Raw genomic sequence first — 52,239 nt, forward strand, 5'->3', positions numbered from 1 at the left:
GCTTTTTTTAATTACGATTTCACATTGGCTTCAACATAATCCAAAATCGTTGTATCAAAACTTTGCTGTTTGTTTATAAATGTACTTTTTATGGGTAAGTAATAAAGTTGGGAAACCAATTTTGAATCTTTCAAACGAACATAGTCTTTCTCTGTAGTAATGATTTTTTTTCCTTGAGCTTCTTTTTGAATGTGATCTAAATCTGTTTCCGAAAAATGATGATGATCCGGAAAAGTCAAACATTGATCTTCGTCATTTTTTAGATATTCAAAAAACGGCGCCGGTTTTGCAATTCCTGCCAAAAGCAATTTTGACTCACTTTTAATTTCGTTAACGGCAATTTTTTCATTTTCACCATAAACTTCATTATCGTAATCAATAAAGGTAAAATACAATTGCTGCGAAGAATTCAATTTTAATTTCTGACGTATTTCTTCTTGTTTCTCATCGGATAAATCTTTTGGGCATTTTGTAACAATTACAATACTTGCTCTTTTTGCTCCTCCTCTACTTTCTCTTAAATTTCCTGTTGGAAGCATAAAATCATCTGCATACAAATCGCCATAAGCCGTTAGCAAAATATAAAATCCGGCTTTTACCTTGCGATGCTGATAAGCATCATCGAGCAACACAACTTGTGGTTTTTCCTTATTAGAAAGTAATTGTGTGATTCCGTTTGTACGATTGGCATCTACTGCTACTAAAATGGACGGGAATTTTTGATAATACTGAAAAGGCTCGTCACCTAAAATCATTGCATTTGAATTGGAATCTGCTAACACAAAACCTTCCGACTGGCGTTTGTAACCACGACTTAAAGCGGCAACCTTATAATGATCTTGCAATAACCGAATCAGATATTCTATTTGAGGTGTTTTTCCTGTTCCGCCAACACTCAAATTTCCTACCACGAGTACAGGAACATTAAATGATGTAGATTTGAGAATTCCTTTATCAAAAAGAAAATTTCTAATGGCGGTAATGAATCCGTATAAAATTGCGAACGGAAAAAGTATTTTTCGAAGTAAGTTCATTTTACGAAAGTATAATTTTTTTCGTTAATTTGTGACAAGTTTCTAGTTCCAAATCATCTATAGAAATCTGAAACTCTCAACCTGAAACACACTAAAATGAAAATCAAAGATATAATTACGGTTCTCGAGGAAATGGCTCCTTTGGCTTATGCCGAAGATTTTGACAATGTTGGCCTTTTAGTTGGTGATACCGAAACTGAAAGTACGGGCGTTTTGGTTTGCCACGATGCACTGGAAAATGTAATTGAAGAAGCGATCACTAAAAAATGTAATCTTGTGGTTTGTTTCCACCCTATTTTATTCTCCGGAATTAAAAAAATAACGGGTAAAAATTATGTTGAGCGCGCTATTCTAAAGGCAATAAAAAATGACATTTCCATTTATGCCGTTCACACCGCATTAGACAACCATTCACAAGGAGTTAATAAAATATTTTGTGATGCTTTGGGTCTGGAAAACACAAAAGTATTAATTCCGAAGCAGCAATTTATTAAAAAGTTAGTTACTTATACCGTTCCTGAAAATGCCCAAAAAGTACGCGAAGCATTGTTTGAAGCTGGTGCAGGAACAATTGGAAATTATGACAATTGTAGTTATAACTCTACTGGTACAGGAACCTACAAAGGAAATGCGGAGAGCAATCCTGTAATTGGTGAACGTAATAAACTGACCGAAACAGAGGAAATAAAAATCGAAGTTACTTTTGAAAAACATTTACAATCTAAAATTCTGAAAGCACTTTTTACCAATCATCTTTATGAAGAAGTAGCATACGAGATTTACGATTTGCAAAATTTACATCAAAATATTGGTTTAGGGATGATTGGCGAATTCGAAAAAGCGATGACTGAAAAAGATTTTTTACATTTTGTAAAAGACATTATGATTGCACGCGGTATTCGTCATTCTGCTTTTATTGGAAAAAAAATAAAGAAGGTAGCCGTTCTTGGTGGTTCTGGAAGTTTTGCGATAAAAAATGCAATTAATGCCGGAGCAGATGCTTTTTTAACTGCTGATTTAAAGTATCATCAGTTTTATGAAGCCGAAAATCGACTACTTTTGGCAGATATTGGTCATTTTGAGAGCGAGCGCTATACAAAAAACTATATTGTTGATTATCTTCGAAAAAAAATTCTTAATTTTGCAATCATTTTATCAGAAGAAAATACAAATCCAGTTAAGTACTTATAGAATATGGCGAATACGAAAGAGTTAAGTGTTGAGGACAAGTTAAGAGCAATATACGATTTACAGCTTATTGACTCCAGAATTGACGAAATCAGAAACGTAAGAGGGGAACTTCCTTTAGAAGTAGAAGATTTAGAAGATGAAGTTGCAGGTTTGAGCACTCGTTCAGAAAAACTGAAAAGTGAACTTGAAGTGATTGAGGATCTTATCAAGGTTAAGAAAAATGCCATTGATGAGCACAAGGAGGTTATTAAAAAATACACTAAACAACAAGAATCAGTTCGTAATAACAGAGAATTTAATTCTTTGACTAAAGAGGTTGAATTTCAAGAATTAGAAATTCAATTAGCTGAAAAGCAAATCAAAGAAATGAAAGCTTCTATCGAGCATAAAAAAGAAGTTATTTCTAATTTAAAAGAAAAACTTGACGCTAAAAGTTCTCATCTAAAACATAAAAAATCTGAATTAGATGCGATTATGTCTGAGACTCAAAAAGAAGAAATCTTCTTATCTGAGAAATCTGCTGAATTTTCAGCTCAAATCGAAGAAAGATTATTAGCTGCTTATACAAGAATCAGAACTAGTGTTCGTAATGGTTTAGCTGTAGTTTCTATCGAAAGAGGAGCTTCTGCAGGATCATTCTTTACTATTCCACCACAAACACAAGTAGAGATTGCTTCAAGAAAGAAAATCATTACTGATGAGCATTCTGGAAGAATCTTGGTTGACAGCGCACTAGCTGAAGAAGAAAAAGAAAAAATGGAGCAATTGTTCTCTAAATTCTAATACATTGTCCCGATCTGATCGGGACTTTTTTTTATCATTAAACTTTACTGTTTTGGGACTTAAAAAAGGGATTCGTTTTATTACGATAAAATCTATTGGTCAATATATAAACTTTCTGAGCTACGTTCGACCTCAAAAAGCGATAGCGCTTTCTTACGCTCTTTTTAGCCAGCCACGAGAAGGGCGATTACTCAAAAGCAGTTTACCCGAAATATTACAAAATACAGAAACAGAAACGTTTCACCATAACGAACATCATTTTCAGACGTATATCTGGAAAGGAAATGAAATCAAAATCCTTCTTGTGCACGGTTGGGAAAGCAATGCTTCGCGCTGGCAGAAAACCTTACCGCATCTTCAAAAATCAGGAAGTACCATTATTGCTATTGATGCTCCGGCTCACGGACAGAGCAGCGGGAGAGAATTTAATATTCCACTTTACGCTGAATTTATTAATAAAGCAGTAGAAAAATACCAACCGACTATAATTATCGGACATTCTCTAGGTGGCGCGGCATGCGTTTACCATCAATACTTATTTCCCAATACAAGCATTAATAAAATGGTGATTCTTGGAGCTCCATCAGACTTAAAAACGCTAATCGACAATTACATTTCGATGCTGAGTCTGAATACCCGAATGTTTTCACTTTTAGACCGCAATTTTGCGAATCGCTTTAATTTCAAAATAGAAGATTTCTCAGGACAAAAATTTGCTTCACAATTTAATGTTTCCGGTTTAATTGCACACGATACCACAGACGATGTAGTAGCTTTTGAAGAAGGTAAGAAAATTGCAAGTAACTGGAAAAACAGTCAGTTTATAGAAACCAAAGGTTTAGGTCACGGAATGCATGATGACGAATTGTATCAGAAAGTGATTGAGTTTTTGTTTTCAGCTTAATTGCAAGGTTCAAAGGTACAGAGGCGCTAAGGTTCTGAGGCTTTTTTAGCACCATACCCGTACAGTATGTCATCTCTACGGAGGAGAGATCTCCGTAAGTAGCTCAACAAAGATTGGTGATATTGTTTGTGGAGATCTCTCCTTCGTCGAGATCACAAGATTGGGCGTAAAATCCAACAATCTAAAAATCTAAATTTCTAAATTTCTTCAACATTTCTTTTTCGCCTTTTCCTGTAATTATTATTGCTCTAGAATCCTTGATTCTTCTAATCCAATCGTGCTCCAACATTTTATTTAAAAGCAATGTTCCTACTGATCCGGCGATGTGATTTCTTCTTTCGCTCCAGTCGAGGCATGGTTTTAGGAATATTCGTTTTTTCTTTTTGGCTTCTTCTAAATCAATTCCAAAATCAGAGAACCATTTTTCTCCTTCGGACGTAATTTCAAAAGTAGAATTGTTTTCTATAATTATATTTTGTGCAATTAAACTATCGGCTAAAGCTACTCCTATTTTACCTGCCAAGTGATCATAGCATGTTCGGCAATATTTTATTGGAGGATAATTTTCGCTTTTCTTTTTTAATGAGAGATCCGGTTTGGGAATAAGATTTGCCATTGCTTCAACAGCGTAAGCCACTTCTTTACTGGAATATCGATAATATTTATGACGCCCTTGTTTTTCTACACAAAGTAAATTTGCTTCAAGAAGTTTACCTAAATGCATACTCATATTTTGCGGAGATGTATTAACAGCGATTGAAAGTTCTGTGGCTGTAAAAGCTCTTCCGTCTAACAATGTCCACATAATGGCTGCGCGCGTTGCATCTCCAATTAATCCTGCTGCTTTTATAAATTGATCTTCCATTTAGGTGTTCATAGTTAAATATAGAATGAAGTATTCTTTTGTAAAGTTAAATAACTTTGCTAAAAACAATTAAAATGACCACTACTTTATTCCTTCAGTCTGATGTTCAAGATCCTTATGCTTTCTATAAATTGATGCTGGACAAAAATTCCATATATTGGGATGAACACAATGAAATATGGGGAATTTATTCTTATGATTATTGCGTCGAAATTCTAAAAAACCCGGAAGCTTTAATTCCTTTTGTAAGCCATACTGATGGACAAAAGCTAAACGAACATGCCTTAGATATTCTGACTAATCTGACACGATTATCAAATGGAATTCAGCATACTGTAAATCGCGAAATTGCCAATTTGTTGTTTACAAACCTAAAATCTGTTGACATACCTACCCTACTTTCGAAATTGATAAAAAATAATTTAGTTGAAAATAAAATCGATTGGGTCGATGCTGTTTGCAAAAAATTACCTCTTTTGATTGTTTTAAAAAGTTTTAGTTTTAAAGACGATGATATCACTTTTATAATAAGTAAAATTGAAACTTTAGTCAAAATAATGCTCCCGTCTAAAAGTGACGAAGAAGTAAAATTGATTAATGAATTTTCTGAAACCATTTTTGCTATCGCCGAAAAACAACTTTTGTCATTAGACTTTTATGAATCTTTATCACATAAAATAACGGAATCAGAGGTTCATTCGCTTGACGAAATAAAGAAAATTTCTATTAGTAATTTAATCGGACTGTTTATTCAGAGTTACGACGCCGGAAGAGGTCTTTTGAGTAATTCGCTATTACAAATTATCAAACATAAAACCTTTTCGAGCAAAACGACAATAGAAAAATCTGTTATAGAGACGTTACGTTTTGATCCTCCGATTCATACTACCAGACGAATTGCAAGTGCCGATATTACAATAGGAGAAAAAATCATTAAAAAGACAGAAGCGATACTATTGGTTCTTGCGGCTGCCAATCGCGATTCGCAAAAATTCGAAGAGGAGTCAAATTTTGATATAGAACGCTTTAATAATAAGGAACATTTGACTTTTGGTATTGGCGGTCACCAATGTTTGGCGAAACATTTTTCTATTAATCTGGCTACCGAAACGTTATGGTTTTTATTTAATGAACATAAAACGATTACTCTTTTAGAAAACAATATAACATACGAACCAATGTTTAATGCCAGATTACCTAAGAACATCTGGATTTCGATACAATAATTTAAAAAATAAAATATGATAGCAGTAATTTTTGAAGTAATTCCTAACGAAGGTAAAAAAGCCGAATACCTTGATATCGCCGCAAGTCTTCGTCCGGAATTAGATCACATTGAAGGTTTTATATCGATAGAACGTTTTCAGAGTTTTAGCAATCCTGATAAAGTATTGTCCTTGTCGTTCTGGAGAGATGAAGGAAGTATTCAGCAATGGCGAAATCTTGAGATGCATCGTCACGCTCAGGCTAAAGGCAGAAATGAAGTCTTTAAAGATTATCATTTAAAGATTGCAACCGTTGTTCGTGACTACGGAATGTTTGAACGAAAAGAAACACCGGAAGATAGTTCTAGATTTCATAGGTGATAAAGGTTCAAAGTTGCAAAGGTTCTGAGGGACAAAGGTTTTTAGCTTCTGAGGTGCTGAGTTTCTTGCGAAGATCTACTTCGTCTGTTCACTGTCGCTCGAGTCTCCTTCGTGGAGATGACAAGATTGCGTGTAAAGTCGAAAAGTCCAATAATCCAACAAATCTAAAATCTAAAATCTTAAGTCTAAAATCTAAAATTCTAAGAAATCCAACAAATCTAAAATCTGAATTCTAAAATCTAAAATCCCAAGAAGTCTAAAATTTGACTACTTTTGCATTATGGAAGAGAATTTAAAACGTCTTAATAAATTTATTGGTGAAACGGGCTATTGTTCTCGTCGTGAAGCGGATAAACTTATCGAAGAAGGACGTGTAACAATAAATGGTGTTGTTCCGGAAATGGGAACGAAAGTTTCACCACAGGATGAAGTACGTATTGATGGAAAGTTAATTGTCGAAAAGCACGAGAAATTGGTGTATCTGGCTTTTAACAAACCTGTTGGAATTGAGTGTACCACAAATTTAGAAGTAAGAAATAATATTGTAGATTATATTAATTATCCTAAACGTATTTTCCCGATCGGTCGATTGGATAAAGCCAGTGAAGGGTTGATTTTTATGACTAATGATGGTGATATTGTGAATAAAATTCTGCGTGCCAGAAACAATCACGAAAAAGAATATACTGTAACGGTCAACAGACCTATTACAGATCGTTTTATTGAACGCATGGGAAATGGTGTTCCAATTCTGGATACTGTTACTAGAAAGTGTAAAGTAGAACAAATTAGCAAATACACTTTTAAAATCATTTTAACGCAGGGTTTAAACCGTCAAATCCGTAGAATGACTGAATATCTGGGTTATGATGTAACTGCTCTTAAACGTATCAGAATCATCAATATTTCGCTTGATGTACCCGTTGGGCGTTATCGTGATTTGACTGACGCTGAAATTAAGGAGTTAAATCATTTAATTGAGCCTTCTAGTAAAACGGAGGAAGCGAGTTTGCCAAAAGCAGAAGCTCCGAAAAGAAGAACAGAATTTATAAAAAGAGAAGATCCTAGATTTAAGAAAAGAGGAGATTATTAAACGAAAGTTTATAAAATTAATACAGTTAAGCCCGGATTCTATCCGGGCTTTGTTTTTTTAACTATTTTATTTGACCAACTTAATATTTATTTGACCAATTCTTAAATTGGCGTAATTTCTACAAGAACAGACTTACCTCGCAAAGGTCTGTAAATACTTGCGATAACATCATAGGTTAATCCTGAATGAACGACGCTTGCAATACATTGAAAACGGTAATTTGTTCCGCTTACGATTTGTGTCGCAACCAATGTTGGGCGATAACGCACACCAAGTAATCCATTTAATGCTTCGCTAAAAACGGCTAAATCAGCTGGAGTTGGTGCATGATAATTGGTCCATCCACCTAACAATGTTTCATTCTCTAATTGGGCATTATCTGACATAGTTCTATGATTTAATATTACTTTTTATTTTACTGATCTGTAAAAATTAAATTCTGCTAATTCTCACAATGTAGGCATCACTATCATAAGGTTTAAAGACCATAAGCAGCGATTCAAAAAAACGTTTACTTGGCGGAATAGATGCCAGACATCTAAAACGATAAATCATTCCGTCTGCAACTTGAGCAGAAACAAATAAGGGCGAGTAATGTACTCCTGAGTAGCCTTCTAAAGCTTTATTGAAAATGGCTATTTCTTCGGCTGTTGGTTTTTCGAAAGTTGACCAACCACCAAATATAATTTCTGTTTCAAGGGTTTGATTTGACATGGTATGTAATTTTGGTTATTGTCCTATGAACGTTCTTTGATTTATTACAGTAAAAATAGAGTCGGAATCAATCTTTGGTTATAAAAATGTCACGAAACAGGAAATGATTGTCATGAAACCGATAAAAATAGGTACCGCAATTTTATTCAAAAAGGAGCAAAAAAAAGCCTTCAAATCAATGAAGGCTTACTAGTACATTAAAACCAGACTAAACGAGTTATCTTAGTATTCGAAAGTTTTTCACGAAGTCTTTGTATTTATCACTTAGGGTTACTTTATGATTTCCTTTTAAAATTATTAAATTATCATTGACAATAATTTCTTCAATTTTACTTGAATTCACGATATAGTTTCGATGTGTCTGGCAAAACTTAGCAGAATCAAGAAGCTGAATAATTTTGGTTAAGGATATCAGAATGACAAATTTTTCAGTTTCTGTAATAATATTGCAATAACGGTCTTCTACTTCGATATAAACAATATCATCGATGAGTACTTTTTTGAGTGCTTTATTTTTTTTGATAAAAAGCGAATTGTTGCTAATTACGGTATTTTGATCTTCGCTATGAAAAACGTTCGACTGCTCATAAAATTTTTCGACAGCCATTTCAAGTGCGTATAAAATTTCAAGTTCATTAAACGGTTTCATTAAAAAGCTGAAAGGTTTTGTGAGCTTGGCTCTTTCAAAAATCTGACGATCCTTGGAGCTGGTCAAAAACACAAAAGGCTTTACACTATTAGGAACTACATTTATAGTTTCGGCAAAGGTTATGCCTTCTGGTCTTCCGTCCAGAAAAACATCAATAACTACAATGTCGATTTCATTATTGTAAAATAGCTGTAATGCTTCAGTATAATTTTCTGCAACACCAACTACATTATAATTGTTTGCGGTAAGTACTTTTACAAGTGCTTCACTTTCGACAGGAGTGTCTTCGATAATAAGCACATTAATATTATCCATTATTTTTAAACTTTTGTAAGGTGATAATTATTTCAGTTCCAACATTTTCTTCACTTTCGATATCGAGCTGACCACCATTTTTATGGATCATACTTTTACAGAGCTGCATTCCTAATCCTGTTCCAATTGCATCGTCATCTTTTTTCTTAGAAAGCAAAACGGTATTTTTCAGAAGCTGTTCTCTTGTTGCAGCATTCATTCCGGAACCGGTATCTTTTACTATCAGATAGCAAAAATCATCTGATGAAGGTCTGGTGTAAATCGAAATCGTTCCGTTTTCTTTTGAAAACTTTATGGCATTATCCAGCAAATTTCTAACAATAATTTTCAGAGAATCCATATCAGCAAATACATAATCTGATTTATCAACCGCTATATTAAAAGTAATATTTTTATTTAGCATTAACGGTTTATAATTGTATTCTACATGCTGCACTATAGATGCTAGGTGCAATTGCTCCTGATAAAAATAAGCTTGCTTTGTTTGCAGTAAAGCCCAATTAAGCAGATTGTCTAACAAATTATAAGCGCCATTTGCAATATTACTATTGTTATGAAGCAAAACGTCTAATTCTGTAAAATTTTTGTTTTCCAGATTTTCTATCAATTTACTGTTACTCGTTTTTAGAGCATTTACAGAGGAACGTAAATCATGGCTAACAATAGAAAACAACTTGTCTTTTGTGGCATTCAATTCGTCTAACTCATTTTTCTGAGCGAGAATAATTTTATTGTTTTTAATCTTTTGTCTGTAAAAATAAACTCCTGTACTAAAAAGAATCAACAATAAGGCCGAAGATGCAATAAAACCATTTCGCTCGGCTACTTTTGTTCTATTTTCGGCAGCAAGTACATTTACTTCTTTTTGTTTTTGTTTTACTGCAAATTTCTTTTCCAGATCTGCCAGCGCCCATACTTTATTCTGATCGTTTAACGAATCTTTCCATGTTTCATATTCTTTTCTATAGGTTAAAGCTAACGGAAAGTTTTTTCGGTTCTCCTCTACTACAGCCATATTGAGGGTTGCATTTTGCTTTAGCTGAAATGAATTGGTTTTTTTTGAAAGATTATAAGCTTTTATAAAATAGGGAATTGCCTGAGCATCTTTATATTGCTCATAATACAATGTTGCAATATCCATGTAAGAGGCAACAAGCATTTTGCTGTCTTTTTCTAATTCAAGCAATTTTACACCTTCGAATAAATATTTTTCTGATTTATCAAAATCCTGTAAATGCAAATAGCAAACTCCTATATTATGATTAAGAACGCTTTTTCTAAAATAGTGTTTAGGTGAATATTGTTTTTCGACTTCAAGAAAATTGCTTAGTGCCTGTTTAAAGTCGCCTTGTTCTAAGGCAATTTCGCCCAAACCAATTTTTAAATTATAGTAAAACTTAAAATTAGGAGATACTTTAGTAAACTCTTTTTTTGCTTCTTCAAAAAGTTTTTTTTCTTTAAAACTAATGGCTCTAAAATAATGACAGTAATCTCTAAGTTCCTGGTTTTTGGTAACGCTAAGTTGTTTCATTGCATATACCAAAGTCGAATCGTAATTTTTTTCTAAAAAAAACGCCTGCGCTTTATTAAAATTTACCTGCTCTTTAAACTCCCTTGCTTTTTCTTTGACTTCATTATCAAAATAGTTTTCTATAGCCTTTGTGGTTTGAGAAAATATAAAAAACGGAATTAATAGTGCTATCGAGATGATACAACAATTTATTTTAATCTTCATAGTTACGGTTACATTCTCAGGATTACTGCCAGTATATAATCAGTTCATTAATTTTGATTTTTTAATCAAGGTATTGCTGATCCAACATTTGTTACTGTTCCTCGAGATGCAACAGGATCGATATCCCAAAGGAAAGTTTCAATAGTTTCTATTTCAGTAAAATCTGTAATAAAAGGAACTTCTTTTGCATAAAAATCAAGTTCAAAAATATGATATTCCTTTTCTTCTGACTCTAACAAATCGTAGCTTATAAAAAACTGAAACTTTGGCTTGGTATCAAGACCAATGTAAACATTTTGATAGATACTAAAATCTATGTTTTTTAAATCTTTGGAAGCAATAAAAACTACAGCTCTAACAAGAAGTCGATTATCTTCTGTATGATATGCCTCTACTAAAGGCGATAAAAGGGTGCGCTCGCGTCTTTCCGGAAAGCGAATCTTTCCCACTGGTTTTTTAGGCAGTTCTTTTGATAAAATTTCACCTGGAGGGTAAATCTTCTCTCTCGGTCCGGGTCCGTTTGGAGTAGTTTTTTTCATGGTATTAATTATTAGGGTTAAACTTTTATTGATTATTGAAAAATTTTAAGGAATATTCTAATAAGTATATGCTAAAGAGCGAAAAAACAGTGATTTTTCAGGAATCAAATATAGTAAAGTTTTTCTTAATAAGATTTAAAGCGACTTTATAAAGAAATTAATTAACAATTTTTTATTTCTCACTTCCACTAAAAAAGTGCTACAGCGATGCGTGAAGATTATATTACAAAAATCAAGGCATAAAAAAACCCATTCTTTCGAATGGGTTTCTATATATTTTACTAAATGTAATTATATCTTTTTATTGAAAATTCTTAATTCATTTTCGAAGATGTAATAAATAGATTCTGTTTCTGCATCAATTTCATAAATCGGACGCATGTTTTCGAAGATAATTTTATCTAATTCAACACCATCTTCTTTTTTTACTTTTACTAATACTTTTTTATCAGTAGCAGCATCTTTTGCAAAAATATAAGAGTAATCACGATTTTGTTTCATTGCATCGTAACGCTGACCAAGTCTTTTAGATACGTTTGCTAATGCAGCAGATCCGGCAGCTTGATTTGAAGCTCTTTTTAATCTTGCTTCATTTTTTTGTTTTACAACATGTTCAACTGGTTTTCCGGTTGCAGGATCAATTGTTGTCATTGTCCACTCGCTTCCCATAACAGCATTTCCAACGGCAGAAACTCCTAAGCCAATAGATCCGGCTGTAGCAAGTGCAGATCCCCACGCTCTACCACCATCACCTGGTTGTGTATAGATCTTTTGATATAAAACGGTACCTTCTTTACTTACTCCTAAAACTTCTGTTGGACCAGAAAGTGCAACTCCCCAAGTAAACAATTCAATTGAGTTTAATTCTTTTTCTTTCTTAACATTTACTTTTGCAAATGCATCCGGTCTGTCTGCTACCGTAGTACCAAATTTGAAAAGCTCTTCGTCATTGTATACCAAAAACTGATTGTCATCTTCATCAAAAACACTTAACAATGGACGTTTTGGGTTGAATTTCAAGTTTCTTTTCCAAAGTTTTTTTCCTGATTTGTAATCTACCATGTTACCATAAGTTGCAGTAAGGTACAATACCTTATCATCAACTTTTCCTAAATAGTTGATAGCGTCTTCTTTATCATCAGATATTTCGATAAAGCTTTTCCATTTTTTCTGACCGTCTTTATCGATAAGCATCATTTCGTTTTCAGCAACATAAAGGTAATCACCGTCAATTGGAATTACTTTTTTCAATCCGTCTCCACGAGCATCTTTTTTCCATATTTTAGATCCGTCATTCAAATTAAAAAAGTTGAATCCGCTATTGTGAGCTACTAATATTTTAGTTCCCCAATCTTCTAAGTATACGATATATTTTGTTTTGATAGCCTCTTTCCAGATTGGCTTTCCAGTTTCAGAATCCAAAACATTTAAGTATTGTTTTGTAGACAACATTCCTTTGTTATTTATCACAACTAAGTTTTTGTTGTTTTGAGTAGGGAAAACTTTTGTATACTCAATATCTCCTGTCCATTTTAAAGCACCAGACTGTCTGTCAATTGCTGATAATTTTCCTAAATAAAGAGAATAAATAGTATTATCGCTTACTTCTGCAGAATTAGACATGTTTGCTTTGAATGTAAACATGCTGGCAAACATACTTTTTGCTTCTCCTTGTTCTGTTTTCCAGATTACATTTCCAGTGTGTAAATCAATTAAAGATGCAATAACTTTTCCTTTTTCAACACCTTTAACTAAATATTCGTCTGCACCATACAAAAACTGACTGTTAAATACGGTATAATCATACTTTGCAGAGTTGTACACTACTTTCCCGTCTGCTGTATTTATTAAAACTGTTTTGTAATTTACTAATGCTTCAACATACGGAGTTCCATCAATATCTTTCAATATTCTTTTGCTCGCAAATAGGTTGTCAGTGTCTACTTTACTCAATGTTTCAAGAGCAGTAGCTTTTCCAATTTCTTTGTCAGCATCAAAACTCCAAACTTCCGCTTTAGTGTCAGGGCTAATTCCTTTTACAACGTTTCCTTCTTTTACTACAAAAACTCCTGTAATTGAGTTTTGCATTAAGTCTTCGATTTTCGAATTCATTTTGATAACCTGATCTGCAACTCGCTGAGAAAATCCAGCGAAACTTAAGGTTAAGAAAAAGATTAAAATAATTTTTTTCATAGTTTGTTTGTAGGGTTTTAAAATTTAAAATATGGTATGTTATGAGCGACAAATATCTCACATTGCTACCTAATACACAAGCGCTTTAATAAAAAAAATCTTCTTAATAAATCCTTAATAATCAACACTTTATAGCTTTAGACCGTAATCTACTTTCTTTTATGTAAAAAACTATAATACAATGACTTAGATAAAAAGTCAGCTTCCTGATTTTTACAAATTTCCTGTTCCCTCGAAACCTCTACATATTCGCCATACAGATTTTTTGCAGAAAAGTATTCCCTGCGTGTTTCATCATTAAAATTAAGACTGCTCAGAAATCTTGGTTCAACTCCTTTACTGACAGAAATATTATAGTTCGTAATCAGATTTCCCCAATTAACAAAGCCGCACAACAACACCGTTGCATAACTACACCATACAAACTGATTAAAGAGATAGGCGTTCGTTTTTTGCTTAGTAATTTTATAAAAAGTGAAAACCAAACCAACAATTGCCAGTATTAAAAAAGCATAGACTCCTAATCTTTTATAGGTTAAACCAAAAAATGAAACATACTCTGAATTTTTGATGATGGTGCTCACAATTAAAACGCCATTTAGTACGATCCATACTTTGGCTAATTTTTTAAGATTACCAGCTTTTTCATCAAAATTAAAACCGCTTTTAAAGTAAAAGAGAATAACACCAACCGCCATAATACTGGAAAAAATAACGGCATTTACTCTTTCGTGCGTATCTGAACTTAAACTAGCGGTTTTTACTGCTTCAAAAAATTGTTCATAATTGTAGGTTCCAATAAAAACAATCAGCATGATATTTAAAAGTGCTAAAGTAATTTCACCGCTTTTTCTTTCGAAATCAAGATCAAGGAACGAAAATGTTTCTTCGTTTTTGTTTCTCCCTTCTTCTGAAAACTCATGAGACAATTTATCGTTGTATTCATAACACGCTTGTGGAATCCAGTAATTCCAAAAGGTAAATGAAATATAGAAACCTAAAACACTGCTAAAAACGAGTGAATAAAAATTAAGATCTAAGGTGTAATCTGTAAAAAGTGATGAAAAATGATCGCTCCCAAAAGAGTAAACAATAAAGAAAAGCGCCAGAAAAAACATTGGGATAATGAAGTACGCAATTAGTTTTTTTAACGTGTTGTTGTGAAGCTTTTTTTCCGGAAGCCAATCACTAAACATAAAAGCACGTGCTAAACTCGCGAATCCGTTAATAAATACAAGCGGGAAAACCTGTATTATTTTAAGCTCTGTTTCCTGCGTTTTAAATTGCAAAAAGATAAGAGACATTGCTAATGCCAGAAAAGAAACAAAATCGCCATACCAGGCAAAAGCAAGACAAGACAAAACTGTTGTGACCACCAGAACCAAATGAGATCTTTCTGTAAAACGATCCTGAAAAAAATAACAAATAAATCCAGTAAGGGCGAGACCAAAAAGCGAAAGATTGATACCTACTAATTCATTGTAAAAAAGCAGCAAGAAAATGAAGCTGCATGCCAAAATAAAGTGATGTTTTTTCATAATAATTGATTTAAAAGTACTTTGCATTTCAAAGTATTTAGACAAAAAATTTTAGTTTTTAGATTTCATTAATTTTTCAAGACTATTTAAGTGCTCCTTAAAGGCCGCGCGTCCTCTATTGGTAACTCTATACGATGTTTTTGGCTTTTTACCAACAAATTCTTTTTTAACTTCAATGTATTCTGCTTTTTCTAATGCAGAGGAATGACTCGCCAAGTTACCATCAGTGATATTCAAAAGACCTTTCATTTCGCTAAAATCAATCCAGTCATTAACCATCAGAACGGACATAATACCCAATCTGACACGGCTTTCAAAATCTTTATTTAATTTATCAATGATTCCCATTGGCTTATTTGTATTTTTTGAACATTATTAGGCCATACAAGATATGCAAAATACCAAAACCAAAGATCCAAAATACTAATCCGTATCCGATATAAAAAAGTGATATAAATCCTAAAACCAATTCGCAGAATCCTAAATACTTAACATCAGAAAATGTGAATTTTTCAGCATTAACAAGTGCTAATCCATAAAAAATTAAAGTTGCCGGAGCTACTAAACCGTACATTTGGTGATACAAAAGTGCCAAACAAAATATACCGCCGGACACTAATGGAATTGCGAGATTAAAAAGCATATTTTTTGTTGCTGATGTCCAAATAGGTAAATTATATTTTTTACTTTTTCTGATGGTAAAAAGCAGACCAAAGAAAAGAGCGGCAACCAATATAATTATTCCTGTCAAAAATAATTCAGAAACTAAATTTGAACCATATAATTTATGTTCATTGCTAAAATAATCAAGTCCATTGGCTTTAAATAATTGATAAACATATAAACCGCCAATTAAAGCCGCCAATCCGGCAAATACTCCTGATAATCCGCTTAGCGATATAAATCTTGAAGAACGCTCCATCATGGAACGAATATGTGATAAGTCTTCTTGGTGCTTCTGATTCATAATTAAAGTACTTTGTAATGCAAAGTTATATTTTATTTTGAATGCACAAGCAAAAAAGTTTCTTTTTATTTGTTCAAAATAGCACTAAAACTTTTAATCTCACTATTTTCGGGACTTTACACAAAAGACAAGCTCACCTTTTCAGATGAGCTTTCTATATTGAGTACTATTTTTAATTGCTTTTATATTAAAACCATCTTCTTCTTTTGAATAAAAACACACCAAAAGCAGATAAGATTACAGAAACTAGTAATAAAATCCAGATGCCGTACTTGCTTTCTTCCAATCCGTTTGGCACGTTCATTCCGTACAAACTAGCAATCAAAGTGGGAATCATCAGAATAATAGAAATCGAAGTCATTTGCTTCATTATATTATTCATGTTATTAGAAATTACAGAAGCATAAGCATCCATCATTCCGGTTAAGATATTGCTGTAAATATTGGCTGTATCCTGAGCCTGACTTAACTCAATTTCAACATCTTCCAGAAGGTCTGAGTCGTAATTTGCTTTTTGTGCTTTTAGGTTTTTTATTCTATGAAATAAAACATCATTCCCTTTTAATGAGGTAATAAAAAACACAAGGCATTTTTCGATTTGAAGTAATGCCTGCAATTCTTCATTTTTGATTGATTTCTCTAAATTATCCTCTGCCAGCTTAATTTTTTGATTGATTTGCTTTAGGTACTTTAAATACCAAACGCTTGATGACAAGAGCAATCGTAACACCAAATCAAAATTATCTTTTATCGCAATGTTTTTTCTTTGTGAGTACTGTACAAAATCGGTAATGATTTCTGTTTTATAAAAACTGATGGTTACACAAACTTCTTCTTTAAAAACCAAACCCACAGGAATGGTCTGAAAAGGGAGTTTTATATCATCACTCTTTATGGGAACACGCATGATAATCAACGTCCATCCATCTTCTATTTCGATACGGGGTCTTTCGTCTATATCCTCAATATCATTATAGAATGCTTCAGGGATCTGCAATTCTGATAATAAGTATTCTTTTTCAGCTGCAGTTGGAGATTCAATGCTAATCCAGCAATTTGGAGTCCATTCTTTGATCTCAGTTAATCCGTTGTTGTTTTTGTAAAAGGCTTTCATTTCAAAATTCAAGAGTTTATCATAGCATTTTGAAATGTTTCAAAAGCTACTTTAATTTAATACTAACGAATAATAATCGTCCATTTGGAGAAGTTTTTTTTAAGTGGTGCAAAAATATCGTTTATTTTTAAGACAGAAAACTTAAAACTATTAATTATATATTAAAAAGACGAAAGCCTATCTGTTTTGTCAGATAGGCTTTGCATATAAGTGCTTTTGATGTAAATTATTTTCTTGCGCTTCTCATTTTACGTGCTAAAAGCGTATTTTTTAACAACATAGCGATTGTCATTGGTCCTACTCCTCCCGGAACCGGAGTAATGAAAGAAGATTTTTTACTTACTTCGTCAAAATCAACGTCACCTGTAATAACGTATCCTTTTGGGTGCGAAGCGTCTTCTACTCGTGTAATACCCACGTCAATAACAACTACACCATCTTTTACCATGTCTGCTTTTAGGTAGTTTGGCACTCCTAAAGCTGTAATAATAATATCGGCATTTTTAGTAAATTCTTCGATATTCTTTGTTCTGCTGTGTGTTAGAGTAACTGTAGAATCACCAGGATTTCCTTTGCGGCTCATTAAAATACTCATTGGTCGTCCCACAATGTGGCTTCTTCCAATAACTACGGTATGTTTTCCGGCTGTTTCTACTTTATAACGTTCTAGCAATTGCATGATACCAAATGGTGTCGCAGGAATAAAGCTTTCCATCTCTAATGCCATTCTTCCAAAGTTGGTTGGGTGAAAACCATCAACGTCTTTATCGGGATCGATTGCTAATAATATTTTTTGCTCGTCGATATGTTTTGGCAAAGGTAATTGTACGATGAAACCATCAAGATCATCATCTTCGTTTAATTCTTTAATTTTTGCCAGTAAATCTTCTTCTGTAATATCTTCAGGTAAACTTACTAAAGTTGAATCAAAGCCAATTTGCTGGCAAGATTTTACTTTACTTCCCACGTAAGTTAAACTTGCTCCGTTTGTTCCTACGATAACAGCTGCCAAATGAGGTACTTTTCCTCCTGCATCTTTTATTGATTGAACTTCGGCTGCGATTTCGTTTTTAATGTCTTCAGCTGTTTTTTTACCGTCTAGTAGTTGCATTGTTTTTGTTTCAGATTTGTTTTAGTTGTTTCACGTTTCATGCTTACTTTGAAACGGAATGTTCATTTACTTATTTTCTACTTATTTAAAAAATTTAAGGCCTAAAATTTCAAGCAATCTGAAACTTTAAACCTTAAACATTTTTTTCTTTATCTCGGCATTCCGCCTGGCATTCCTTTCATGCCTCCCATCATCTTCATCAGGTTTTTTCCGCCCGGCCCTTGCATCATCTTCATCATCTTACTCATTTGGTCGAATTGCTTCATCAGCTGATTTACCTGCTCGACTTTGGTTCCGGAACCTTTAGCGATTCTGGCTTTTCTTTTTACATCGATGATAGACGGTTTACTCCTCTCGATTGGTGTCATCGAGTGAATAATTGCTTCTATATGTTTAAAAGCATCATCTTCTATTTCTACATCTTTCATGGCTTTTGAAGCTCCCGGTATCATTCCAACCAGATCCTTCATATTACCCATTTTTTTCACTTGTTGAATTTGCGTTAAGAAGTCATCAAAACCAAATTCATTTTTAGCGATTTTCTTTTGAAGTTTTCTTGCTTCTTCTTCATCAAATTGTTCTTGCGCTCTTTCTACAAGTGACACAACATCACCCATACCTAAAATACGCTCTGCCATACGATCCGGATAGAAAACATCAATTGCTTCCATCTTTTCTCCTGTACCAACAAATTTGATTGGTTTGTTTACAACCGATTTAATCGAAATTGCAGCTCCACCACGAGTATCACCATCTAATTTTGTTAAAATAACTCCATCAAAATTAAGGATATCGTTAAAAGCTTTTGCAGTGTTAACAGCATCTTGTCCTGTCATTGCATCTACAACAAACAAAGTTTCCTGAGGCTGAATTGCTTTATGAACACGAGCAATTTCGTCCATCATTTCCTGATCTACTGCAAGACGTCCGGCTGTATCGACAATTACGACGTTAAAACCGTTTGCTTTTGCATGCTTAATTGCATTCTGAGCAATTTCAACAGGATTTTTATTTTCTGGTTCTGAGTAAACCTCAACACCTATTTGATCTCCCACAACATGAAGCTGATTGATCGCCGCAGGACGGTAGATATCACACGCTACTAAAAGTGGTTTTTTATTTTTCTTCGTTTTTAAGAAGTTGGCTAATTTTCCAGAGAAAGTTGTTTTACCAGAACCTTGCAATCCTGACATTAAAATTACTGAAGGGTTTCCGCCAAGGTTAATTCCTGCAACGTCACCACCCATTAATTCTGTCAACTCATCTTTAACCAGTTTTACTAATAATTGTCCTGGCTGAAGCGTGGTCAAAACGTCCTGTCCAATTGCTTTTTCTTTTACTTTGGTTGTAAAATCTTTTGCAATTTTAAAGTTAACATCGGCATCCAGTAAGGCACGACGAACTTCTTTTAAGGTATCGGCAACGTTTACTTCTGTAATCTTACCGTGTCCTTTTAATATATGGAACGCTTTATCTAACTTATCACTTAAATTATCAAACATACTATTTTCTTTATTTGAAGTGCAAATATAATCTAATTAGACATTTTAGGCAATTTTTATTTAAATACAAAGTGCGTTTTGATTTAATCTTAAAGTGGGCTAAGTTTTATGTGAAGTTCTATATGTTTTTTTAGCTCGCAAAGACGCTAAGGCGCAAAGTTTAATTTTTAATTTGAGTAAAAAAACTTTGCGCCTTAGCGACTTTGCGAGATTATTTCTTTGGCGCCTATTTTAAAAAACTTATGCTTTTGAACCTTTGTAGCTCTGGACCTTCTTAATTAAAATTGGAAGTAAATAAAAGGCTGTGAACCTGCAACTGCTGTTGCATAAACGATCCAATATACAAAACCTAGAACTACTGCTTTTAGTACTAAAGGTGTTTTATCAAAAACTGATTTTAAAGTTGTTGTAAAACCTTCCGGAAGGAAATGCCAAACATATCCGAACAACATTAATAAAAATACATTTTTATATCCTAATATAATTACTTGCCATTGTTCCGGCTCAAACGTTAACTGACCAATATTGTTGATTACCTGCAACGCTGTTTCGAAATCTCGGGCACGGAAGAAAATCCAGCAAAAAACAACGAAATGAAACGTAATTACTATAGAGAAAAAGCGCCATAAAAATCCAGGACCTTTGCTTTCTTTTTTAGAAGGGAAAAATTCCATAAATATTTTGTGAACCGCTAAAGCTAATCCGTGCAAAGCTCCCCAAATAATAAACTGTGCTCCTGCTCCATGCCACAATCCTCCTAAAAGCATCGTGGTAAACAAGTTGAAATTGGTTACAGCAGTTTGTTTTCGTTTGCCTGAAAGCAAAAATGTTAAACAGAAAAGAGCTATTGATCCTATAGCGATTCCCAACGGAATATAACTCTCGTTTACATTTGCCATTCCCCACAACACTAATCCGAAGAAAAACAAACTCGGAAATAAATATCCTGCAAAGGTTCCTTCTCTGTTTCCTCCTATTGATATGTATAAAAAGTCTTTTAACCAAGTTGATAACGAAATATGCCATCTTCTCCAGAAATCTGTAATCGACGTCGATTTATAAGGTGTTCTAAAGTTAGCCGGTAATTTGAAACCTAATAACAATGCGATTCCAATTGCCATATCTGAATATCCTGAGAAGTCACAATAAATTTGAATAGCATATCCGTAAGAAGCCATTAAATTTTCGAATGATGTATACGTCATTGGTGTATCAAAAACACGATCAACGAAATTTACTGAGATATAATTGGAGATTACAGTCTTCTTAATTAATCCGCCAATAATAAGAAACAAACCGTTGTTTACATCTTGTCTCGTTAGATTTAATTTTTGGTAAATCTGTGGTAAAAAGTCTTTTGCTCTTACGATTGGTCCGGCAACTAACTGCGGGAAGAAAGAAACGAAAAACAGGTATTCGATATAGTTTTTGGTTGGCTTAATCTCTTCACGATAAATTTCGATAATATAACTCATCGACTGAAAAGTATAGAACGAAATACCAACCGGAAGAAATACATTATGAAGTACATAATTACCACTAAATAAATCATTGAAAGTAACAATCATGAAGTTCATGTACTTAAAATAACCTAATAGACCAAGATTAAGAATTACACTTATTACCAGGTATATTTTCTTTCTGTTATTGCTCTTTTCGTTGTAAATGACCTGACTTAAGCCATAGTCTACTACAGAAGAAAGAAGCAATAATAAAAAATAAATTCCGCTTGACTTATAGTAAAAGAAAAGCGAGAACAAAATAACGTACGTTAAACGTAAATAGAATGTTTTACGTAAAAAAGCGTACACGAAATAAAACACCAAAAACAATCCAAGGAATAATCCTGTATTGAAGAGTAATTTTTCTTCCGGGTTATAAACAAACCAACCTATGATCTGCTCTGTTGTAATGGTTCCAAAATTTTGAACAAACCAATTATTTATGCTATTACTTGTTATCAACTTACTTTTTTGAATTAAAATTATCGTATGCTTTTAAAAATGCTTCGGTAAACAAGTCTCCTTGTTTCATGTATCCTTTTTTAGAATAATGTACCCAGTCCGGACCAATAAGGGCTTGTGCTTTTAATTTCTGGATTCCGCTTAAACCTCCAAACTCAGTGTACAGATCCCATACTGCAAAATTATCTTTCTCTGCTATTTCAATAATTCTCTCAGCATATTCACCTACAAAATGATTTGGTTTTCTTCCTCTGAACAAAGATGGTGGTGGCGTCATGATGATGATGGGCACATCTATATTTTGTTCTTTTATATTACTTATAAATTCACGCAATTGTTTAATATACTTCGCGGTATCCATTTTGTCAAAGCTTTCATTTGTTCCTAATGAAAAAATCAACAAATCAGGATGTAATGCTTTTAGCTGTTCAAAAAATAAAGGATACTTATTGTAATCTGAAAATTTAGCTCCATTTACACCAATCCCGCTATAAATTACTCCAGAAGCATTTTTTTCAAGAACAATTCCGTTAAGTTCGTACTTTGTGGCACTTTTATTCGGAATAAGAAAAATTTTCTCTAATGCTTTATCTGAATCATAATAGTTTGAAAATGCATCAGCTTCTAATTTTAAAGGAACAAATTCTGAAGTTGTAACATTTTTGGGTTTGGTTTCATTCGTCGCAATCTTTAAGACTCTTCCTGCCCGAATATTATTTGATTTTAAATGATTGTCTCTTTTAATCTCTGCTACCGAAACATTGTATTTATCAGCTATTACAGAAATTGCTTCTCCTTTTTTAATTTTATGCGCAATTACTTTTCGCTCTGTCGTTTGTGTTATGCTGGTTTGAGCAGATATTGCTAAATCAAACATTTTTTGGTTCTGCGGTGTAATAACATGAATCGAATTAAACTTGTATGCTTTATCCTTTACATTCAGTTCGATGGCAAAACCTGCATTTTCTCTCCACAATCCAATACCACTTAAACCAACCGGATTTCCTTTTGCGGGATAAATGTTTCGATAGTTTTCCCAAATTCTGTTCGAATAAAAACGCTCGTTATAAGAACCATTTGTTTTAGCCAATTGATACGGAAAAACTAAACCACGGCCAGCATTTCCGAATTTCTCCTGTAAATTTTTTCTAATTTGATTGGTCATCAAATCTCCCTGAATATGGGAATCTCCAATATGAACAATGTTTATTTTACGATTACCGCCAGCTTCATTTTCTTTTAACTTCTTAAAAACGTTTTCCAGCACTTCTATATTATAAATGCGATTACCCGCATAAGACGCAATGGTGGCAGAATCGATTGTACTTACCATACTTTTAGTTATTGGGAGTGTGACTGACTTTTGTTCTTGATCGTTTGGTGATAGAAAAAGACAACAAAAGAAAACAATTAGTTTATTCATTTACGCTATCTTTTATTACAGAGACGGAATCTGCATTTGTTTTTCGGACTGTTTTTTTCTTACTTGGACCATCGCGTTTTTCGCGCAACGCTTTGTACTTTTCGTATCCTTGGTTTAACTGATTGTATAATAAGTTTCCAATTTCTTTTGCTCCACGCTGATTAAAGTGCGTGTAATCTTTATTTGCTTTAGATGGTGAATCGCTTACCCATTTTACCATAGATCCGTCTCCTCCCATTAAGGTATAAAGATTCACAAAACCGGATTCTGTTTCTAAGGCATACGTTTTTTGCGCATTCATCAAAGGAACTACTGCCGAATCTGTTTTCATTTCTAAATCATATTTAGTCGATTTATCAGCGGTTGAAACAATCAAGATTGAAACTCCAGGGAAAGATTCTTTTATCTTATTCACAACTTTGGTCATTCCTTTTTGATACCAGAAATAATTCTTAGTTCCGTAATTCAATACGTTTGTTCCGTAATGCAAAATCACAAGGTCATACTTCAGCGTATTGTTGAAAGACTTCATTACATCGGCATTAAAAATAGAAATTGGTAATCCTGAATTTCCTCTTTGTGAAAAGTTGTCAACATGTACTCCGGTTCCGCTATCAAAATTAAATCCATATATAGGAATAGAATCAGCATGAATAAAGTTGGCTTTAAACGCTTTGACACTTCCAGATGTTACTTTTAATGTATTTACAAGATTATTAGGCGTAAGGCTTTTTCTTAAAGTATCTTTTCCGATAATAAAATTCACATTTCCTTTTTTAGACGATCTTCCATAATACAAGGTAGGATTATCTAAACTAGTCGAAAATTTCTTAGGACCCGCTTCAAATGAAATCCAGGTTGTATTTTTAGTGTCATTTGCAAAAAAGACATGACCATTTACTCCAAAAGGACTAATCGGATTTTTTACATTTAAGTACGATTGTGTTTTCCAGTTTTTAGAATACACTGCCTTTATAGAACCTCTTGAAGCTGCTGATTCTGATGTGATAGAAACAAAACCAACACCATTTCCGCCAAAACGTTCCTGATAATTGTTTCGAACATCCTGAACAATTAAATCGCCATCTGTCATGGAGTCGCCATAATAGGCAATTCTCACTTTAGACTGCGGATTGTTTTCCAGTTGGTATAATTTGTCGTAAAACGAAATCAAGTATTGAAAACCTTTATAATCATCAAAAACCTCAGCAGGAAATTCTATCCCTTCTGTAGCATCAAAAGTAATTTTGCCTTTAGTAAGTTTTTGTTCTTTTCTTAAAATACTGTCGCTTTTCTCAGATAAAGAATCTTTAGCAACAGACTCTAAAAGTAAACTATCAATTAGTACGTTTTTAGAATCTACTTTACTGTCCGAAAAAATTTTGTCTGGCAGGATTTGTTTAAATCCAACGAACGCTATAAATGCTAATGCTACAATGGCAAAAGACTGAAAAAAATAAGATTTTGTATTCACTCGTAAATATAAATTTTTAAACAATGGATTATAAAAAAGTTACCTCCATTTAAAATTCCTGTTAATTCCCTATGAAAAAAACATTTGCAAAGATAGGATTAAACGTTTATTTATAAATGTTTTTACTAATTAAAAATAAAACAAAAAAAGAGGCTAGAAAAATCTAGCCTCTTTCAAAAAAAAATAAAAAAAACAAAGCTAATGATTAACTAAATTTTAAAACTGTATTGTTATAAAACACTGGTTTTCAAAGCATAAATTTAAAGGTGATTTTGAGTTTAATTAAAACAAATTTCACCTTAGATTAGCGTAAAAACTATTCTTATTATTTTTAATGCATTCCTAATATTATTATTTCAGAATAGCATATTCAAAAGTAACATTTCCTCTTTCTCCCTTATCATTTGTCATAGTAAGGAATTTAAGTTTGTAATAGTTACCAGCTGCATCTTTAACTACATAAAAACGATCTGTTCTTACACTTGGTAATGAACCTGGTGCTCCTCCACCTCTCCAGTTACCTCCAAGAATTCTTTGATCTGTAGCCGAAGCTGTAAAGCTAGCTTCAACCACTTTTGCTTTAGTAAAATCAGCATAAGAACCTCCGGCAGAAACTAAAACTTGATAAACTCCTGTTCCTCCTCTGAAATTTGTAGTAACAAAATCAGAATAACCGTAAGTTACTTCTATTGGATTAGCGTTAGCATCCTGAGATGGGATATAATTTGTAAAAGTTGTAAAATTCAAATCCCATTTGTCTTTTGCCGGCTCTACAGAAACTGTTGTTCCAGAAGCTAAGCTAAAAAATGAGAAGTTAAAAGCAGCATCTTTTGTAATTGTTTTTTCTGTAAAAGTAGCAGCATCTAAATCAGCATACTGAATTTTATATCCGTTTCCACTTCTTAAAATTCTTACTTTTTTCCATCCTCTTGCTTCTCCATCTACATTTACTGAACCAAGTCCTGGTTGAGTTGTGCTAACTGCAGATCCAAGGTTAACTAAATATACCATGTTTTCAGCATCTGTTGCAGAAATTTCAGCAATAGCAGATCCAATTCCGGCACCAGCACCAGCTAAAACACCTGTTGGGTTATCAACAAATCCATTAGAAGAAAGCGTTGTTCCTCCACCAACTGTTACATCAGTATTAATTTGCTGTGGTAAAGTAATGTCAGCTGTTTCTAATTTTTTAACTGCCATTTTAAGAGATCCGTTTATAATAACTCTAAAGTCATTTCCTGAAGCAAAACCAAAGTCCCAAGCTGCTCTGTTTACAGCAACTCCTGTTCCTGAGCTTAAATCAATATAAAACTGATTTGGCTGGTTTGGACCGCCAACACTAGCAGGGAAAACACTTCCTAATGAAGCTGTCTGGTTAAAATTAACCTGAATTGATTTGTTCAATCCAACTACAGTTCCATTTGAAGAACTACTGAAAGTAAATACAACATGTTTTACTTCTCCTTCAATAGCTTCTTTTAGTTTTTTGAATGTAAAAGTTGCTCCGGCAGCTCCTTTTTCGAAAGGAACTACAACTGTTGTTCCGGTTGCAGCCGGTACAGTAGAAAAATCTGTTCCGCTCACTACTCCGGTTTCAGCAAAAGAAATCGTAAGTGTTCCTGCTTCTGCAGCTGGTACGGCAAATTTTAATTCTATAGGAGTGTCTGTCGTAGTTAAGTTTAATGAAGCCGCTGTAAAAGTGACTGCATTTGCCTCAACTGTAGGATTATCATCACTTGAACATGCTGCAAGTGACAGTAAGGCGATTGATAAAAATAAAAGTTTTTTCATTGAATTATGGTTTTAAATTAAAGATTAAGGTTGTATGCTAATTTTAAGAAATACGAACGTCCATACGCCAGCATAACTTCTCCAGGAGCAGCATGACCAGCCGCCTGATTTGTATTACTTTGATTAACATTGGTGATATTAAAAAGGTTTCGGGCTCCCATTGTTACTTCAAACTGATCTTTGAAGAAGTTTTTACGAATAGAAACATCTAACCAGTTACTCGGATCGATTTCAGACAAAATAAAAGAGGACGTACCTTCTACAAATCGCTGCATTTTTCCGTTGTATTTATAATATCCTGAGAAAACGGTTTTCCATTTTGGAATGGAATACGAGAAGCTTGCATTTAAATTAAAAGAATACAGAAATTTATCATCTGATGTAAATACCTTGTTTTCTATTTTCTGTGAAATTCCAATGAAGGCAGCTCCAGCGTTAAAAGTCCAATTGTCTTTGCGGAATTGATTGGTAACAGAGAAATTCCAAACCTTGTATTTACTAATGTTGATGTATTGATATTCCGGATTTCCGGTATCAGCATTAAATCCTGTTAATGCCATATTAATTCGGTCGTTTACATCTAAATAACTTCCGGCGAAAGTATTTGCCATTTGTAAACCTGAAGAAAATGTAGTTGACTTCTTTAAACTCGTTTCATACGAAGTACTGGTTTCCGGAATAAGATTTTCGTTACCAATAAAAAAGTGTCCGTCAAAAATAAGTTTAGAATACAATTCCTCAAAAGTAGGAGTACGAAAACTATCGCCATAAGAAGCACGAACTTCGACTCCTTTGTCAAATAAATATCTCAAACCCACTGATGATGCATATTGATCTTTAAACTTAGATTGGGCAGAATATCGTAATCCGGGTCTAATAGAAAACTTTTCGGTTGCCATAATTTCTGAAGAAGCAAAAAAATCGTAATTCTCAATCGTTTTTCGAATGGGTACAAAAATATTGCTGGCTTCCTGAATAAGCGAAAATCCGCGATTGTTTACAAATTCGTATCCTAATTGCAGGTCGACGGTTTTATCTGAAAAAAAGTTGCTAAGCGTTCCTGTAGAATACAGCACTTCCATTGACTGATCTTTTGCGGTAACATTTCGTTCTTCTTTTTTGTTGGCAAAAAGATATCTGAAATTCTCCTCTTCTCTTTGTTGTTTTTGATGAGAAAGAGAAACGTTATAATTTAACTTCGAAAACATTTTACCGTTTGCATTCAGGTTATGAAAGTATCGGTTCGAAAAATACCTTTTATCATCAGCATAACGATACGATCCTGTAACGTCATTAAATCCCGATTGTACTGTGCTATTGTAATAATCTACATCTTCATCAAGGAATTCGAATTTATAGAAGAATCTAAAATTTTCTTTGCTATAAGAAATCAAAGCGGTACCATTTAATTGCTCTTTTGGCAACCATCTGTAGCCACGCGTTGCATCATTTTCATCATATTCAGGTCCGTTCTTGTCGTTTAAATAACCTTGAAAATCATTTCTATTTGCTCCAAACGAAACAAACCAGTTATCAGCAAATTTATGAGAGAGTTTTAAAGACTGGATATGGCGTCCTTCTTTAAAAAGAGAATATTCATCGCTTACTGTTTCTTCCTGAACATATGCGTTTACATTCCATTTATGTGCTGATGTTTTCTTTGTAATAATGTTCAATACACCACTAACGGCATTGGCACCGTATACTACACCCATTGAACCTTCTACAATTTCGATATGATCTACATCATTTAAATTGATTTGAGATAAATCTGTATTGTTTCCTAATCCCGCTTCATTTACTAAGGGAATATTATCAACCAAAATTTTAAAGTACTGTGCATCTAAACCAAATAATGATACAGTAGATCTTCCGCTGGTACTGCTTGGTCTTACTGTAATATTTAAATATTGGTTTAATACGTCTGCTAAATTATTTGCTGCTAAATTTTGTATGTCCTTACTGGAGATAATTCGAACATTAAAAACCGATTTCTTTATAGATTGAGGTTCGAATTGTCCGGTAACCACTACTTCAGAAAGTTTATTTACAGTAGCAGTATCTTTTATCTGGGCAAAGGAAATCTGTCCTAAAATAAAAGCTATAAAGAGAGTAATTTTTAGTTTCATTATTTTTATTGATTCTTAATAACGAGGCAAATATATAACTATTTTTATTTGTTCTAAATTAAATTTATATATTTGACAAAATTTTTAAAACAAAAAGGACTAACTATGATTACAAAAAGACTTTACATTTCAGCCATTATGGCGTTGACTTGTAGCTTCGGTTTCAGTCAGGATAAAAAACAACAAGACATCAAATCAATCAAATCGATGTGTGGTTGTTACGAAGTGAAATTTAATTTTACTGAAACATTTCAGTATCCTAAAGACTCTCTTACTTACAAACCTTCTAAAACAAAACATGATTATGGTTTAGAATGGGTTGAACTAGTAGAAGACACTCCGAATAAAATTGTGATGCAGCACTTATTGATTGTAAGTGATAAAATGATCATCAAACACTGGAGACAAGATTGGTTGTATGAAAATACTGATTTGTACTCTTTCGATAAAAACACTTCGTGGAAATATAAAAAGTTAGACAAGAAAGCGGTTAAAGGACAATGGACACAAAAAGTATTTCAGGTAGATGACAGTCCGCGATACGAAGGATCATCGACATGGGTTCATGTAGATGGTGAAGATTATTGGTCTAATGTTGCAGATGCTCCATTACCAAGAAGAGAGCATACAAAACGTAACGATTACAATGTTTTAAAAAGAAGAAACATTCATGAAATTACAAAAGCGGGCTGGATTCATGAGCAGGACAATGCTAAACTTATCAGAGATGATAGTGGAAAAGATGTTTTATTAGCAGAAGAAAAAGGAATGGATATTTACAATAAAGTTCCGGATATTAAATGTATTGCTGCTCAAAACTGGTGGAAAGAAAACAATGCTATATGGAAAAACGTTCGCGACAAATGGCAAACTGTTTTTGACAGGCATAAAGACTTGAACTTAGAGCCAAACATTGATAAAAAACCTCTTTTTATGTTTTTGTTTGATTTAAAACCAGATGTTTCTAAAGCTGAAACAGATGCAATAATAGACAAGTTTGTAAAATAAAATAGTTGTGTTAGTTAATAAGAAAGCCGATAGTTATAAAAAACTATCGGCTTTCTTCATAAAAAAACCATCCAGATTAATTACTTCTGGATGGTTTGCCCTTTTGTACATTTTACTAAAAGCTTACTAATTCAAAATAGATAAATATTTAAGGGATTATTGTAAACATATTTTCTAAGACTTAATCTACGTCCCAAAAAATATGCGTTTTAAGTTTGTCTCCGCCAATTGCAGCTGCAGCAGCGTTATAATTTACAGCATTAAGCGTTTGTTCTCTAATAGGATATGTCATTCTGGATGGTACTTGTCCTTCTGCAGCCGCATCAGCATTTGCAGGTGCTGTAAGTGCCGGAAAATTAAGTCTTCTGGCAGAAGTCCAGCCTTCAAATCCTCTGTTGTATAAAGCATACCATGCCTGCTCGCCTATTTTTTGCTGCCAAGTTCCGGTAGCCGTGCTATAAGCAACATTTGATTGTGCTAAATAAGCATCTGACTCTGTTTGGGTTATTCCCCAATCTTGCATAGATGCTGTTATCGCGTTTGTATAGTGTGTTGCCGCACTACCGTTTATTGCTACACCTCTTTCTACAGCTTCCGCCAACAGAAATTCTACTTCTACATAATCTAAATAGGTTCCTTTAAAATCAGGTTCCTGAATCATCGCACCAATGTGGGTATATTTCCCAAAACTGTTCTTTTTACCAATAACTCCCCCTTTGTATGGCAAAACATTTCCGTCATCATCTTTTAAATTTTGTGTAAAATATACTTTTGCTCTTGGATCGTTTTTAGCCACTATTGCATTTACAAAAGTTTCTGCAGGAACAAAATCATTTCTTCCTCCAAACACTAAGTCAACATAAAGCGGATTTGTGTTGGGTACACTTTTTTGATAAGTGATTTTTGCACTATCTGCATTTGAATCAAAAACACCTTTTGATGCAGAAGTAATTGCAGCGTCAGCAATTGCATCCTCTAATCCGGAAGCTTTTAAGTTTACACCCAGTTTCAGCTTTATACTGTTCGCAAATTTTATCCATTTCGTTAAATCATCTCCATAAATAACATCTGCCGTATCAAAACCCGGATAGGTTACATCTATATTATTAATATCCTGATCAAGACGTACCAGCAAATCTTTATAAATATCTACCGCCTTATCGTATTTTGGCAAATAATTACCCGATTCTTTAAGCGCTTCTGAATAAGGAATATCACCGTAAGTATCTACAAGAATCTGAAAAGAATAGACCATTAAAATATCAATCATAGCGATTTGATTTTTTTTAGCCATTGTATTCTTTTTAAAATCTGCATCAGAAGAAAGAATCTCTTCTTTCTCTAGATAGGATCTTGACAATGCTAAATCACTTAAAGCTCCATTACTGCTTGTTCCGGCAAAGTAACCATCCCAATGTCTGTCAGAAATTTTTCTTGACACCCATTGATAAACTGACTCATCAAGGTAAGTCGTCTCCGTCCATTGTTGGTTTACTAATCTGAATATATTTTTATTTACGTTTGTATTTACTACTTGTTCTGCGATCCCTTTTTCTGCACTTGTAAACAAGGCAGAAGCAGGTACAATAGATGGATTTTTCTCGTCGTTATTTAAATCTGATAAATCACTGCAAGAACCTAGTATTGCCGTAAGACTTAAAAAATAAATTATTTTTTTCATACTGCTTTTTATTAAAATTTAAATGTTAATTTGAAACCTATGTCTCTCGTTGTAGGCAATGATCCCGTAGAATAACCTCTTGATTTATTTCCTGATGACAAACCGCTTTCAGGGTCTGCGTAAGGTAAATTTTTACTGATGATCCATAAATTTGATCCCAATAGACTAAAAGTTCCAGAATTAACAAACGTTCCTTCGAACAAGCTTTTAGGCAAGTTATAGGTAACAGAAACTTCTCTTAATTTTATATAAGAAGCATCATAAACAAAAGCTTTGTTAGGTTGCGCTAAGTAGCCGTAATTATTTGAATATACTCCAGGTTCTGTACTTTCTAAATTACCATTTACAGTAGAAACAGTATTTACAGTTCCATCAGGAGCAACTCCTGCATTTACAATACCAGCCTCTCTAATATTTCCAACAGCTGTTTCTTTATACAATCCTGTTGCAAGACCATAGTACATATCCAGAGAGAAAACATCTCCTCCTTTTTGAGTATCGATTAAGAAACTAAAGGACAGATTTTTATACGTCAGTTTATTTCTCACTCCTCCTATCCAATCCGGATTTATATTTCCTATTGTATTATCTGATGTTCCGGAAACTAAGTATTTACCTGTTATCTGGTCTACGGTACGCTGTCCGTTTGTATATACATAATCCGTTCCTTTTATAGATCCGTATGCTTCTCCACGACTTGCATTTATAGACACACCGGCTTGAAATGAACCCAATTGTAAATTATCTATTCCTTCAGGAAGACCTACTACTTTGCTCTTATTGTTTGACCAGTTTACACTGATATCCCAACTAAAATTGTCTGTTTTTATTGGAGTTCCTGTCAATTGAAGCTCCAAACCACTGTTTTCAATATTTCCTCCGTTAACCCATGCATTGGTAAATCCTGATGCGGAAGAAACTGCTGTAGATGCAATCTGATCTACTGTATTGGTTTTGTAATAAGTAATATCAAATCCTAGACGTCTATTCAGTGCGCTTGTTTCTAAACCAATTTCAAATGACTTGGTTCTTTCTGATTTAAGATTGCTGTTTTTATTGGTATTCGGTAATGTATAAATAGGCTGACCATTAAAATTAGAACTTCTTGCGTATGTATTTACTAAACTTAAAGGTTCAGCATCGTTACCCACCTCAGCATAATTCATTCTAAATTTCCCTAAATTCAACCACTCTTTGTCTATTAGGTTAGAGAACAGGAATGATCCTGAAATAGCAGGGTATGTGTAAGCATTATTTCCGTTTGGAAGCGTTGATGAAACATCTCTTCTAATTGAAGCATCAATAAAATACGTGTCTTTAAACCCAACCGAACCTTGTGCATAAATACCGTCTACGCCCCAAGAAGCTCTGTTTTCGATAGGAAAAGGCAATTCATATCTTGAATTTGATAAGGCATAAATTCCAGGAGTAACTAAACCTCCAATGGTAGAAGCTAAAACATTATCTCTTTTGTTCCTTCTGCTGTTTGTTCCTACAACTCCATTTAAACTAATATCATCTCCAAATTTCTTGTTGAAATTCAACATAAAATCATAATTGATTTCCTGAAAATTAATATCATACCTCTGATAACCTGAAGTTTCATTAACCGGAGATAATCCAAATACAGAAGCAATAGATCCTACCGCAGCTCTTTCTTCCTGAAGTTCTTTGTACGTATCTAAGGAAACTCTTCCTAATGCACTTAACCAGCTTGTTATTTTATAATTCAAAGAAGCATAGCTAAACAAACGCGTTCTGTTATCTGATGAATAATTTTGATAGCGTGTAAAGTATGGATTGTCCCAATATGCTGGTTTTAATTTACTTGCATTTGGATTTAACCAGTTCCAAGTAATGTTCTGACCTTCTGATGCAAAATAATTTCTTTTGAGTTCCTGCACATCAACATTAGTTTGCCACCATTGTCTAAAAGCTCCTACTATATTACCGTTATAACCTGTAGAATTTCGTCCTACTGTATTTTGTAATGTTACTGCTGCATAAGCGTTTGCAGTTAGTTTCTCATTTATCTTTTGACTAAATCTGGCACTCAATTGATTCTTTTTCAATTCACTATTTGGTAAAATACCGGTTTGAAGTGTATTGACATAAGACAATGCAAGACTTGATGTTTCTGTCGATTTTTCTAATGACAAACTGTTAATATTCGATTTTGATGTATTGAAAAATGTAACCGGTCCATTTGCAGAAGCGCTCCAAGGCGTTGCTTGTCCAAAGTTTTTTGAATACGGGCTAAAAGCATCCCACTGATACACCATTCTGCCATCAAAAGCATCACCATAAGAGGCGTCATTTGACGTGTCAACGGTTGGGATGGCATTATTATTTAGAAAAGAACTTCCGAAACCGTAACCTGCTCCGTATTTAGTCTGATAAGTAGGGAAAGTCGATTTGTCGATAGTTCCTACTGTAAAGCCACTTGAAAAAGTAAAACCTACTTTATCATCTCCTTTTTTTCCTTTTTTAGTCGTAATCATTACTACTCCATTGGCTGCTCTTGAACCGTACAAAGCCGTAGCGGCAGCTCCTTTTAGAATATTCAGACTTTCGATATCTTCCTGATTAATATCTGAAACACTGTTACCGTAATCGTATCCTTTTCCTCCTGATGCCTGATTTGCTCCGTTTGAATTAGAATTATCTACCGGCACACCATCAATTACCCAAAGTGCCTGATTGTTTCCTGTTAGCGATTTGTTACCACGAATTACAACGTTGGTAGAACCTCCAAAGTTTGTATTTCTTGAAACCTCTACTCCGGCTGCTTTACCTGCTAAAAGATTGGCAACGTTTGCATTTCCGGCTCCACCATTTACTAAATCCTTTCCTGCTATTTGTTGTGATGCATATCCTAAAGATTTCTTTTCTCTTTTAACACCTAAAGCAGTAGTTACTACTACACTTTCCAATTCCTGCGCATCTGCCAAAAGTTTTACATCTATTATTGATGAAGTGGCTGGAATCTCCTGTGTTTTCATTCCAATATAGGTAAATACCAAGACATCATTTGAGGAAGCTGTGATAATATACTTACCATCAAAATCTGTTTGTGCTCCGGTGTTAGTACCTTTAATCAAGACACTGGCTCCTGGTAAACCCAATCCGTCGCTGTCTGAAATTGTTCCTGTAATTTTTTTTCCCTGCGCAAAAGTAAATTGCGAAGCAAAGACAAAAAAGAGCATTACAACTACTTTTAATTTTTGTTTCATTTTAGTTTAGTTTTAATTAGTTACTGCATTCACCAATCAAAATGATATTCCAAAAAGAATCAAAACTATTGTATACAAGAACATAGAAATCCTACCTTCTACTAAAGTAGAAAAGCAAAATTTTTACGAAATTTTAATCTGAAAATAATTTGAAAAAATAAACGCCAGTAACTCTTTTCCAATTTTTTTTCCAAAGAAGAAATATACTGATCACCTAACTAAATCATAGGCAACCGGAAATACTCTTTAAAAAATTAAAGATTTAAAATAGTTATAAAATCCCCAAAAGGAATATCATAAAGATCAGTAAAGCAGGAAAATGTTTTGGAATTGTTTAAATGATACTTACTTCTGTTTTTGATGTAAACACCGTTTTCTGAAGAAAGTTTTTTCTTATCTAACTTAAACAACGAGCGAAAAGTACCTCAATTATTTTTATTAACCAAATATTAGCAAAAAGTATGTCTTATGTTGTTATTTGACCCCAAAAACAAAATTTATTGTAGCAAAAACTACAAAAATCGTTAAAGAGTTATGAATCAAAATAAACTAAAAAAAGCCGATAGCTTTTTACAACTATCGACTTTTCTGTTATTATAAATTTAATTTTCTAACGACTTTTTACATTCTTTCAGGAACTTCAATTCCTAACAAAGTAAATGCAGCTCTTATCACTTCAGCTACTTTTTGAGAAAGCTGTACTCTGAATATCTTCTTAGTCAGATCTACTTCTCCTAATATGTGTACAGATTGATAAAATGAATTGTATTCTTTTACCAAATCATAGGTATAATTAGCAATCAAAGCAGGGCTATGATTTTGAGCAGCATTCTGAATTACCTCAGGAAAAAGTTCTATTTGCTTAACCAGCTCTTTTTCTTTTTCATGCAGTTCTGTTGTATTCGTTTTAGCGGCAAAATCAAAATCGGCTTTTCTAATGATCGATTGAATTCTCGCGTAAGTATATTGTATAAACGGACCTGTGTTTCCTGCAAAATCAACTGATTCTTCCGGATTAAATAAAATACGTTTTTTAGGATCTACTTTTAAGATGTAATATTTCAAAGCTCCAAGTCCAATTGTTTGGTACAACTTTGCTTTTTCTTCGGCAGAATAACTATCCAGTTTTCCTAAATCTTCAGAAATTTGTTTTGCTGTATCGGTCATATCCTGCATCAAATCATCAGCATCTACAACAGTTCCTTCACGGCTTTTCATTTTTCCTGAAGGCAAATCAACCATTCCGTATGATAAATGATAAAGACTTGAAGCCCAATCAAAACCTAATTTTTTAAGAATCAAAAACAGTACTTTGAAGTGATAATCCTGCTCGTTACCAACAGTGTAAACCATTCCTCCAACATCTGGCATATCTTTTACACGCTGAATAGCTGTTCCGATGTCTTGTGTCATATAAACCGCTGTTCCGTCTGAACGTAAAACAATTTTACGGTCTAAACCTTCATCGGTTAAATCAATCCAAACAGAACCGTCAGGATCTTTTTCGAAAACACCTTTATCTAAACCAACCTGAACAACATCTTTTCCTAATAAATAAGTGTTGCTTTCGTAGTAATATTTGTCAAAGTTAACACCCAGATTACTGTACGTTGTAGCAAAACCGTCGTATACCCATTGGTTCATTTTTTTCCAAAGTGCTATAACCTGCTCATCGCCAGCTTCCCATTTTTTCAACATTTCCTGTGCTTCAATAATGATTGGAGCTTGTTTCTTTGCTTCTTCTTCGGTTTTTCCGGTTTCTATTAGTTGATTAATTTCAGCTTTATAAGCTTTATCAAATTCTACGTAATATTTACCAACTAGTTTATCTCCTTTTAAATTTGAACTTTCCGGTGTTTCACCATGTCCAAATTTTTCCCAAGCCAGCATTGACTTGCAGATATGAATACCACGATCGTTGATGATTTGTGTTTTATAAACTTTTTTACCGGAAGCTTTAATAATTTCAGCCACTGAATATCCTAACAAGTTGTTACGAACGTGACCTAAGTGCAAAGGTTTATTGGTATTTGGCGAAGAGTATTCAACCATAATGGCTTTGTCCTCCGGATTTGGCGTTACGTAGCCAAATTTAGTATTGTCTTTTATTTCATTAAAGAAATTTAAATAATAACTGTCTGCAATTACGATGTTTAAAAATCCTGAGACCACGTTAAAGCGTGCTACTTCAGATACGTTTTCAACAAGATAGTTTCCTATTTTATTTCCTAATTCGACAGGATTGCTCTTGATAACTTTCAATAAAGGAAAGATTACCATTGTAATATCGCCTTCAAACTCTTTTCTGGTAGTTTGAAATTCGATTTTATCAACAGTAACATCAAATAATGCCTGTATTGCATTTTGTATAGAAGGAGTAAGAATTTGTGATAATGACATGTAAACTTATTTTAAAGTGAGCAAATATACTGCTTATTCACCAATTACAGAAAATGAAAAACATATAAAATACGAAGATTCAATTAGAATTTATTAAAAAGTGATTTGTTTTAATTGTTAAAATTATCAAAAAATTAAAACACTAATTCCTTATAAAACAGAACACAAATCAAAAACAAAGCATTTTTTTGAAAATTGGCTGTAACATATTCATGATATAAGAGTCTTAATAAGAACTTTGAAGTCAAAAAAAAAAAAGAAAAACAAACAAAACAAAAAATCAATCCTCATCAATCAATCAAAATAATCAACATCATCAAATTATGAAACTAAAAATCTATCTGTTCCTGTTATTGGGTGTAATCGGAACAGCACAAGCACAAAATTCAGGAACGGTTTCCGGAAAAATTACTGAAAAGTCTAGCAAAGCACCTATTTCTTATGCTTCTGTAACACTTAAAGAAAACGGAAAGATTGTTTCAGGCGTAAATACCGATGACAATGGTGATTTTACTTTTAAAAATGTAGCTCTAAAAAGTTACACCATCGAAATTCAATATATTGGATTTAGAAAATATATAGGTTCTGTTATTTTAAGCGATGCTAAAAAAACGGCAACGTTTAATATACCTCTTGAAGAAGAAGCAACACAACTTCAAGGTGTTAATATCGTTAATGAACGCTCAACAATTGAACAAAAAATTGATCGTAAGGTTGTAAATGTTGGAAAAGATTTAACAACAGCGGGAGCTTCTGCTTCTGACATTATGAACAACATTCCGTCTGTAAACGTAGACCAGGATGGTAAACTTTCACTTCGTGGAAATGATAATGTACGTGTATTGATTGACGGAAGACCTTCGAATATTGATCCTGCGCAATTGTTAAAACAAATTCCGTCGACTTCTATTAAGAAAATTGAGTTGATTACGAATCCAAGTGCTAAGTACAATCCGGAAGGAATGTCTGGAATCATAAACATTGTGTTGCATAAAAATGCGAATACTGGTTTTAACGGAAGCTACAGCGGTGGTATTACTATAGGTGAAACTGCTAAACACAATCAATCTCTTGATTTGAACTACAAGACAGGAAAATTAAATTTCTTTGGTAACGGTGGTCAAAATTTTGGAACATACTTTAATGATGGTCGTATCAGCAGATTAGATCAGGATATTCAGCAAAATCTGGACATTAAAAATGAAAACGATTCGTTTTTATACAAACTGGGTATGGATTATTTAATCAATGACAAGAACACTTTGTCATTTTACACCAATCAAAATAAATCTAACGGAAAAGGTTCTGTAAACACTAGCATTGATTATAACAATGGATCTGGTCTTAGAAATATTTATCAGCAAGGTACTTACACAGGACCTGAAACAAACGGAACATACAATTTAGCTTTCAAACACATTTTTAAAGAAGGTCATACTTTAGATATTGAAGGTAATTACAGTGATAACAAAGAGAAGCAAAATGCTCTTTTTGATACTAAAACAACGTTGACAAACAATGATTCTAATAGTGCTGTTTACAGTGATTTTATAAAAAGTGATCGTAAACTAAGTACTGTGAATGTTGATTACGTTAATCCATTAAACGAAAAAACTACGCTTGAAGCTGGTGCAGAAGCTAGAATTACAACAACTGGAAATGATTATATCACTAATAATCCTTCTGTTCCTGTTGCAAGTCAAAATTCTAATTATACTTACGATACTGATATTTATTCTGCTTACGTAACTTTTGGTCAGAAATACACAAAATTTAGCTACCAATTAGGTGCACGTTTTGAGAGTTATAAAGTTGTCGCTAACTTAAACAAAGGTGAAACGAGATTTGACGATGATTACATCACTTTGTATCCATCTGCTTATTTTACCTATAATCTGAATGAAAAAAATACTTTTCAATTTAGCTACAGCCGTCGTGTAGACCGCCCAAGTTTAGAGCAGACAAAACCTATTCGTGAGTTTTCTACTCCATTGGTAACGTCATTTGGAAATCCTGAATTAAGACCTCAGTTTACGAATTCTGTAGAAGTAAATTACACTAAAACATTAGCTAAAGGAAGCTTTACTGCCGGTGTGTTTTTCAGAAGCATCAACGATCAAATCAGCAGAATTTTATATCCTGATGAATCAGATCCAAGCAACGAAAAACAAATCATGACTTTTACTAATTATGACAGTAACACTTCTTACGGATTTGAAGCTTCTTTAAATTATAAAATTACAAAATGGTGGGATATTCAGCCTTCTATTGATTTCTCTAGCATCAACCAACAAGGTGTTGTGTTTTTATTTGATCCTGCAACACAAACAAGTAATCCAATTGACAGAAAAATTACGATTGGTGCTTTCAACGCTCGTATGAACTCGAACTTTAAAGCTAATAAACGTTTAAGCTTTTTATTATTTGGTTTTTACAGAGGTGCGACTGACGGATTGCAAAATAATAACCATGAAATGTACAAAATGGACATTGGTTCACGTTATACACTGTTAGACAACAAGATGAACATTAGTTTACGTTTTAATGATGTCTTTAATACAATGAAATATGCATTCGATACAATGTATCCTTACACGCAAGCCGGACAGTTTACTTGGGAAAGTCAAACGGTTTACATAGGATTGACTTATAACTTTGGTGGTGCTAAAATTAAAAAATTACAGCGTAAACAAAGAGAGGACAACACTAACAAAGGTGAAGGCGGAATGTTTTAAGTTGTAAAACAATATTGAATATAATAAGTTTTAAATACTTTTTTACCGAAAAAGGCTTGGAGAATGCCAACTCCAAGCCTTTTTCATTTTTATTCTATACCCACAATTGTTTCTATAAAAAACGAAGCAATGACTTAATTTCTTCTGCACTAGCAGATTCTGACTGATCGACAATTGCTGAAGAATGATAAAATGTATTTTCTAATTTTTCTTTTAGCAACAATACATTAGTAGATCTTAATCCTCCACCCGGCATAATAACGATTCTTCCTTTTGCTAATTGTTGGATCTTCTCTAAAACAACAAGTCCTTCTTCTACATTTGCACCTTGCCCTGAAGTTAAAATGGTTTGAAAACCACACTCAATAACATCTTCCAGAGCTTGTTCTACATTTTCTACAACATCAAAAGCACGATGAAATGTACACAAGTGCTGACCGGCTAAAGCTACAAGTTCTTTATTACGTTTTATATCTACACTACCTCCGGGATTTAGAATTCCGAATACAAAACCGTCGATACCCAGTTTTTTAAATTGTTTAATATCTTGTTTCATTTCGATAAATTCTTCGTCAGAATTTACAAAATCGCCACCTCGAGGTCGGATTATAGCGTGTACTTTTATGTTTAATTTTTCACGAACCTGAACGGCTAAAACATAATTTGGTGTTGTTCCGCCAAGTTGCATGTTTTCGCATAATTCGATTCTGTGTGCACCATTTTCCTGTGCTGTAATTGCTGATTCGTAATTGAAGCACGCTATTTCGAGTTGATTGTTTTCCATTCTATTTTATTGTAAAGCTTTTTTGATTTGCTTTACGGGCAAAAATATTAATTAAAACGGAAAGCTTCTCTATTCAAAATTAAAAAAACAGGTTCTATCTTTTAGTTCAGGTATGTTCGCATAAGGGATAGTAGTGGAAATCCTTTTTGTTTTTTCTTTAAAAACAAAAAGATTGAAACGGATAGCCCGACCCGCAGGGATATGCCCATAAAAAAACCTGCTCCAAAATGAAACAGGTTATTATATAAATAAGATGTAATTATATTACCATTTTATGATTGCACTAGCCCAGGTAAATCCGCTACCAAAAGCAGCTAAGACAACAGTGTCTCCGGATTTAATTTTTCCTTGTTCCCAAGCTTCGGTTAAAGCGATTGGAATAGAGGCTGCTGTTGTGTTTCCGTATTTTTGAATATTGTTATGAACCTGATCGTCTGTTAATTTGAATTTATTTTGAATGAATTGTGAAATTCTCAAATTCGCCTGATGCGGAATTAACATATCGATATCTGAAACTTGCAATCCGTTTGCTTCAAGACCTTCATTGATTACCTCTGCAAAACGTACTACTGCATTTTTAAACACAAATTGACCGTTCATATAAGGATAATAACTTTCGTCGTTAGGATCATTATCAGCTAAGATATCAGTCACCCAACGTGCTCCCATTCCTGGCGCCTGCAAAGCAAGTTCTTCTGCATGTTGTCCTTCTGAATGTAAATGCGTTGACAAAATTCCTTTTGTCAAATCTTCTTCACGGCTTAAAACTGCCGCTCCTGCTCCATCTCCAAAAATTACAGAAACTCCACGTCCGCGTGTTGTCATGTCTAATCCTGTAGAATGTACCTCTGATCCAATTACCAATATGTTTTTATACATACCGGTTTTAATATATTGATCTGCAACTGAAATCGCATATACAAATCCTGAACACTGGTTTCTAACGTCTAATGCTCCAACAGTACGTAATCCTAAATCACGTTGTACTAAAACTCCAGGTCCTGGAAAATAGTAATCTGGACTTAATGTTGCGAAAACAACAAAATCAATATCTTCTTTGGCTACGCCAGAACGTTCTATTGCAATTTTAGCTGCTTTTACTCCCATTGAAGTTGTGGTGTCTTCTCCACGAATAATATGTCTGCGTTCCTGAATACCTGTTCGCTCCTGAATCCACTCGTCATTGGTATCAATAATTTTAGACAAATCGTCGTTGGTCACAACATTTGAAGGAACGTAATATCCTAAGCCCGCTATTTTTGAATGATACATATTCTTTTATTATTTATTAAAAAATTGGATTGCAAATCTACACATAGTTTAAAACATAAGTGTACAAATTACTATTTTTTTCGTTATTAGCAATTTAATATAACTTAATAATATCTTGTATTGAAATGATTTATCTAGCAAAAAATCAGTTATAGCATAAAAATCATAGAAAAATTTAAAAATGCTGCTTGATCAAAACTATTTATTGGCTGGAGAACTAAAACTACTTGCAAGCATTGCGCAAACAATATTGATGCAAGTGAATAATTACTATTCTCGTTTTTGTTATAAATAGTTTAGTCCCAGAAATACTTCCTGATCAACTGGCAAATCGATTTCGCTTTCGAAGAAAACCAACTGCCTTTTGTAAACGGATTCGATTAAGTAATGATTTCCTCTAAAGTAGGTTCTTCTGATTTTTACTTTCAAATCTGATTCCTGTACCATTTTGAACTGATGCGGATATACTAAGGTTTTATGCGTTTCGTCTTCGTAAGGAAGCAAAAGGTTTGTCGCAATTTCATTTACTTCTCCAAATAGTGATGCTACATAACGTGTCTCAGGATTTTCGTAGATTTTAATCGGCTCATCTTTTACTATTATTTCACCACTTCGCATTACAATTGCCTGATCTGCAAATGATAATGCATCTGTACTATCATGTGTAGCGATAATACAGGTAATTTCTTTTTGTTTTAAATAACGGAATAAATTACGTCGTAAAGCATTTTTACGAAAAGCATCTATTTGACTAAAGGGTTCGTCCAGCAAAATAACTTCCGGCTCAAGTGCCAAAACGCGTATTAAGGCAACTCTTTGCTGTTGACCTCCACTTAAAAACTTAGCTTTAACATTCGAAAACTGTTCCATTTCGACCATTTCCAAAAGTTCCTGAACTCGAAGTTTTTTCATATTGGCAAAACCATTAGAAAGAAACTTCCCAACATTTTCAGCCACTGTTTCGAAAGGAGATAAGTCAAAATCCTGTGCCAGATATTTCATATATGGCATTCCGGGAATCAAATTATATTTAGGACCCAAAACCGGTTTTCCCTGATATGAAATATGACCTTCATTTAGATCATACAAACCATACATTAGTTTCAGCAACGTGCTTTTTCCACAACCGCTTTCTCCAATAATGGCAATATTCTGACCTTTCTCTACAGAAAAAGTCAAATTTTTAATAACTGGTGTATCTGTATACGAAAAGGAAATGTTGTTAATATCAAGCATGTGTTATAATTGAGAGTTCAAATTTACGATCTTTAATTTCGAAAGTCAAAAAAAAAGCTGCTTCAATTAAGAAACAGCTTTTAAGATATTTTATTGCGTTTTGAAACTATTTAGCAGCTTCTGTTTTTGCATCATTTACCATTTTGTCATTTGCAGTAATAGAGAATTCTACACGACGGTTTTGAGCTCTTCCTTCTGGAGTATCATTTGTAGCAATTGGATCTACTATTCCTAAACCTGAAGTTTTGAAACGGCTGGATTTTAATCCTTTTGAAACTAAGTAAGATTGCACAGAAGCAGCTCTTTGTCCTGAAAGTGTTAAGTTGTACTCTGGTTTTCCAGTGTTATCTGTATATCCAAAAATTTGAATATCTGTATCTCCGTACTCATTAAACACAGGAACTAATTTATCTAAATTTGTTTTTGCCTGAGGTGTTAATGTTGATTTGTTAGTATCAAAACGAACAGCATTTTCATTTAAAGTTAAGTGAATTCCTTCTCCAACTCTTTCTACAGAAGCTCCTGGTAAAGCCTGATCGATTTGACGAGCTTGCTTATCCATTTTGTTTCCAATAAGTGCTCCGGTTCCACCACCTACAGCAGCTCCAATTGCAGCTCCTAAAGCAGCGTTACCACCTTTTCCTAAGTTGTTTCCAAGTACAGCTCCAAGAAGACCACCTGCAACAACTCCGATTCCAGCACCTTTTTGAGTGTTATTTGCGTTTTTTACTGATTCACAGCTTGTAAAAAAGCTTGTTACTACTAGTAAAGTGCTTAAAGTTAAAACGGTTATTTTTTTCATGTTATATTTTTTTAATATTAGTTAGCTCTTTGAAATTGGTAGGTTACATCTTTAGTCTGACCACCAACTGAAATGTTATCAATTAATTGAAAAGAATTTTCAGTTAGATTAGCCACTTTAAGTAAATAACCTTCTCTAACTCTTTTCGCTTTTGTTCCAGCTTCAACAACTTTAAGAACAAAAAGACCTTGATTGTTGATACTCCAAACGATTGGTGAAGAAAATGCAGTACAGCTTGAAGAATTTAAAGCCATTTCACCTTTATTGTTGTTTGAAATAAACTTCCATGAACTATTAATAAAACATTTTGAATCTGCAAGATCAAAAGAATTCACTTTGATATAATCTGAACCTGGATATGTTACATTGGTAATAACCCAATTTCCTTTGATAGCGACTTGACTTGGACGATCAAGTTTTGTAGAAAGCGGTTCCTGCGTTGTAGCAGTTGTCGAAGCTGATTTACACGCAAAAAACATCACGGAAACCATGCAAATGAAAATTATTTTCTTCATTGTATACTTTTTTTTTAAGTTAGATCTTACTTTATTTAATAGTAATTTGTATACAAAGATACAATTCAAAGAAATATGTTTTATTCTAAAATCCGATTATTTTCTTTCAAAATTAACACTTACGACATTTTGTCATTATAAAAACAATTGGTATTCTATTTGAAGAAATGAGAATCATCACTTTAAACTAAAAAATTAATAAAATATGACAACAGGTAAAATTAATGTTTCGGTTGAAAACATCTTTCCCTTAATCAAAAAATTCTTATACAGCGATCACGAAATTTTCTTGCGTGAGCTTGTTTCTAATGGAACAGATGCTACTTTAAAGCTAAAACACCTTATTAGTATAGGAGAAGCTAAAGTTGAATATGGAAATCCGGTTATCGAAATTAAAGTTGATAAAGAAGGAAAAAAAATTCACATTATCGACCAAGGTTTAGGTATGACGGCTGATGAAGTAGAAAAATACATCAATCAGGTTGCTTTTTCAGGTGCTGAAGAATTCCTTGACAAATACAAAGATTCTGCAAAGGATTCTGGAATCATTGGTCATTTTGGTCTTGGTTTCTATTCTGCTTTTATGGTTGCTGAAAAAGTAGAAATCATTACTAAATCATATAAAGATGAACCAGCTGCACACTGGACATGTGACGGAAGCCCTGAATTTACTTTAGAGCCAGCTGACAAAACTTCACGTGGTACTGAAATCATCTTGCACGTTGCTGAAGATTCACTTGAATTTTTAGATGATTCTAAAATTGGAGGTTTATTAAACAAATACAATAAATTCATGCCTATTCCGATTAAATTCGGAACTAAAACAGAAACACTTCCTAAACCGGAAGATGCTCCTGAAGATTACGTGAATGAAACTTTTGAAGTAGACAATATCATCAATAATCCAAATCCGGCTTGGACAAAACAGCCAACTGAATTATCTGATGAAGACTATAAAAATTTCTACAGAGAATTGTATCCAATGCAATTTGAAGAGCCTTTGTTCAACATTCACCTAAATGTAGATTATCCTTTTAACTTAACCGGAATTTTATATTTCCCTAAGTTAGGAACGGACATGCAAATTCAAAAAGATAAAATTCAATTGTACCAAAACCAAGTTTACGTTACGGATAACGTAGAAGGAATTGTACCTGAATTTTTAACAATGTTAAAAGGTGTTATCGATTCACCGGACATTCCATTAAACGTATCTCGTTCTGGTCTTCAGGCTGATGGTGCCGTTAAGAAAATCTCTAACTACATTACTCGTAAAGTAGCAGATAAATTAAAAGCATTGTTCAATGAAAATCGTGCAGATTTTGAGCAAAAATGGAATGACATTAAAATTGTTTTGGAGTATGGAATGTTATCCGAAGATAAATTCTACGAAAAAGCAGGTGCATTCGTTTTATACCCAACAGTTGACGACACTTACTTTACTCTTGAAGAATTAAAAGAAAAACTAAAAGACAACCAAACAGATAAAGACGGAAAACTGGTTGTTCTTTACGCAGGAAACAAAGAAGCACAACACTCGTATATCGAAACTGCAAAAGCTAAAGGTTACGAAGTATTGCTTTTAGATTCGCCAATTATTTCACATTTAATTCAAAAAATTGAAGGTGACAACAGCGGATTAACTTTTGTTCGTGTAGACTCTGATCATATCGACAACATAATCAAGAAGGAAGAAAACACAATTTCTAAATTATCTGATGAAGAAAAAGAAACACTAAAAACTTCACTTGAAAGCTATATTCCAAAAGCATATAGTGTACAACTGGAAGCTATGGATAGCCAAGCTGCTCCATTTATTATTACGCAGCCAGAATTTATGCGTAGAATGAAAGAAATGAGCCAGTCTGGTGGTGGTGGAATGTTTGGAATGGGGAATATGCCGGAAATGTACAATTTGATTGTAAATACAAATTCTGATTTGGCAACAAGCATTTTGAACACAGAAGATAAAACACATCAGGAACATTTAGTAAAACAAGCTTTGGACTTAGCTAAATTATCGCAAAACCTTTTAAAAGGAGAAGCTTTAACTGCTTTTGTAAAAAGAAGTTTTGAAATGATTAAGTAATATTTTTACAAAAAAAATATCTTGAAAATCCTGTAAGCTCAGCTTACAGGATTTTTTTATTGACCTCATTTTCTTTTACTTAAAATTGTTTTTCACAGCTCTTTAAAACCCTGATTTATTTTTAATAAAATTCAAACCCTTACCCCTTCACATTCAAACTATTTTCTTTATTTTGCAGCAAAATCTAAAAACCAATGAAAAAATCAATTATTGCTTTTGTTACTCTTGCTGTATTAGCTTCTTGTAGCAAAAAAGAATCTACCGACAGTGTACACCTGACTGGAAATATAAAAGGATTAAAAAACGGAACATTGTATATTCAACGTGTTGTTGATACTGCACTTGTAGCGATTGACTCTATCAAAATCGACGGAAATTCTACTTTTGAAACGGACATCAAATTAGAATCTCCTGAAATGCTTTACTTGTTTCTAGACCGTGGAGTTACAAATTCACTAGATAACAATATATTGTTTTTTGCAGAACCTGGAAATGTAAATATCGACACCAATTTAGACAACTTTATTTATGGTGCAAAAATTACAGGATCTAAGAACCAGGAATTGTACGAAGAGTACAAAAAAATAAACAGCCGTTTTAACGAAGAGAACCTTAACATGGTAGAATCAAAGTTTAATGCTGTAAAAAGACAAGACCAAAAAGCTGTTGACAGTATTCAGGCAAAACAAGACTCTAATACGAAGAGAAAATATTTGTTTGCTACGAACTTTGCCATTAACCACAAAGATCATGAAATAGCACCTTATATTGCTTTAGCTGAGATCTACGATATCAACGTAAAATTCCTGGATACTATTCACAAATCAATGACACCAAAAATAGCACAATCTCTTTACGGAAAAAAGCTAACTAAATACATTGAGGAAATTAAAAAAGAAGAAAATAAGTAAGCATTTTACAACTTCTACTCAACATAAAAAAAGGATCCTGAAAAACTCAGGGTCCTTTTTTGTATACTAATAGAATGCTTAATCTACAAATCTTTTCATTTTTACTCTATTTGAAAACCTGGCACAACTTTAATATATTCTACCGCTACACCATTCTTTCGCACCAAAAAAATCACATATTTACCAAATAAACCTGCAATTTCATAATCATGCAACTTCTTTTTGCTATCAAAGAATTGAGAAGAGCGCACAAATTTCTTTAAACATCTTAATTTTGTATTTTTAAGATTATCAAAACGCTGCTCCTCCTTGAAAAAAAACGCCCCTTGATCTCCGTCATGACTATCAGCCAAATAATATGTTTCTGGAATCTCAGTAAAAGTTTTAATATACTTTTGATCATACTTAAAAAACAGCGTATCTTTTTTTGTTTCCTGAGCACTTAACGAAATAAAAAACAGCGCAAATAACGCAAATATAATTGCTCTCATATCAAACTTGATTTTATATTAATTAGAACAAGGCACTGTTTTACCTAATTGATTTGCTCTTACAGACATTCTTTGTATTTCATCTTTCTCTACTTGAGATAAATCTACCCAAGCCTTAACATCATTATCTTTTAAGCCATTCCATGCCAAAGCTCTGTAAAACGAATCTGTTGGTTCTTCTCCAAAATTCCTTACATATGCATTATAATCATTAGTTAATACATTTTTATGAAACTCCTTTAAAGCAGTAGTCATACTATTTAAATATAAGTTTGCCATATTATTGTGGTCATTTCCATATTTATCATACACCTCTTTAAAATCAGATGCTCTATTCCCTATGTCATTAGATTTTGTTAACAACTTCCTGTAAATATCCGCATGAATATATTCATGCAAAATTGTTCTTGTAGCCTCAAGAGCAGAATGTTCATTTGTTCTTGATGTACTTATTTGAATAGTTATCACTTTAGTATTAATTACATGAATTGTTTGCCCATTAATCTCCCTAGCAACGCCATTTTTAACACTAGTTATTTTATCTCTAGAAACAATTACAATGTCAAACTCAGATTTACCTTGAAAATTAGCTAATAATTTTTGCACAAAAGAATTTCCTTGTTTATTTAACAAAGTATTTAAACAATTTTCTTTTCCCTTTAGCTGATCAATAATTTGATAAGGACTCGGTGCACTGATCGAACCACCATTATAATAAACTACACCTACACCACTCCAGCCAATATTTACAACAGGATTTGTATAATTGTTATTTACTACCACTGGATTTAGATTGATACCTCCTCCTCCGCAACCTTGATCACTCAACTTATCCTCCTGATGTGTCAAAATAACGCAGTCTGATGTTGGATATGCCACTGACAACAAAACAAAACCACACATCATTTGGTCATCATCTAAAAAAGATTGATCACTTTGATCTACAGAACCAGATTTCAAAATTGCCGCATCAGAAGAACAAGCTCCTACTCTACAAGAGTAAGGCAAATGTATACCTTGTTCCTCAGCTTGATCTAATATATATTTATCATCAGGACATGCTATCGTATATTCTCCAGAAGGAGTCAATAAAGTCACTTTATAACTAGCCATCATTTTTGAAGTAATACTATTATTTGTCTTGCCTAACTTCTTTTTTACATAGCTAGCTTTTAAATCCTTACTTAATTTATTCTGAAAATAAATATATTTATTTAAAATATGTTCTGCATCTTCACCTTTAATAAAATCTAAAATTGCATTTTTACGTAAAGTATAACTGATTTTTTGAGATTCTTCATTATCAAATTTATCAAAAAGCTTCTTACGGCTTAATTCCATCATTTTATAAACAAGTAGCTCACTGTTTTTGTCCGATAATTTATAATCTAGTTTTTTAGCAGTACCTAAACTAATTAAATTTTGCTCTTTTTGACTAATTAAAACTTCCTGATCTTCAATTATATTATTTTCGACATTATCCAGTACTTTATTAAAAATTGCAATAGCATTACTTAATGCATGTAGGGTATTATGATCTGGAGCAGCTGCCTCTGAATTTTGAACAGCATTCTTTTCGCTGTCACAGCTAGTTAGCACTAATAAAATTACTACTGAGACAATTACGTGTTTCAACGACGATTTAATTTTTTTCATTTAGTTACGATAAATAATTACTCTTTTGACATTCAAACAATAATCAACTAAAGCATTTTACTGCTCTAGCTTATTATTTATTCTAATATAAAAGCAGAGATTAATAAAGCACGAAAATCAACCTTATTAAACATTATACTACATTTTTATGCTGCAAATATACATATGTAAACTAATCTTAAAATTAAAAAAACATTAGAATATGTAAAAATAAACCTATAATAGGTAGTGATCAATCACTTACATCTTTTTATTTTATATAAAAAAACAAATAAACTTTTTATAACTTATATTAAACACAAAAAAGGATCCTGAAAAACTCAGGATCCTTTTTTTTGCCGTTACATATTTATCGAGAAGAAATTATGATTAAGAATGCTAATATCAAGAAACCATATAATATCATTATTGAAAGCATTAAGATCCCAATATACTTAAAATGTGATTTTAGATATTGAAAAGAAGTTAAGAGTGCCCCTGAATCAGAATCTTCTAAAGCTTTTTTAGTATTCTTAGAAAATTTATACAATGCCAACACTGGAAAATAAAAAAGCGCAGCAATAACAAAGTAGCAAAAACAGGTAAAGATTCCATAAAGCTCACCTGCAATCGTTCTTATTATTCGATCATCAGACATAGCAAATAGGGTTACACCTAAAATAAAGGAGATGGCAAGCGTTATACCAATACCTATAAATCCGACAATAGCCAAAAAATTAGCCCATTTTGCAGCATCCGCTAAAAACTGTTTTGCAGATTGATCGAGCTGCAACTCAAAATTGTTTACTTCTAAAGTTTCTTTCATTATTTGTAATTGGTTTTAGTTCTGGTAATACAAGGCTTTACTTCTTTACCTCTGCTAGTGCGAAGATATCTTTATTTTTTATATTACGCGGATGAGACTGATTCGCTTTGCGAAAACGCAGATTTATACGGATTCTTTTTTTTGTTATTCATATTTCGTATAACTCTACTAAATACCTAACAGGTCTTGGAGACCTGTTAGGATAACGCATCTCAATTACATTTCCTAACAGGTTTTTAAAACCTGTTAGGTATAGAACTACAACTCAAAATCGAGAAATTCTTTTGGATGAATATTCAAACCTTTTGCCAATTGTAACATTGAAGATAATTGTATGTTTATTTCTCCCTTTTCAATTTTACTAATATTACTATGATCAATATCGCATCTTTGAGCTAACTGTCTATAGCTTAAATTTTGGTCTAATCTAAATTTTTCAATTTGTTTTCCAAACTTAATTTGAAAATCGACTTTTTCAGCATTATCAATCATTACTTCTTTGTATTACTAATAAAGTCATCATTGATTTTTGTTCCATATTTTTCTTCTATCAGTTTAAAAAAATCTGAAATTGCAATTTTTCTATAAAAACAAATTATTGCCAAAGTCGACATCGGAATTCTGTATCCATCATTCTCTCTGATTTTTGTTAAAACATGTGGATGTATTCCATATTCTTTACTTTGAGAAAGATTAGATTTTTTCTCATCAATCCATTCAGCATTAATGTAATTACATATTAATTTATCCAACAAGAAGACTCTTGTTGATTCCTCATCAACAGATTTTACTTTACTACCGTCCTTCTTTACCATTTGAACAAATAAAAAAAATATTTACATTCTTGATTGACAAGATGATCGCGCCAGCGTAAAGGAAAAGAACAAGATTTCGAATTTCTGTCGTTATTTCTCTGCCAGTATTAAACAGAGTAACTTTTCTATTTATTCTTCTCTAAATTATTTATTGAATCTAGTTCTTTATAATATTTATCGAAATCAAAATCAATATTAAAAAATTCACTAGGATGAACTCTAAGTCCTTTTGCAAGTTCTATCAAACTTGAAAGCTGGCAATCAATTCGATTGTTAGCAATATTACTAATCTTTCCGCTATGAATCTCACACTGGGATGCGATTTTACTATATGCTACGTCTCCCTTTAATGATTTTACCTTCTGTGCGATCAGCTCTTTAATTTCCTTGGTTTTATTTTCGTTCTTCATTACGATCTTTTAATACTAATCAAAGAAGTCCTTTATATCAACTTTTAAAGCGCGAGCAATCATTGTAAGTGTTTTGACTGTTGGGTTTGTTTCTCCTCTTTCAATCCTGCTAACCTGATTTTCTGACATACCAATTTCAATAGCTAATTTTGATTGAGAATAATTAGTTCTTTTCTCTCTAATTTGCCTTATAGTAGATCCTAATTTAACCTGTATACTATTTAATTCTTTTTCTTCCACATGCTAAATTTCAAGCATAAAAAAATATAAATCCTACACATATATGTGTAGGATTTATATTTTTTTATTACATTTGTTATTGAATTTACATACTTGCGAATCTTCCTGATTAAGATATTTGAAACACTAGCGTAGAACATCATGGAATTTTACAAGTCAATATATAATATCGTTACCGCATGAAAAAAAATAGAATATCCTTTGAAACTAATTTTTGGGCACATCAGGAATTAGAAAATCCGTTTGAAGTTATTGATGCCTTTTTTGGATCAGATAGTCTTTCGTATTACAAACAAACATTGAGTGAAATAGTTTTTTATAGAAGTAAAGACGAAGTATACAAAAAAGATTGTCCCGGAGATGTGTTTTTCAACTATACCGCGATTCGTTCTTTTCTCAGAGCTTGTTCGAGTTTGCAATTCAAAAGTGAAAAATGGAAGACAAATAAAGCATCGACTACACAAAGCTCAATTCTCGCGCAAGCTTCCTTAACAGGTGAAGAATATGAAAATCCGTTTATTGTGGGATCAATGCATATTGTT

45 protein-coding genes and 1 pseudogene (1 of these 46 cut by a window edge) are annotated in these 52,239 nt (G+C 33.1%); 12 read left to right on the forward strand and 34 right to left on the reverse strand.

The genetic code is table 11. The annotated features are described in order from the left end of the window. Positions 1-11, forward strand: the end of a protein-coding gene (locus B0A66_RS09530; RefSeq protein ID WP_089049627.1) for a tetratricopeptide repeat-containing hybrid sensor histidine kinase/response regulator. 2,155 nt of this gene lie to the left of the window's left edge; 11 of the gene's 2,166 nt are visible here — the last part of the coding sequence; its start codon lies off the left edge, out of view; its stop codon occupies positions 9-11. Here the strand turns inward: B0A66_RS09530 and lpxK are convergent, their stop codons facing one another. Then, positions 12-1,034 (reverse strand): tetraacyldisaccharide 4'-kinase, encoded by a 1,023-nt coding sequence (gene lpxK / locus B0A66_RS09535; protein WP_089049628.1) that lies wholly within the window; start codon positions 1,032-1,034, stop codon positions 12-14. Between the two features lie 96 nt (positions 1,035-1,130). On the opposite strand from lpxK, the gene B0A66_RS09540 reads away from it, so the two are divergent. From B0A66_RS09540 to B0A66_RS09550, 3 genes are read left to right on the forward strand one after another with little or no spacing between them, the layout of a single operon-like run. Further along, positions 1,131-2,225, forward strand: a complete 1,095-nt coding sequence (locus B0A66_RS09540; RefSeq protein ID WP_089049629.1) for a Nif3-like dinuclear metal center hexameric protein — start codon at positions 1,131-1,133, stop codon at positions 2,223-2,225. A 3-nt stretch (positions 2,226-2,228) separates the two neighbouring features. After that, positions 2,229-3,008: a zinc ribbon domain-containing protein gene (locus B0A66_RS09545; protein WP_089049630.1), complete on the forward strand. Its 780-nt coding sequence runs from the start codon at positions 2,229-2,231 to the stop codon at positions 3,006-3,008. A 52-nt stretch (positions 3,009-3,060) separates the two neighbouring features. Further along, on the forward strand, positions 3,061-3,912 hold the full coding sequence (locus tag B0A66_RS09550) for an alpha/beta fold hydrolase (RefSeq protein WP_089049631.1): 852 nt from the start codon (positions 3,061-3,063) through the stop codon (positions 3,910-3,912). A 181-nt stretch (positions 3,913-4,093) separates the two neighbouring features. Here B0A66_RS09550 and B0A66_RS09555 read toward each other — a convergent pair whose 3' ends face one another. Further along, complete coding sequence (locus B0A66_RS09555) at positions 4,094-4,777, reverse strand: ArsR/SmtB family transcription factor (protein ID WP_089049632.1); 684 nt, start codon at positions 4,775-4,777, stop codon at positions 4,094-4,096. 74 nt (positions 4,778-4,851) lie between these two features. On the opposite strand from B0A66_RS09555, the gene B0A66_RS09560 reads away from it, so the two are divergent. The 3 genes from B0A66_RS09560 (at position 4,852) to rluF (ending at position 7,456) form a co-directional block, all read left to right on the forward strand. Then, positions 4,852-6,003, forward strand: coding sequence for a cytochrome P450 (locus tag B0A66_RS09560; protein WP_089049633.1), 1,152 nt, complete (start codon positions 4,852-4,854; stop codon positions 6,001-6,003). 15 nt (positions 6,004-6,018) lie between these two features. Next, entirely contained in the window at positions 6,019-6,363 is a 345-nt protein-coding gene (locus B0A66_RS09565; protein ID WP_089049634.1) for an antibiotic biosynthesis monooxygenase family protein, read from the forward strand. A gap of 280 nt (positions 6,364-6,643) precedes the next feature. Continuing rightward, on the forward strand, positions 6,644-7,456 hold the full coding sequence (gene rluF / locus B0A66_RS09570; protein WP_089049635.1) for a 23S rRNA pseudouridine(2604) synthase RluF: 813 nt from the start codon (positions 6,644-6,646) through the stop codon (positions 7,454-7,456). Between the two features lie 101 nt (positions 7,457-7,557). Here rluF and B0A66_RS09575 read toward each other — a convergent pair whose 3' ends face one another. The 17 genes from B0A66_RS09575 to B0A66_RS09655 all read right to left on the reverse strand — a co-directional run bounded on the left by B0A66_RS09575 (position 7,558) and on the right by B0A66_RS09655 (position 28,614). Then, complete coding sequence (locus B0A66_RS09575) at positions 7,558-7,842, reverse strand: hypothetical protein (protein ID WP_089049636.1); 285 nt, start codon at positions 7,840-7,842, stop codon at positions 7,558-7,560. A 46-nt stretch (positions 7,843-7,888) separates the two neighbouring features. Beyond that, positions 7,889-8,170: a hypothetical protein gene (locus B0A66_RS09580; protein ID WP_089049637.1), complete on the reverse strand. Its 282-nt coding sequence runs from the start codon at positions 8,168-8,170 to the stop codon at positions 7,889-7,891. 217 nt (positions 8,171-8,387) lie between these two features. Beyond that, a complete protein-coding gene (locus tag B0A66_RS09585; protein ID WP_089049638.1) occupies positions 8,388-9,134 on the reverse strand; it encodes a LytR/AlgR family response regulator transcription factor in 747 nt (248 codons plus the stop codon). Then, positions 9,127-10,869: an ATP-binding protein gene (locus B0A66_RS09590; protein ID WP_089049639.1), complete on the reverse strand. Its 1,743-nt coding sequence runs from the start codon at positions 10,867-10,869 to the stop codon at positions 9,127-9,129. Before B0A66_RS09590 ends, B0A66_RS09585 begins: the two co-directional genes overlap by 8 nt. Before the next feature lie 65 nt (positions 10,870-10,934). Next, positions 10,935-11,408, reverse strand: a complete 474-nt coding sequence (locus B0A66_RS09595) for a hypothetical protein (protein WP_089049640.1) — start codon at positions 11,406-11,408, stop codon at positions 10,935-10,937. Positions 11,409-11,699: 291 nt separating this feature from the next. Beyond that, complete coding sequence (locus tag B0A66_RS09600) at positions 11,700-13,601, reverse strand: outer membrane protein assembly factor BamB family protein (RefSeq protein WP_089049641.1); 1,902 nt, start codon at positions 13,599-13,601, stop codon at positions 11,700-11,702. 149 nt (positions 13,602-13,750) lie between these two features. Then, a complete protein-coding gene (locus B0A66_RS09605) occupies positions 13,751-15,139 on the reverse strand; it encodes a DUF4153 domain-containing protein (RefSeq protein ID WP_089049672.1) in 1,389 nt (462 codons plus the stop codon). Positions 15,140-15,190: 51 nt separating this feature from the next. Continuing rightward, on the reverse strand, positions 15,191-15,487 hold the full coding sequence (locus B0A66_RS09610; RefSeq protein WP_089049642.1) for a winged helix-turn-helix domain-containing protein: 297 nt from the start codon (positions 15,485-15,487) through the stop codon (positions 15,191-15,193). 4 nt (positions 15,488-15,491) lie between these two features. Next, on the reverse strand, positions 15,492-16,106 hold the full coding sequence (locus B0A66_RS09615) for a hypothetical protein (protein WP_089049643.1): 615 nt from the start codon (positions 16,104-16,106) through the stop codon (positions 15,492-15,494). A 187-nt stretch (positions 16,107-16,293) separates the two neighbouring features. Continuing rightward, positions 16,294-17,220 carry a magnesium transporter CorA family protein gene (locus tag B0A66_RS09620; protein ID WP_089049644.1) on the reverse strand — a complete coding sequence of 309 codons (927 nt, stop codon included), beginning with the start codon at positions 17,218-17,220 and terminating at the stop codon, positions 16,294-16,296. A gap of 226 nt (positions 17,221-17,446) precedes the next feature. Further along, positions 17,447-18,331, reverse strand: coding sequence for a bifunctional 5,10-methylenetetrahydrofolate dehydrogenase/5,10-methenyltetrahydrofolate cyclohydrolase (locus tag B0A66_RS09625; protein ID WP_089049645.1), 885 nt, complete (start codon positions 18,329-18,331; stop codon positions 17,447-17,449). 149 nt (positions 18,332-18,480) lie between these two features. Further along, entirely contained in the window at positions 18,481-19,833 is a 1,353-nt protein-coding gene (ffh, locus tag B0A66_RS09630; RefSeq protein ID WP_089049646.1) for a signal recognition particle protein, read from the reverse strand. Positions 19,834-20,111: 278 nt separating this feature from the next. Further along, the gene (locus tag B0A66_RS09635; RefSeq protein ID WP_089049647.1) at positions 20,112-21,797 is read right to left on the reverse strand and encodes an MBOAT family O-acyltransferase; all 1,686 of its coding nucleotides are present in this window, start codon (positions 21,795-21,797) and stop codon (positions 20,112-20,114) included. A 1-nt stretch (position 21,798) separates the two neighbouring features. After that, entirely contained in the window at positions 21,799-23,130 is a 1,332-nt protein-coding gene (locus B0A66_RS09640) for a GDSL-type esterase/lipase family protein (RefSeq protein WP_244283423.1), read from the reverse strand. An 82-nt stretch (positions 23,131-23,212) separates the two neighbouring features. Then, complete coding sequence (locus B0A66_RS09645; protein WP_089049649.1) at positions 23,213-24,694, reverse strand: SGNH/GDSL hydrolase family protein; 1,482 nt, start codon at positions 24,692-24,694, stop codon at positions 23,213-23,215. Between the two features lie 351 nt (positions 24,695-25,045). Further along, positions 25,046-26,485, reverse strand: coding sequence for an HmuY family protein (locus tag B0A66_RS09650; protein ID WP_089049650.1), 1,440 nt, complete (start codon positions 26,483-26,485; stop codon positions 25,046-25,048). Between the two features lie 17 nt (positions 26,486-26,502). Further along, entirely contained in the window at positions 26,503-28,614 is a 2,112-nt protein-coding gene (locus tag B0A66_RS09655; protein ID WP_089049651.1) for a TonB-dependent receptor plug domain-containing protein, read from the reverse strand. Between the two features lie 105 nt (positions 28,615-28,719). On the opposite strand from B0A66_RS09655, the gene B0A66_RS09660 reads away from it, so the two are divergent. Next, the gene (locus tag B0A66_RS09660) at positions 28,720-29,622 is read left to right on the forward strand and encodes a DUF6607 family protein (protein ID WP_089049673.1); all 903 of its coding nucleotides are present in this window, start codon (positions 28,720-28,722) and stop codon (positions 29,620-29,622) included. A gap of 181 nt (positions 29,623-29,803) precedes the next feature. Here B0A66_RS09660 and B0A66_RS09665 read toward each other — a convergent pair whose 3' ends face one another. From B0A66_RS09665 to argS, 3 genes are all read right to left on the reverse strand, one after another. Beyond that, positions 29,804-31,303, reverse strand: coding sequence for a SusD/RagB family nutrient-binding outer membrane lipoprotein (locus B0A66_RS09665; protein WP_089049652.1), 1,500 nt, complete (start codon positions 31,301-31,303; stop codon positions 29,804-29,806). Between the two features lie 11 nt (positions 31,304-31,314). Continuing rightward, entirely contained in the window at positions 31,315-34,536 is a 3,222-nt protein-coding gene (locus tag B0A66_RS09670) for a SusC/RagA family TonB-linked outer membrane protein (RefSeq protein ID WP_089049653.1), read from the reverse strand. A gap of 621 nt (positions 34,537-35,157) precedes the next feature. Continuing rightward, positions 35,158-36,936 carry an arginine--tRNA ligase gene (argS, locus tag B0A66_RS09675; RefSeq protein ID WP_089049654.1) on the reverse strand — a complete coding sequence of 593 codons (1,779 nt, stop codon included), beginning with the start codon at positions 36,934-36,936 and terminating at the stop codon, positions 35,158-35,160. Between the two features lie 323 nt (positions 36,937-37,259). Here argS and B0A66_RS09680 point away from each other — a divergent pair, with 323 nt between their 5' ends. After that, positions 37,260-39,671 (forward strand): TonB-dependent receptor domain-containing protein, encoded by a 2,412-nt coding sequence (locus B0A66_RS09680; RefSeq protein WP_089049655.1) that lies wholly within the window; start codon positions 37,260-37,262, stop codon positions 39,669-39,671. A gap of 112 nt (positions 39,672-39,783) precedes the next feature. Here B0A66_RS09680 and B0A66_RS09685 read toward each other — a convergent pair whose 3' ends face one another. The 5 genes from B0A66_RS09685 to B0A66_RS09705 all read right to left on the reverse strand — a co-directional run bounded on the left by B0A66_RS09685 (position 39,784) and on the right by B0A66_RS09705 (position 44,280). Further along, entirely contained in the window at positions 39,784-40,455 is a 672-nt protein-coding gene (locus B0A66_RS09685) for a copper homeostasis protein CutC (RefSeq protein ID WP_089049656.1), read from the reverse strand. Positions 40,456-40,719: 264 nt separating this feature from the next. After that, entirely contained in the window at positions 40,720-41,727 is a 1,008-nt protein-coding gene (locus B0A66_RS09690) for a 3-oxoacyl-ACP synthase III family protein (protein ID WP_065450948.1), read from the reverse strand. Between the two features lie 285 nt (positions 41,728-42,012). Continuing rightward, positions 42,013-42,963 carry an ABC transporter ATP-binding protein gene (locus B0A66_RS09695; RefSeq protein WP_089049657.1) on the reverse strand — a complete coding sequence of 317 codons (951 nt, stop codon included), beginning with the start codon at positions 42,961-42,963 and terminating at the stop codon, positions 42,013-42,015. A 106-nt stretch (positions 42,964-43,069) separates the two neighbouring features. Next, complete coding sequence (locus B0A66_RS09700; RefSeq protein WP_089049658.1) at positions 43,070-43,765, reverse strand: OmpA family protein; 696 nt, start codon at positions 43,763-43,765, stop codon at positions 43,070-43,072. A 17-nt stretch (positions 43,766-43,782) separates the two neighbouring features. Next, positions 43,783-44,280 carry a lipocalin family protein gene (locus tag B0A66_RS09705; RefSeq protein ID WP_089049659.1) on the reverse strand — a complete coding sequence of 166 codons (498 nt, stop codon included), beginning with the start codon at positions 44,278-44,280 and terminating at the stop codon, positions 43,783-43,785. Positions 44,281-44,485: 205 nt separating this feature from the next. Between B0A66_RS09705 and htpG the strand changes: the two genes are divergently transcribed. Beyond that, positions 44,486-46,369 carry a molecular chaperone HtpG gene (gene htpG / locus B0A66_RS09710; RefSeq protein WP_089049660.1) on the forward strand — a complete coding sequence of 628 codons (1,884 nt, stop codon included), beginning with the start codon at positions 44,486-44,488 and terminating at the stop codon, positions 46,367-46,369. Positions 46,370-46,563: 194 nt separating this feature from the next. Then, the gene (locus tag B0A66_RS09715) at positions 46,564-47,280 is read left to right on the forward strand and encodes a DUF4369 domain-containing protein (protein ID WP_089049661.1); all 717 of its coding nucleotides are present in this window, start codon (positions 46,564-46,566) and stop codon (positions 47,278-47,280) included. 101 nt (positions 47,281-47,381) lie between these two features. Here B0A66_RS09715 and B0A66_RS09720 read toward each other — a convergent pair whose 3' ends face one another. From B0A66_RS09720 to B0A66_RS09750, 7 genes are all read right to left on the reverse strand, one after another. Continuing rightward, on the reverse strand, positions 47,382-47,771 hold the full coding sequence (locus B0A66_RS09720) for a hypothetical protein (RefSeq protein ID WP_089049662.1): 390 nt from the start codon (positions 47,769-47,771) through the stop codon (positions 47,382-47,384). 18 nt (positions 47,772-47,789) lie between these two features. Further along, positions 47,790-49,427, reverse strand: a complete 1,638-nt coding sequence (locus B0A66_RS23285) for a ferredoxin (protein ID WP_283407336.1) — start codon at positions 49,425-49,427, stop codon at positions 47,790-47,792. Positions 49,428-49,776: 349 nt separating this feature from the next. Beyond that, on the reverse strand, positions 49,777-50,232 hold the full coding sequence (locus B0A66_RS09730; RefSeq protein WP_089049663.1) for a hypothetical protein: 456 nt from the start codon (positions 50,230-50,232) through the stop codon (positions 49,777-49,779). A 258-nt stretch (positions 50,233-50,490) separates the two neighbouring features. Next, positions 50,491-50,724: a helix-turn-helix domain-containing protein gene (locus tag B0A66_RS09735; RefSeq protein ID WP_089049664.1), complete on the reverse strand. Its 234-nt coding sequence runs from the start codon at positions 50,722-50,724 to the stop codon at positions 50,491-50,493. Then, positions 50,724-51,047: a helix-turn-helix domain-containing protein gene (locus B0A66_RS09740; protein ID WP_089049665.1), complete on the reverse strand. Its 324-nt coding sequence runs from the start codon at positions 51,045-51,047 to the stop codon at positions 50,724-50,726. Before B0A66_RS09740 ends, B0A66_RS09735 begins: the two co-directional genes overlap by 1 nt. A gap of 125 nt (positions 51,048-51,172) precedes the next feature. Then, positions 51,173-51,457: a hypothetical protein gene (locus B0A66_RS09745; protein ID WP_089049666.1), complete on the reverse strand. Its 285-nt coding sequence runs from the start codon at positions 51,455-51,457 to the stop codon at positions 51,173-51,175. Positions 51,458-51,472: 15 nt separating this feature from the next. Then, positions 51,473-51,697, reverse strand: coding sequence for a helix-turn-helix domain-containing protein (locus B0A66_RS09750; protein ID WP_089049667.1), 225 nt, complete (start codon positions 51,695-51,697; stop codon positions 51,473-51,475). A 179-nt stretch (positions 51,698-51,876) separates the two neighbouring features. Between B0A66_RS09750 and B0A66_RS09755 the strand changes: the two are divergent. Further along, positions 51,877-52,239: pseudogene (locus tag B0A66_RS09755) on the forward strand (hypothetical protein); the annotation flags it as partial.

The sequence above is a fragment of the Flavobacterium hercynium genome, assembly GCF_002217285.1.
In the GTDB taxonomy this organism is placed as follows: domain Bacteria; phylum Bacteroidota; class Bacteroidia; order Flavobacteriales; family Flavobacteriaceae; genus Flavobacterium; species Flavobacterium hercynium.

What these genes read in the sequence shown, in the direction of transcription:
- B0A66_RS09580 (WP_089049637.1), bottom strand. Translation starts at nt 8,170, where the DNA reads ATGTCAAATCAAACCCTTGAAACAGAAATTATATTTGGTGGTTGGTCA.
- B0A66_RS09745 (WP_089049666.1), bottom strand. Translation starts at nt 51,457, where the DNA reads ATGAAGAACGAAAATAAAACCAAGGAAATTAAAGAGCTGATCGCACAG.
- B0A66_RS09705 (WP_089049659.1), bottom strand. Translation starts at nt 44,280, where the DNA reads ATGAAGAAAATAATTTTCATTTGCATGGTTTCCGTGATGTTTTTTGCG.
- B0A66_RS09540 (WP_089049629.1), top strand. Translation starts at nt 1,131, where the DNA reads ATGAAAATCAAAGATATAATTACGGTTCTCGAGGAAATGGCTCCTTTG.
- B0A66_RS09575 (WP_089049636.1), bottom strand. Translation starts at nt 7,842, where the DNA reads ATGTCAGATAATGCCCAATTAGAGAATGAAACATTGTTAGGTGGATGG.
- argS (WP_089049654.1), bottom strand. Translation starts at nt 36,936, where the DNA reads ATGTCATTATCACAAATTCTTACTCCTTCTATACAAAATGCAATACAG.
- B0A66_RS09615 (WP_089049643.1), bottom strand. Translation starts at nt 16,106, where the DNA reads ATGAATCAGAAGCACCAAGAAGACTTATCACATATTCGTTCCATGATG.
- B0A66_RS09565 (WP_089049634.1), top strand. Translation starts at nt 6,019, where the DNA reads ATGATAGCAGTAATTTTTGAAGTAATTCCTAACGAAGGTAAAAAAGCC.
- B0A66_RS09595 (WP_089049640.1), bottom strand. Translation starts at nt 11,408, where the DNA reads ATGAAAAAAACTACTCCAAACGGACCCGGACCGAGAGAGAAGATTTAC.
- B0A66_RS09650 (WP_089049650.1), bottom strand. Translation starts at nt 26,485, where the DNA reads ATGAAAAAACTTTTATTTTTATCAATCGCCTTACTGTCACTTGCAGCA.
- B0A66_RS09670 (WP_089049653.1), bottom strand. Translation starts at nt 34,536, where the DNA reads ATGAAACAAAAATTAAAAGTAGTTGTAATGCTCTTTTTTGTCTTTGCT.
- B0A66_RS09665 (WP_089049652.1), bottom strand. Translation starts at nt 31,303, where the DNA reads ATGAAAAAAATAATTTATTTTTTAAGTCTTACGGCAATACTAGGTTCT.
- B0A66_RS09600 (WP_089049641.1), bottom strand. Translation starts at nt 13,601, where the DNA reads ATGAAAAAAATTATTTTAATCTTTTTCTTAACCTTAAGTTTCGCTGGA.
- B0A66_RS09740 (WP_089049665.1), bottom strand. Translation starts at nt 51,047, where the DNA reads ATGGTAAAGAAGGACGGTAGTAAAGTAAAATCTGTTGATGAGGAATCA.
- B0A66_RS09545 (WP_089049630.1), top strand. Translation starts at nt 2,229, where the DNA reads ATGGCGAATACGAAAGAGTTAAGTGTTGAGGACAAGTTAAGAGCAATA.
- lpxK (WP_089049628.1), bottom strand. Translation starts at nt 1,034, where the DNA reads ATGAACTTACTTCGAAAAATACTTTTTCCGTTCGCAATTTTATACGGA.
- ffh (WP_089049646.1), bottom strand. Translation starts at nt 19,833, where the DNA reads ATGTTTGATAATTTAAGTGATAAGTTAGATAAAGCGTTCCATATATTA.
- B0A66_RS09610 (WP_089049642.1), bottom strand. Translation starts at nt 15,487, where the DNA reads ATGGGAATCATTGATAAATTAAATAAAGATTTTGAAAGCCGTGTCAGA.
- B0A66_RS09685 (WP_089049656.1), bottom strand. Translation starts at nt 40,455, where the DNA reads ATGGAAAACAATCAACTCGAAATAGCGTGCTTCAATTACGAATCAGCA.
- B0A66_RS09625 (WP_089049645.1), bottom strand. Translation starts at nt 18,331, where the DNA reads ATGCAACTACTAGACGGTAAAAAAACAGCTGAAGACATTAAAAACGAA.
- B0A66_RS09605 (WP_089049672.1), bottom strand. Translation starts at nt 15,139, where the DNA reads ATGAAAAAACATCACTTTATTTTGGCATGCAGCTTCATTTTCTTGCTG.
- B0A66_RS09590 (WP_089049639.1), bottom strand. Translation starts at nt 10,869, where the DNA reads ATGAAGATTAAAATAAATTGTTGTATCATCTCGATAGCACTATTAATT.
- B0A66_RS23285 (WP_283407336.1), bottom strand. Translation starts at nt 49,427, where the DNA reads ATGAAAAAAATTAAATCGTCGTTGAAACACGTAATTGTCTCAGTAGTA.
- rluF (WP_089049635.1), top strand. Translation starts at nt 6,644, where the DNA reads ATGGAAGAGAATTTAAAACGTCTTAATAAATTTATTGGTGAAACGGGC.
- B0A66_RS09585 (WP_089049638.1), bottom strand. Translation starts at nt 9,134, where the DNA reads ATGGATAATATTAATGTGCTTATTATCGAAGACACTCCTGTCGAAAGT.
- B0A66_RS09680 (WP_089049655.1), top strand. Translation starts at nt 37,260, where the DNA reads ATGAAACTAAAAATCTATCTGTTCCTGTTATTGGGTGTAATCGGAACA.
- B0A66_RS09695 (WP_089049657.1), bottom strand. Translation starts at nt 42,963, where the DNA reads ATGCTTGATATTAACAACATTTCCTTTTCGTATACAGATACACCAGTT.
- htpG (WP_089049660.1), top strand. Translation starts at nt 44,486, where the DNA reads ATGACAACAGGTAAAATTAATGTTTCGGTTGAAAACATCTTTCCCTTA.
- B0A66_RS09700 (WP_089049658.1), bottom strand. Translation starts at nt 43,765, where the DNA reads ATGAAAAAAATAACCGTTTTAACTTTAAGCACTTTACTAGTAGTAACA.
- B0A66_RS09690 (WP_065450948.1), bottom strand. Translation starts at nt 41,727, where the DNA reads ATGTATCATTCAAAAATAGCGGGCTTAGGATATTACGTTCCTTCAAAT.
- B0A66_RS09715 (WP_089049661.1), top strand. Translation starts at nt 46,564, where the DNA reads ATGAAAAAATCAATTATTGCTTTTGTTACTCTTGCTGTATTAGCTTCT.
- B0A66_RS09620 (WP_089049644.1), bottom strand. Translation starts at nt 17,220, where the DNA reads ATGAAAGCCTTTTACAAAAACAACAACGGATTAACTGAGATCAAAGAA.
- B0A66_RS09560 (WP_089049633.1), top strand. Translation starts at nt 4,852, where the DNA reads ATGACCACTACTTTATTCCTTCAGTCTGATGTTCAAGATCCTTATGCT.
- B0A66_RS09660 (WP_089049673.1), top strand. Translation starts at nt 28,720, where the DNA reads ATGATTACAAAAAGACTTTACATTTCAGCCATTATGGCGTTGACTTGT.
- B0A66_RS09730 (WP_089049663.1), bottom strand. Translation starts at nt 50,232, where the DNA reads ATGAAAGAAACTTTAGAAGTAAACAATTTTGAGTTGCAGCTCGATCAA.
- B0A66_RS09555 (WP_089049632.1), bottom strand. Translation starts at nt 4,777, where the DNA reads ATGGAAGATCAATTTATAAAAGCAGCAGGATTAATTGGAGATGCAACG.
- B0A66_RS09735 (WP_089049664.1), bottom strand. Translation starts at nt 50,724, where the DNA reads ATGATTGATAATGCTGAAAAAGTCGATTTTCAAATTAAGTTTGGAAAA.
- B0A66_RS09640 (WP_244283423.1), bottom strand. Translation starts at nt 23,130, where the DNA reads ATGGTAAGTACAATCGATTCTGCCACCATTGCGTCTTATGCGGGTAAT.
- B0A66_RS09655 (WP_089049651.1), bottom strand. Translation starts at nt 28,614, where the DNA reads ATGAAACTAAAAATTACTCTCTTTATAGCTTTTATTTTAGGACAGATT.
- B0A66_RS09720 (WP_089049662.1), bottom strand. Translation starts at nt 47,771, where the DNA reads ATGAGAGCAATTATATTTGCGTTATTTGCGCTGTTTTTTATTTCGTTA.